General features: G+C 43.9%; 59 protein-coding genes and 2 tRNA genes. 29 read left to right on the forward strand and 32 right to left on the reverse strand.

The annotated features are described in order from the left end of the window. The coding region (locus tag AB6E30_RS15945) for an ATP-binding protein (protein WP_372104363.1) at nucleotides 1-344 on the reverse strand (344 nt) is incomplete at its 3' end. Nucleotides 345-562: 218 nt separating this feature from the next. Here AB6E30_RS15945 and AB6E30_RS15950 point away from each other — a divergent pair. Further along, on the forward strand, nucleotides 563-1417 hold the full coding sequence (locus AB6E30_RS15950; protein WP_102321025.1) for a WYL domain-containing protein: 855 nt from the start codon (nucleotides 563-565) through the stop codon (nucleotides 1415-1417). Nucleotides 1418-1618: 201 nt separating this feature from the next. On the opposite strand, the gene AB6E30_RS15955 is transcribed toward AB6E30_RS15950, so the two are convergent. Next, complete coding sequence (locus tag AB6E30_RS15955) at nucleotides 1619-1849, reverse strand: helix-turn-helix transcriptional regulator (protein WP_102393890.1); 231 nt, start codon at nucleotides 1847-1849, stop codon at nucleotides 1619-1621. A gap of 100 nt (nucleotides 1850-1949) precedes the next feature. On the opposite strand from AB6E30_RS15955, the gene AB6E30_RS15960 reads away from it, so the two are divergent. The 3 genes from AB6E30_RS15960 to AB6E30_RS15970 are packed head-to-tail and all read left to right on the forward strand — an operon-like array spanning nucleotide 1950 to nucleotide 3522. Then, entirely contained in the window at nucleotides 1950-2186 is a 237-nt protein-coding gene (locus tag AB6E30_RS15960; protein ID WP_102321027.1) for a hypothetical protein, read from the forward strand. Further along, nucleotides 2179-3390, forward strand: coding sequence for an Arm DNA-binding domain-containing protein (locus AB6E30_RS15965; RefSeq protein ID WP_372104366.1), 1212 nt, complete (start codon nucleotides 2179-2181; stop codon nucleotides 3388-3390). Before AB6E30_RS15960 ends, AB6E30_RS15965 begins: the two co-directional genes overlap by 8 nt. After that, nucleotides 3391-3522, forward strand: coding sequence for a hypothetical protein (locus AB6E30_RS15970; protein ID WP_017068294.1), 132 nt, complete (start codon nucleotides 3391-3393; stop codon nucleotides 3520-3522). It abuts the gene before it with no gap. Nucleotides 3523-4257: 735 nt separating this feature from the next. Here the strand turns inward: AB6E30_RS15970 and AB6E30_RS15975 are convergent. Beyond that, nucleotides 4258-4334, reverse strand: a tRNA-Val gene (locus AB6E30_RS15975). Nucleotides 4335-4404: 70 nt separating this feature from the next. Continuing rightward, nucleotides 4405-4481 (reverse strand) — tRNA-Val (locus AB6E30_RS15980). A gap of 758 nt (nucleotides 4482-5239) precedes the next feature. On the opposite strand from AB6E30_RS15980, the gene AB6E30_RS15985 reads away from it, so the two are divergent. Continuing rightward, nucleotides 5240-6253: a porin gene (locus AB6E30_RS15985; RefSeq protein WP_372104369.1), complete on the forward strand. Its 1014-nt coding sequence runs from the start codon at nucleotides 5240-5242 to the stop codon at nucleotides 6251-6253. Nucleotides 6254-6380: 127 nt separating this feature from the next. Here the strand turns inward: AB6E30_RS15985 and AB6E30_RS15990 are convergent, their stop codons facing one another. Beyond that, nucleotides 6381-7040, reverse strand: coding sequence for a DUF2726 domain-containing protein (locus AB6E30_RS15990; protein WP_372104372.1), 660 nt, complete (start codon nucleotides 7038-7040; stop codon nucleotides 6381-6383). A gap of 273 nt (nucleotides 7041-7313) precedes the next feature. Here AB6E30_RS15990 and AB6E30_RS15995 point away from each other — a divergent pair, with 273 nt between their 5' ends. Beyond that, complete coding sequence (locus AB6E30_RS15995; RefSeq protein ID WP_017059179.1) at nucleotides 7314-7499, forward strand: hypothetical protein; 186 nt, start codon at nucleotides 7314-7316, stop codon at nucleotides 7497-7499. 135 nt (nucleotides 7500-7634) lie between these two features. Here AB6E30_RS15995 and AB6E30_RS16000 read toward each other — a convergent pair whose 3' ends face one another. Further along, a complete protein-coding gene (locus tag AB6E30_RS16000; RefSeq protein ID WP_372104375.1) occupies nucleotides 7635-9593 on the reverse strand; it encodes a diguanylate cyclase domain-containing protein in 1959 nt (652 codons plus the stop codon). Between the two features lie 261 nt (nucleotides 9594-9854). On the opposite strand from AB6E30_RS16000, the gene AB6E30_RS16005 reads away from it, so the two are divergent. Next, on the forward strand, nucleotides 9855-10961 hold the full coding sequence (locus tag AB6E30_RS16005) for a M20/M25/M40 family metallo-hydrolase (protein ID WP_017059177.1): 1107 nt from the start codon (nucleotides 9855-9857) through the stop codon (nucleotides 10959-10961). 108 nt (nucleotides 10962-11069) lie between these two features. Here the strand turns inward: AB6E30_RS16005 and AB6E30_RS16010 are convergent, their stop codons facing one another. Continuing rightward, nucleotides 11070-11492: a DUF3859 domain-containing protein gene (locus AB6E30_RS16010; RefSeq protein WP_019824122.1), complete on the reverse strand. Its 423-nt coding sequence runs from the start codon at nucleotides 11490-11492 to the stop codon at nucleotides 11070-11072. Between the two features lie 78 nt (nucleotides 11493-11570). Then, nucleotides 11571-11939: an ATP-binding protein gene (locus AB6E30_RS16015; protein ID WP_017065537.1), complete on the reverse strand. Its 369-nt coding sequence runs from the start codon at nucleotides 11937-11939 to the stop codon at nucleotides 11571-11573. 275 nt (nucleotides 11940-12214) lie between these two features. On the opposite strand from AB6E30_RS16015, the gene metA reads away from it, so the two are divergent. Both metA and pilW read left to right on the forward strand, forming a co-directional pair. Then, complete coding sequence (gene metA / locus AB6E30_RS16020; protein ID WP_017066439.1) at nucleotides 12215-13156, forward strand: homoserine O-succinyltransferase; 942 nt, start codon at nucleotides 12215-12217, stop codon at nucleotides 13154-13156. Between the two features lie 168 nt (nucleotides 13157-13324). Further along, a complete protein-coding gene (gene pilW / locus AB6E30_RS16025) occupies nucleotides 13325-14092 on the forward strand; it encodes a type IV pilus biogenesis/stability protein PilW (RefSeq protein ID WP_017065536.1) in 768 nt (255 codons plus the stop codon). A gap of 90 nt (nucleotides 14093-14182) precedes the next feature. Here the strand turns inward: pilW and rlmF are convergent, their stop codons facing one another. Continuing rightward, a complete protein-coding gene (rlmF, locus tag AB6E30_RS16030; protein WP_372104378.1) occupies nucleotides 14183-15505 on the reverse strand; it encodes a 23S rRNA (adenine(1618)-N(6))-methyltransferase RlmF in 1323 nt (440 codons plus the stop codon). 4 nt (nucleotides 15506-15509) lie between these two features. Further along, complete coding sequence (locus AB6E30_RS16035) at nucleotides 15510-16007, reverse strand: YgjP-like metallopeptidase domain-containing protein (RefSeq protein WP_004734935.1); 498 nt, start codon at nucleotides 16005-16007, stop codon at nucleotides 15510-15512. A 153-nt stretch (nucleotides 16008-16160) separates the two neighbouring features. Here AB6E30_RS16035 and AB6E30_RS16040 point away from each other — a divergent pair, with 153 nt between their 5' ends. Continuing rightward, nucleotides 16161-16397, forward strand: a complete 237-nt coding sequence (locus AB6E30_RS16040; RefSeq protein ID WP_016786183.1) for a glutaredoxin family protein — start codon at nucleotides 16161-16163, stop codon at nucleotides 16395-16397. Between the two features lie 89 nt (nucleotides 16398-16486). Here the strand turns inward: AB6E30_RS16040 and AB6E30_RS16045 are convergent, their stop codons facing one another. Beyond that, nucleotides 16487-17359 (reverse strand): LysR family transcriptional regulator, encoded by an 873-nt coding sequence (locus AB6E30_RS16045; RefSeq protein ID WP_372104381.1) that lies wholly within the window; start codon nucleotides 17357-17359, stop codon nucleotides 16487-16489. 110 nt (nucleotides 17360-17469) lie between these two features. Here AB6E30_RS16045 and AB6E30_RS16050 point away from each other — a divergent pair, with 110 nt between their 5' ends. Continuing rightward, nucleotides 17470-18669, forward strand: coding sequence for an MFS transporter (locus AB6E30_RS16050; protein WP_017070902.1), 1200 nt, complete (start codon nucleotides 17470-17472; stop codon nucleotides 18667-18669). A gap of 85 nt (nucleotides 18670-18754) precedes the next feature. Then, a complete protein-coding gene (locus tag AB6E30_RS16055) occupies nucleotides 18755-19321 on the forward strand; it encodes a DUF1415 domain-containing protein (protein WP_017096948.1) in 567 nt (188 codons plus the stop codon). Nucleotides 19322-19359: 38 nt separating this feature from the next. Here AB6E30_RS16055 and AB6E30_RS16060 read toward each other — a convergent pair whose 3' ends face one another. Further along, on the reverse strand, nucleotides 19360-20430 hold the full coding sequence (locus AB6E30_RS16060) for a diguanylate cyclase domain-containing protein (RefSeq protein ID WP_372104384.1): 1071 nt from the start codon (nucleotides 20428-20430) through the stop codon (nucleotides 19360-19362). A 213-nt stretch (nucleotides 20431-20643) separates the two neighbouring features. On the opposite strand from AB6E30_RS16060, the gene AB6E30_RS16065 reads away from it, so the two are divergent. After that, entirely contained in the window at nucleotides 20644-21219 is a 576-nt protein-coding gene (locus tag AB6E30_RS16065; RefSeq protein ID WP_017059167.1) for a nucleoside triphosphate pyrophosphohydrolase family protein, read from the forward strand. Nucleotides 21220-21375: 156 nt separating this feature from the next. Here the strand turns inward: AB6E30_RS16065 and AB6E30_RS16070 are convergent, their stop codons facing one another. The 4 genes from AB6E30_RS16070 to gntH form a co-directional block, all read right to left on the reverse strand. Further along, the gene (locus tag AB6E30_RS16070; RefSeq protein WP_048658534.1) at nucleotides 21376-21864 is read right to left on the reverse strand and encodes a GNAT family N-acetyltransferase; all 489 of its coding nucleotides are present in this window, start codon (nucleotides 21862-21864) and stop codon (nucleotides 21376-21378) included. A 114-nt stretch (nucleotides 21865-21978) separates the two neighbouring features. Then, entirely contained in the window at nucleotides 21979-22488 is a 510-nt protein-coding gene (locus AB6E30_RS16075; RefSeq protein WP_372104387.1) for a hypothetical protein, read from the reverse strand. A gap of 185 nt (nucleotides 22489-22673) precedes the next feature. Continuing rightward, entirely contained in the window at nucleotides 22674-23189 is a 516-nt protein-coding gene (locus AB6E30_RS16080) for a hypothetical protein (protein ID WP_108161524.1), read from the reverse strand. 125 nt (nucleotides 23190-23314) lie between these two features. Further along, nucleotides 23315-24940, reverse strand: a complete 1626-nt coding sequence (gene gntH, locus AB6E30_RS16085; protein ID WP_372104390.1) for a guanitoxin biosynthesis MBL fold metallo-hydrolase GntH — start codon at nucleotides 24938-24940, stop codon at nucleotides 23315-23317. Between the two features lie 193 nt (nucleotides 24941-25133). Here gntH and AB6E30_RS16090 point away from each other — a divergent pair, with 193 nt between their 5' ends. The 3 genes from AB6E30_RS16090 to AB6E30_RS16100 all read left to right on the forward strand — a co-directional run bounded on the left by AB6E30_RS16090 (nucleotide 25134) and on the right by AB6E30_RS16100 (nucleotide 27084). Further along, on the forward strand, nucleotides 25134-25973 hold the full coding sequence (locus AB6E30_RS16090; protein ID WP_017070907.1) for a LysR family transcriptional regulator: 840 nt from the start codon (nucleotides 25134-25136) through the stop codon (nucleotides 25971-25973). A 98-nt stretch (nucleotides 25974-26071) separates the two neighbouring features. Further along, a complete protein-coding gene (locus AB6E30_RS16095; protein ID WP_372104393.1) occupies nucleotides 26072-26791 on the forward strand; it encodes a hypothetical protein in 720 nt (239 codons plus the stop codon). Nucleotides 26792-26850: 59 nt separating this feature from the next. Then, nucleotides 26851-27084, forward strand: a complete 234-nt coding sequence (locus tag AB6E30_RS16100) for a hypothetical protein (RefSeq protein ID WP_368084369.1) — start codon at nucleotides 26851-26853, stop codon at nucleotides 27082-27084. Between the two features lie 224 nt (nucleotides 27085-27308). Here AB6E30_RS16100 and AB6E30_RS16105 read toward each other — a convergent pair whose 3' ends face one another. The 11 genes from AB6E30_RS16105 to AB6E30_RS16155 all read right to left on the reverse strand — a co-directional run bounded on the left by AB6E30_RS16105 (nucleotide 27309) and on the right by AB6E30_RS16155 (nucleotide 38566). Next, a complete protein-coding gene (locus AB6E30_RS16105) occupies nucleotides 27309-28775 on the reverse strand; it encodes a lytic polysaccharide monooxygenase (RefSeq protein ID WP_102393908.1) in 1467 nt (488 codons plus the stop codon). Between the two features lie 487 nt (nucleotides 28776-29262). Then, on the reverse strand, nucleotides 29263-29622 hold the full coding sequence (locus tag AB6E30_RS16110) for a DUF6559 family protein (protein ID WP_102320089.1): 360 nt from the start codon (nucleotides 29620-29622) through the stop codon (nucleotides 29263-29265). Nucleotides 29623-29651: 29 nt separating this feature from the next. Continuing rightward, nucleotides 29652-30410, reverse strand: coding sequence for a vitamin B12 ABC transporter ATP-binding protein BtuD (gene btuD, locus AB6E30_RS16115; protein ID WP_102320088.1), 759 nt, complete (start codon nucleotides 30408-30410; stop codon nucleotides 29652-29654). Next, the gene (gene btuC, locus AB6E30_RS16120) at nucleotides 30397-31392 is read right to left on the reverse strand and encodes a vitamin B12 ABC transporter permease BtuC (RefSeq protein WP_017065523.1); all 996 of its coding nucleotides are present in this window, start codon (nucleotides 31390-31392) and stop codon (nucleotides 30397-30399) included. The genes btuD and btuC overlap by 14 nt, the downstream gene beginning before the upstream one ends. Before the next feature lie 133 nt (nucleotides 31393-31525). Continuing rightward, on the reverse strand, nucleotides 31526-32554 hold the full coding sequence (locus AB6E30_RS16125; RefSeq protein ID WP_017059157.1) for a succinylglutamate desuccinylase: 1029 nt from the start codon (nucleotides 32552-32554) through the stop codon (nucleotides 31526-31528). A gap of 278 nt (nucleotides 32555-32832) precedes the next feature. Then, the gene (locus AB6E30_RS16130) at nucleotides 32833-34629 is read right to left on the reverse strand and encodes a M3 family oligoendopeptidase (protein WP_372104396.1); all 1797 of its coding nucleotides are present in this window, start codon (nucleotides 34627-34629) and stop codon (nucleotides 32833-32835) included. A 139-nt stretch (nucleotides 34630-34768) separates the two neighbouring features. Next, on the reverse strand, nucleotides 34769-35386 hold the full coding sequence (locus tag AB6E30_RS16135; protein WP_372104398.1) for a histidine phosphatase family protein: 618 nt from the start codon (nucleotides 35384-35386) through the stop codon (nucleotides 34769-34771). Nucleotides 35387-35395: 9 nt separating this feature from the next. Further along, complete coding sequence (gene cobU / locus AB6E30_RS16140; protein WP_017059154.1) at nucleotides 35396-36016, reverse strand: bifunctional adenosylcobinamide kinase/adenosylcobinamide-phosphate guanylyltransferase; 621 nt, start codon at nucleotides 36014-36016, stop codon at nucleotides 35396-35398. 9 nt (nucleotides 36017-36025) lie between these two features. Then, nucleotides 36026-36832, reverse strand: a complete 807-nt coding sequence (locus AB6E30_RS16145; protein WP_372104401.1) for an adenosylcobinamide-GDP ribazoletransferase — start codon at nucleotides 36830-36832, stop codon at nucleotides 36026-36028. Beyond that, nucleotides 36832-37896, reverse strand: coding sequence for a nicotinate-nucleotide--dimethylbenzimidazole phosphoribosyltransferase (gene cobT, locus AB6E30_RS16150; RefSeq protein WP_372104404.1), 1065 nt, complete (start codon nucleotides 37894-37896; stop codon nucleotides 36832-36834). The genes AB6E30_RS16145 and cobT overlap by 1 nt, the downstream gene beginning before the upstream one ends. Before the next feature lie 58 nt (nucleotides 37897-37954). After that, entirely contained in the window at nucleotides 37955-38566 is a 612-nt protein-coding gene (locus AB6E30_RS16155) for a flavin reductase family protein (RefSeq protein ID WP_372104406.1), read from the reverse strand. Between the two features lie 668 nt (nucleotides 38567-39234). Here AB6E30_RS16155 and AB6E30_RS16160 point away from each other — a divergent pair. Both AB6E30_RS16160 and AB6E30_RS16165 read left to right on the forward strand, forming a co-directional pair. After that, the gene (locus tag AB6E30_RS16160; protein ID WP_017096961.1) at nucleotides 39235-39930 is read left to right on the forward strand and encodes an NAD-dependent epimerase/dehydratase family protein; all 696 of its coding nucleotides are present in this window, start codon (nucleotides 39235-39237) and stop codon (nucleotides 39928-39930) included. Nucleotides 39931-40115: 185 nt separating this feature from the next. Further along, on the forward strand, nucleotides 40116-41489 hold the full coding sequence (locus tag AB6E30_RS16165) for an L-cystine transporter (protein WP_048611859.1): 1374 nt from the start codon (nucleotides 40116-40118) through the stop codon (nucleotides 41487-41489). A gap of 112 nt (nucleotides 41490-41601) precedes the next feature. Here AB6E30_RS16165 and AB6E30_RS16170 read toward each other — a convergent pair whose 3' ends face one another. Then, on the reverse strand, nucleotides 41602-41994 hold the full coding sequence (locus AB6E30_RS16170) for a heme-binding protein (RefSeq protein WP_017066157.1): 393 nt from the start codon (nucleotides 41992-41994) through the stop codon (nucleotides 41602-41604). Nucleotides 41995-42003: 9 nt separating this feature from the next. Then, nucleotides 42004-43014 carry an aldo/keto reductase family oxidoreductase gene (locus AB6E30_RS16175; protein WP_372104409.1) on the reverse strand — a complete coding sequence of 337 codons (1011 nt, stop codon included), beginning with the start codon at nucleotides 43012-43014 and terminating at the stop codon, nucleotides 42004-42006. A 132-nt stretch (nucleotides 43015-43146) separates the two neighbouring features. Here AB6E30_RS16175 and AB6E30_RS16180 point away from each other — a divergent pair, with 132 nt between their 5' ends. Then, nucleotides 43147-44031, forward strand: coding sequence for a LysR family transcriptional regulator (locus AB6E30_RS16180; RefSeq protein WP_372104412.1), 885 nt, complete (start codon nucleotides 43147-43149; stop codon nucleotides 44029-44031). Between the two features lie 307 nt (nucleotides 44032-44338). Further along, a complete protein-coding gene (locus tag AB6E30_RS16185; protein ID WP_102393872.1) occupies nucleotides 44339-44560 on the forward strand; it encodes a hypothetical protein in 222 nt (73 codons plus the stop codon). Nucleotides 44561-44688: 128 nt separating this feature from the next. Here AB6E30_RS16185 and AB6E30_RS16190 read toward each other — a convergent pair whose 3' ends face one another. Beyond that, entirely contained in the window at nucleotides 44689-45210 is a 522-nt protein-coding gene (locus AB6E30_RS16190; RefSeq protein ID WP_010441213.1) for a DUF2058 domain-containing protein, read from the reverse strand. Between the two features lie 414 nt (nucleotides 45211-45624). On the opposite strand from AB6E30_RS16190, the gene AB6E30_RS16195 reads away from it, so the two are divergent. Then, nucleotides 45625-46959 carry a sphingomyelin phosphodiesterase gene (locus AB6E30_RS16195; protein WP_102393871.1) on the forward strand — a complete coding sequence of 445 codons (1335 nt, stop codon included), beginning with the start codon at nucleotides 45625-45627 and terminating at the stop codon, nucleotides 46957-46959. Between the two features lie 39 nt (nucleotides 46960-46998). After that, nucleotides 46999-47949 carry a chromosome partitioning protein ParA gene (locus tag AB6E30_RS16200; protein ID WP_102393870.1) on the forward strand — a complete coding sequence of 317 codons (951 nt, stop codon included), beginning with the start codon at nucleotides 46999-47001 and terminating at the stop codon, nucleotides 47947-47949. Nucleotides 47950-47953: 4 nt separating this feature from the next. On the opposite strand, the gene AB6E30_RS16205 is transcribed toward AB6E30_RS16200, so the two are convergent. Continuing rightward, on the reverse strand, nucleotides 47954-48988 hold the full coding sequence (locus tag AB6E30_RS16205) for an AraC family transcriptional regulator (protein ID WP_017070923.1): 1035 nt from the start codon (nucleotides 48986-48988) through the stop codon (nucleotides 47954-47956). Nucleotides 48989-49157: 169 nt separating this feature from the next. On the opposite strand from AB6E30_RS16205, the gene AB6E30_RS16210 reads away from it, so the two are divergent. From AB6E30_RS16210 to purT, 7 genes are all read left to right on the forward strand, one after another. Continuing rightward, nucleotides 49158-50171, forward strand: coding sequence for a DUF2804 domain-containing protein (locus AB6E30_RS16210; RefSeq protein ID WP_102398126.1), 1014 nt, complete (start codon nucleotides 49158-49160; stop codon nucleotides 50169-50171). Nucleotides 50172-50258: 87 nt separating this feature from the next. Next, nucleotides 50259-51107, forward strand: coding sequence for a sterol desaturase family protein (locus tag AB6E30_RS16215; RefSeq protein ID WP_102398125.1), 849 nt, complete (start codon nucleotides 50259-50261; stop codon nucleotides 51105-51107). 206 nt (nucleotides 51108-51313) lie between these two features. Continuing rightward, nucleotides 51314-52738 carry an exodeoxyribonuclease I gene (sbcB, locus tag AB6E30_RS16220; RefSeq protein ID WP_017070926.1) on the forward strand — a complete coding sequence of 475 codons (1425 nt, stop codon included), beginning with the start codon at nucleotides 51314-51316 and terminating at the stop codon, nucleotides 52736-52738. A gap of 25 nt (nucleotides 52739-52763) precedes the next feature. Next, on the forward strand, nucleotides 52764-53135 hold the full coding sequence (locus AB6E30_RS16225) for a CidA/LrgA family protein (protein WP_004734867.1): 372 nt from the start codon (nucleotides 52764-52766) through the stop codon (nucleotides 53133-53135). Between the two features lie 2 nt (nucleotides 53136-53137). Then, on the forward strand, nucleotides 53138-53815 hold the full coding sequence (locus AB6E30_RS16230) for an LrgB family protein (RefSeq protein WP_017059134.1): 678 nt from the start codon (nucleotides 53138-53140) through the stop codon (nucleotides 53813-53815). A gap of 357 nt (nucleotides 53816-54172) precedes the next feature. Further along, entirely contained in the window at nucleotides 54173-55060 is an 888-nt protein-coding gene (cdd, locus tag AB6E30_RS16235; RefSeq protein WP_065676922.1) for a cytidine deaminase, read from the forward strand. A 167-nt stretch (nucleotides 55061-55227) separates the two neighbouring features. Then, entirely contained in the window at nucleotides 55228-56403 is a 1176-nt protein-coding gene (purT, locus tag AB6E30_RS16240) for a formate-dependent phosphoribosylglycinamide formyltransferase (protein WP_017069826.1), read from the forward strand. Between the two features lie 79 nt (nucleotides 56404-56482). Here the strand turns inward: purT and AB6E30_RS16245 are convergent. Continuing rightward, the coding region (locus AB6E30_RS16245; protein WP_372104415.1) for an IS4 family transposase at nucleotides 56483-57599 on the reverse strand (1117 nt) is incomplete at its 5' end.

Genomic DNA, 57599 nt, shown 5'->3' on the forward strand with positions numbered 1-57599 from the left:
TCAAGTGATCGGAATAAACCGAAACGAGCGATCGCAATCACCGAAATACGCAGATAACAAATGACATGAGCAACTTGACCACGAGCAGTAATGTACTCGAAAACAATATAACTGTTGTTGTGTGGTAAATACCATTCGGCAAAGGGCTTATTGACATTCGATTTCCTGACGATCTGCGTGCCAGTCGCTCCATAAAAGAACGGAATGAGCCTTAAAAGTGATGTTTTGCCTTCTCCGTTACCGCCAGTGATCTGAGTGGGAGCGTCAAAAGAATACTCAGAAAACATCTTGTTTTTCTGATAAGAATTTATTGCGATAACTTTGGTCAATCCGGCATACATCATCGTATCTATCTCGAGTTATGTTGTTTTTCTTGACTGAAAATCAACCAGTTTGAATTTGTGGCCACTAAATCAGGTTACAGCTTTCAATACCATCGACTCTCTCACAGTAAAGATTCCTGACTTTTCTTGCCCTTGCCAATATCCACAATAAATATATGTACTTTTTCACTACATGTATATACTGTATACATCAACATGTAACATTTATGAGCACGAACATGAGTCAAGCAGATATCAAATGGGACCAACAAGTACGATTTCGACTAATTGAGATCATTGCTCTTTGGGAGGGTCGACTGACGACAAATCACCTATGTGATGCTTTTCACATAGGGAGACAACAAGCTTCTAGGGATATCAACAAGTACATTAGCTTAACTGACCAAGGTCAATTGATACTGGATAGAACAATTAAAGGCTATAGGCCAGCAGACAACTTTAAGCCTTTATTTACTCAAGGCACTGCTCATGAGTATCTACTTATGCTTCATCAGCAATATAACCAAGAAGAGACCTTCGAGTTCTTTAATTGGGGGGAAGCTCAATCGACCGTATTGAACGTTCCTGAAAGGGCTATATCACCAAGCATTGTTCGAGGATTAATTGCGGCAGCAAGGGCTAACCTTCGCGTCGATATTGACTATGTATCGCTCTCTACACCTGAGGTTCGAGGTCGAATTATTGCGCCTCACAGCTTAGTCTATGATGGGATCAGGTGGCATGTAAGAGCATATTGTGAAGAGAAAAATGAATTTCGAGATTTCGTGTTAAGTCGCTTTAGGAACGAACCTGACTTAATGGATAAGTCACCAAAAATGCGAGAACATGATGACAACTGGAACCATCAAGTTAAGTTAATGATTACACCTAACCCTTACTTGTCTGAGCAACAACAAGTTGTTGTTGCTGACGACTACGCTATGAAAAACAAGAAGATGGAAATAGTAACTCGTGGAGCTTTAGTCAGTTATTACTTGCGACGTATGGGCGTCATACAAGACCAAAAGCTGCTAAAAGAACAACCAGAAGCCTATCAATTGACTGCTCACTTTGACGAAAGTCTACCTAGATAAATCAAGGTTCGTTCGAGACAACCCGATAAGATTGGTGATGTTCTAGATGGAACATTATCTGTCTACTCGAAACTAGGGCTGACTGTATTTATGGTGTAAAGATCCATGAATAAACGCTCCTTGCTGAATGCTTTAAAACAGCAGCCTACACCTATTGTAAAGTGACGACTAAAAACACCCTACATTTCACTCGATAAGTTTTTAGCTAATATTCCTTTTCTGATACCAAATAACCTCTGACACATCACAATCAAAGTACTGACACAAGGCATCAAGAGTTTTTGTGGTTGTAGTGTACCCTTCATCTCGGATCATTTTCGCCATGGCCGAACGCTGAATACCTATTTCGGCAGCAATTTGAGCTCCAGAGATCTTCCGTCCCTCTTCCGCTGATTTTTTATCTATAAGTTCCTTTAAGTTATATCTAATCACACATCAATTCCTAAAAGATATAATAATGTGTCTTGATAAAACACAAAAGTATAGTTAAGCTGATTTTGTGTCTTGTTAAAACACAAACAATGGAGGTCAAATGGACCAATTATTACTTACAGCAAAAGAGCTTGCAGGTCGTATCAAATTTAGCGCCAACTATATCAATTCGACTCTGCGAGATTCAATTTTCATCGAAGGTAAACACTACATTCGACCATTCAATGGTAGAAAAATTCTCTACATTTGGGAAGAGGTAGAGGCAGAATTATACCAATCTGCATCACGTAACCTTCAGTATATTCCAATGGCTGGCGGGAGGGTGTGTCATGGGTAGTATCAATTCACGTAGCGGTAAGCTCTATCTCGACTTCCGATATGAAGGTATGCGTTGCCGTGAGCAAACTGCACTGCCTGCAACTCAAGTAAACCAACGCAAGCTACAGAAACTGCTAAATCAAATTGAAGCGGACATTCGCCTGAGTTGTTTTGTATATAGTGAGTACTTCCCTGAGTCTAAGAAAGCTCAAACATTTTTGAAACAAGACATCCAAGCTCAAAAACGCAAACAGGAATTACTTGGTAATTACAAAACGGCAGTACAAGGGCTACAAGGAATTGAAACTGTCTTGTTCGAAAGCTTCGCACAGGAGTGGTACGACGAAAACGAAGTGCGTTGGAAAGAAAGCTATAAGGACAGTATGAAGATCTACTTATGGTCGTACCTTGTACCTCACTTCGGGCATTTAGACGTCGCGAAGATCTCTCGACCTGACATCTTTAAGTACCGTGCTTCTTTAGTGAAACCGCGTAACAACGGCAAAAAATTATCTGCCGAGTTCATTAATCATGTCATGACACCACTGCGCATGATTTTGAGCGAAGCCGGAGATCGCTATGATTTTCGTTCGACGTTTGAAAACATCAAACCACTACGTGTTGAACGCACTAATGTAAACCCGTTTGATTTTAACGAAGTGAACTTGTTTTTATCATCGGTACGTTCCGATTTTATAGATTACTTCACCGTTCGTTTCTTCACCGGAATGCGCACCTCAGAGATCGATGGTCTGAAATGGAAGTACGTAGATTTTGAGCGTGGTTTAATTTCAGTTCGAGAAACGTTTGTACACGGCCGTTCAGACACAACGAAAACGGTGGGTTCAACAAGAGACATTCAAATATCATCTGTTGTACTTAAAGCTATAAAATCCCAATACAAAGTGACTGGTACTAAGGAGTATGTGTTCTGCAATGCAGCTGGAAACCCTTTAGATAAAGGTAACGTCAGAGACCGAATCTGGAAGCCGACACTTAAAAACTTGGGAATGGAATATCGCCGCCCTTATGAGACTCGACATACGGCTGCAACATTATGGTTAGCAGCCGGAGAAGCACCTGAGTGGATAGCTCGCCAAATGGGCCATACCTCTACAAAAATGCTGTTCACAGTTTACAGCCGATATATACCAAACCTAACCAGGCAAGACGGCAGTGCTTTTGAAAAGTTATTAGATGCTAATTTAAATGGAGGAAAGTAAATGGCTTATTCACCTCTAGCTATTCACTGCACCAGTTTGTGCTGTGACATTCTTCAGGCTCAGCGTTTTCAGAAAATCTCTCATCAAGATATTGATTGGCTATACGATGAAATTTACGAACTTATCAAGTAACGTACTGAACTGTGGCCAGATAAATTCCATCATGAACATGTCTTTATTGATTCAGTCACGCGCGGTGTACTAAAAGCACTACATCTATGTAAAGACAAGCCAAATAATCGAGATGCCAGTTGGCTGTTGATTGCAATGCAATCACGGATCAGTTTTTCTTTGAAGCAATTGCATTAATGAGAGCTACTCAAAAAAGAGCCAAATGAACCCATGTTTATTTGGCTCTTTTCTATTTCCCATTTTTGAACATTTCTATACTCTGCTTGAATCTACCCTCACCTACAACTGGCGCCTAGTTCACCTTGAAATAACTCATCAGCCATCACCCGTTAACAAGAACACTATAATTTGTTGCACACCCACTTCACTGGCCGCACAAAGTTAACGTTGATAACTTGAGCCTAAGTTCTATAGTAGTTTTGCATTAACCGTAGTGCTGGACCCTTCAAACCGCACCAGACTCAGATTAACGAGAGCATTCTTTTTAAAAATGTGCTGATGACTATTTCTTAAATGTTCTGTTACTCCAAACTGTAGATGCTTAGAAGGTTGTCACAGCATGGTCACCACGCGGTCACAAATCGAGTTTGAGAGATATGAGTCACTTAGCCCATCCAATAATTATTCAACGGGGAGGCAGACAAGAATGATGCTATTTAAGATACTTTCCAGAAACGCAGACACAAAAAAGCCCACACTAGGTGGGCTTTTTTGCTTGTTCATAAAGAACGAATTTGGTGCCCGCTACTGGACTCGAACCAGTGACACCTTGCATGTCATGCAAGTACTCTAACCAACTGAGCTAAGCGGGCGATGTTCTCATTTCTTATTACTACCATTGTGACAAACTCAATAGTTATGCAATAAAAATTAAAAAAGGAATGGTGCGTCCGAGTGAACTCGAATCACCGACCCCCGCCATGTCAAGGCGGTACTCTAACCAACTGAGCTACGGACGCATTCCCTTAGAACGCCAATGATGATATCCATGATAAACAGATGGTGCAAGTATTAACTGGCATCTTGCGATTCGTTTGCTCACTTTGCAATCAAAGACATAACAACATGTCGATTTTACACCCAGATTATCGTCAAACCGCTGAAAAACAAAGTTTAGTTAGAAAAAATTCTAATCCTTGATGACAACCAATTAACTAACCTAATGTGTTCAATTTGGGATTTTTGTTGTCTATACCGTTTTTCTTGGCCTTTACAGTAACCATACAGGTATAGATCAATGCCTATATTTAGTGTCAAAAATTTTGCTTGCCCATTGGGTTACCGTAGTATTTTGATCATTATAAGTGAAAGGCACGCAGAGGCTTTGTAACTCACTGAAATACATCATTCATAAAAATCACCACGATTTTGTAATCGTCGTCATCGAATTACTAGGCCGCAATGACTAAATTCGGATTTTTCATATAAAGTGGCCGGGTTATTACCAACATACATAAATACGATAGCACTCTATAGTCGAAAAACATCAGCTACAATTAATCTCCCTCAAGAGCAACAATCTATAAGCAATTCAAAACCCAACCCCACACATCATAGCTATTTTGAATACATACAGCACAGTAATACATAATGAAATTTGCATAATGGTAAAGCGCGCCTATATTCATAACCTGTAGGAATCAATAATCTAAATTCAATGCTATACGTGAATTTATGGTTTGCGATAAATACAAGTGTGAAAAATAGGGAATAAATTATGAAAAAATCACATATCGCCATTGCAGTGGCGAGCATACTATCGACATCTGCCGTATCGGCGGCGACCATTTATGAGACAGATGAAACAGTATTCAATATCGGCGGCCGCGCAGAAGTTCGAGGGAATTTCTCTGATGCGAATAAAAGTGCTGGTAATAGTAGCACCTATAGTGATAGATCACGTGTCCGCTTAAGTGTCGATGGCACACAAAAAGCGTCGGACGATGTTTCCTTTTTTGGGAAATATGAATTCGAACTAACAGAGTCTGAAGATGGCGCATCAGATGATATCGGCATTAACACTCGATTCTTATATACGGGTGTTCAAACCAATCACGGTAACGTCTATTATGGCCACCAAAATAATGCCGTTACCTACTTAACCGATTGGACGGATATGGCTGAAACCTTCAGCGGCTATATCAATGAATACACGGTGTCGACTGCTGATCGAGCAAAAAATGTTTTACGTTATGAACTGACAAGCGACAACATCACCTTTCAAATTGATGGCAATTTCAATTCAGATAGTGAATCAGCACAAAGTGACGGCTTCGGTGCAGTTGTCGCCGGCAGCACTTCGATTGGGTTAGATATTGGCGTCGGTTATGCGTCAAGTGATGAAACCTATGGCGTTGGGACAGATACAGAAACTTCTGATGCCTATATTGGTGCGGTTAAGTACACCAACGATCAGGGGGTTTGGTTCGCCGCACTCTATCAATTTGGTAGTATTTCAGGTCTAGGCGTAAAAGATTCAGACTACGATTCTGCCGATGCTTACTTGGGATACTCGTTTGGTGCCAACACCGTCAACCTGACCTACAGCTACTTTGAAGCTGACGATATTGCAGATTACGACATTAACTTTATCGGTCTAGAATACGCACGTTATATTGGCGATGTGGCCTTCTTTGGTAGTTATAAGTTTAACATGTTAGACGAGGGCGAAGGTGGGCAAGGCGATAACGACGAAGATGAGCTACAGCTCGGTATGCGTTACGCGTTTTAGTCTAAACCAATCCACTTAATATTAGTAAAGCCGAGCATAATCAATGCTCGGCTTTTTAGTTTGTATAACTTATTCGTATCTAAGCGATTGAATGGAGTCCAACCGGATGCATTACTATCGATACCAACTATTCTTCAACATCGAATACAACGTTGTAGTTTTCGGTATAGGTGCAGTTTGGCTGGCGGCTACAAGTGAAGAAGCGTCGGCCTTTGTAATCGCCTTGGCTTGCCAGTTTGATGATCATTGGGCTACCACACTTCTTACAAAATCGCACTTCTTTTGATGGCTCGATTAAATCGATGTGTGCTGCCAGTAACCTCTTCAAACGGCTCACTTGGTAGCTGTGTTTAATAGATGCACCAATCAGAGGTAAACCTGCCGATTTACACACGTGAATTAGTAGCTTTTCGCGATCGACTTTCCCTTTATTGAGCTCTTTGCCGTTATCAAGTTCGATAATAACGCGGGGCTCTAGCGTTCGCGGGTCGCAAACAACAAAGTCGAAATAACTACGTGAGATCTTGTTGTTGGCGATAAACCAATTCTTCTTATTGTTCGTCTTAGCAGGAACAAGTACGTTCGACATGCTGACTTTAGCAAACACTTCCCCATGGTTGCCCACAGCTGATTTTAGCGCATTATAGAATGTCGCCTGTTGCGCCGACATCAACGCGCCTTTCTTCTGATAAGCGTGGTCTTTGGTGTCATCGTGTTTCACCACATACTTTTGAATAAAGTAAAACAACACAACCAGAACAATTACAACGATAAAGATATTAGTCATTTTCCAACACAATCAAGTCTGTATAGGGATTAAGAGAGTAGCTAGCGTATGTAGAAAAGCATCACCTGGCAAGCAAAAGAGCGAGAGTTGCCAACCAGAATCACGACCTTTGAGCGCAGTGCCCAACGAGAGGTCGCTCCTTCGCTAGACACACCTCTCTTATTTTGATAATTAAATCATCAATTACACTCTAGATTGATTTAGATCAATTTACCTAGATTTGTGATCAACTAGTCTGAAAAACGTTAGGCAAATGTTAATAAGGAAATTGATATGGAACTTAAACAAGACCCAAGATGTTATACCGACGTATGTGTAGATGGTAAATGGTTCCACTATGACCACTGCGGAACCCAAGCCTACATGTTAAAGGGAGGAGCTTCGGCTGTGATTGAACTCGCTAGCGAACCAGCGACAGAAGGCGAATTGGTTGAAATGCTTCAAGGTGTCGCTAAGTAACCCACCAAGCCAAATCACAGTATGAATTAAGCGAATAAGAGTAAATAGCCGTATTAGTTCAGATAAGCACTCTTATTCGCTTAGTTATTGAAGTTCAGGTTTCTTGATTGCAGGGGATTAACTAAGTTTAGGAACTCAAATGATAACGACTTTATTGCGCCCTGACTGCTTAGCTTGATACAAAGCATCGTCTGCCGATTTCAAGTGTTTCTTATAGGTACGGCTATTCAACTGTTGCTCCGTTAGATGAGTCGTCGCACCAATCGATGTGGTTAATTCTAATGGGCCAGAATGCGTTTCAATCGCTCGGTTAGCGATCGCTTGCCTTATAAGCTTAAGCTCTTTATTAGGATCTTGATTCCCAGCCAGCAACAAAACAAACTCTTCCCCACCCCATCTTGCCACTACATCGTTTGTTGATAAGATTTTCTCTAAACGCTTAGCAACTTCCACCAGCACTTGGTCACCAATATCATGCCCATAAGTGTCATTAACTTGTTTGAAGCGGTCTAAATCTAGAATAGCGAGCGTATACCCAAACGACGACAAATGATGTGGCATCGGCTGAGTTAACCGTTGCTCTAAGTAACGCCTATTGTATAAGCCTGTCAGTTCGCATCTTGTTGATTGCTTAAGTAGTTCTTTGTTGGTCTTCTGGATCGAGCGTAACCTTATCAATAGTAACGTGGCGCTTATCATCACCATGATACCCAAAGCGACGACGATTCGATTCCGTAATTGCTGCTTATCTAATGTCAGCTCACCCAACTCTTTTTCTGCGTTAAGCAGTTCGTTTTCTTGAGCTAATGATGCCGTAGCGAAATCTTGCTCGAGTAAAAAGATATCACTCTGGCGCTTATCAAATAGCAGCGCTTTATTACCCTTGTAATAGAGCTTGAAGTAGCGAAGTGCGTTCTCGCTGTCGCCTCTTGAATCATAGTATTCAGCAAGTGTTCTTAAGCCGAGGACCTTCCAGCTGCGAGTCCCCACAACATCGAACATTGCAGACGATCGCTTTAGATCAGCAAAAACAAAATTATCTCGGTTCAAACCAATGTTCGCTAAGGCTCTATTTAGGTAACACTGCCCCAATTGAAGTGTGTATTTGTCCACGCCTGGGTATCTAAGACACAAGTTTGCGAATTGTCGTGCTGACTCAAAGTTCTTTTCCGCCAACAACACATCACTCTCTGCTTTTAATAGGATAATTTTGTATCGTTCACTCACGTTATCGCCATTTAGCTTAGCCGCACTTTGATATGCTTCTCGGCCTTTGACTAAATCACCACTGCGCAGATAAGCAAAAGACTCATTCACATGCAGCACGCCGATGGTAGACGCTTCGAGTAGTCCACTCTTGTAATAGAGCTTTTTGGCTCTTTTAATCAGCTTGAGCGCTTTAGGCCAGTCTTCCAAATAGATATAAAGCAGTGCCATATTTGACACTAACTTGCTGTTGTAGATGTGATGAGGGTACTTCTTACCAAGGTCTAAACCTTTATGGAAAAAGTATTGAGCTTCAGGAAAGTCATTGCGGATGTTATTGATGACACCAGCCGTGTTATAGGCCTTAATCAACAACTCTTCATAGTGAAGCGATTCTGCGATATCTATCGCTGCTCTGATTTGGATTTCAGATTCCGCTAGCTCACCCTTACTGATGTATTCAATCGCCAATTCAACGAGAGATTGGGCCTTTAGCCAACCCATATGTTCGTGTTGTGCGAGTGCTTTAATCTGCCTGACGTATTCGGAAACCGCTTTGGTATCCAACTTATGTTGCGCGAGGTTCGACAAAATCATCAATTCGTAAGCACGATAGATGGCTTTATCTTGGTCTGGGAACTTGGCTTGGAGAGCCTCAAGTTGTAGGGAAGCTAAATTAGGGTCACCACGAGATACATCGAGAATATCGATCAACGCAGATCCATATTGAGAGAGTGATAACTCTTTCTCTGGACTATAAACACTCGGGTTTTCAGGGCGAATATGCTTTAAATCGTCGTCATAAGTTGGATAGAGCAAATACAGCCCCAGCACAATACTCATCAGCACCACGAAAAGGAATGAACCTAACACATTGTTTCTATTCATTTATCAGGGCCATTATTGATTGAATTCCAATTTTATTGACGTTTTTTTAAGAGCGGTCAAACATTATACCCGACAGATATACAGATTAAAATCCTGCGCACTGGTGGATCTGAATTGGGTTTTTCTCATTAATTAGAATAATCAGGCAACTTTCTTGATTTAACTCAGACAATCATCTACCTCATTGGCGTTATAGTGATTTTCCTGTTCCTACCTCCGCGGCTTCTTTTTGAACAAGCGGAAGCATAATGAGAATTAACAATGACCCAAATTAATGAACAACGTCTTGTAGAACATTTCTGCGATCTAGTGAAAATTGATAGTGAATCTCGTAACGAAAAAGCGATTGCTGAAGCTTTGGCTGAGCAACTCGGTGAACTAGGTTTTGAAGTTCACAAACTGGCGGTTCCTGAAGAAGTGTCTAATGGTTTCAACATCTACGCTCGTCTAGATGGCACTCTTCCAGGTAGCACAGTGTTCAGCTGCCACATGGACACAGTAACGCCAGGCATCGGCATTGAGCCAATCATCGAAGACGGTATCATCCGTTCAAAAGGCAACACAATTCTAGGTGGTGACGACAAGTCTGGTATCGCAGCTATCATGGAAGCGGTTCGTTGCATTAAAGCTGAAGGACAAGAGCACAAAACTATCGAGATTGCATTTACTGTATTCGAAGAAGGCGGTCTGTTCGGCTCTTTGAACTTCGATATGTCTTACATTCAATCTGAGCACGCAATCGTACTTGATACAGGCGGTCCAATTGGCACTATCGTAAACGCAGCGCCTGGCCAGCAGAAGATTGTTGCTAAAATCAAAGGTCGCCCTGCTCACGCTGGTTTAGCACCAGAAGAAGGCATCAGCGCAATTCAAGTTGCTGCAGACGCTATCACTAAGATGAACCTACTTCGTATCGATGAAGAAACGACAGCAAACGTTGGTATTGTTGAAGGTGGTCAAGCAACTAACATCGTAATGCCAGAGCTTAAAGTCGTGGCTGAAGCACGTTCTCTAAACGGCGAAAAGCTAACGGCTCAAGTTGAACATATGATCTCTACATTCCAAGAAAGTGCTAAGCAGTTCGGCGCTGAAGTAGAAATCGAATCAACTCGTGCTTACGATGCATTCGTTATTGCAGACGATCATCCGCACATTCTTTCTATCAAATCGGCGTTTGAGAAGCTTGGCGTCACAGCGAACACTAAACGCACTGGCGGCGGTAGCGATGCAAACAACTTCAACGCAAAAGGCCTGACAACAGTTAACCTTTCTACTGGTATGGCGAAAGTTCACACCACTGAAGAGTACATTGCAGTGAAAGACATGGTCGCAATCACTGAGTTTGTTGTAGCTTACGTAACGCAATAATCGAATCCATTAGTTAGGTAGTCACTTCTATCTAGCACAATGAAAAAAGCCGAGACATCATCACGATGCTCGGCTTTTTGTTGTTTAGGTGAACATAGAAGGTCGAACCTAAAACCCTCTACGCTTCCAGAATTGGCCTTCGTCTTTTGCTACTAGGTCGAATGTCTTGTCGGCGATGATGTTGCCTTTTAGCTCAACCGTCATGCGCCACTTTCCTAGCTTGTTCGAGACAGGAGCCCAGATAGTGTCACCTAAGTAGAAATCCCAGTCATTGTTACCGACATACTCCTCACCATCAAACGGTTCGAGCACTTCACCTTTGTCTGTGGTGATGTTTGGGTGATAAATGCAGTAACGGATCTTCTCACCTTTGGCTTTTTTGATATTCAGGATATAGCCAAACTCTACGTCGATTTCAGCATCAACGGTGGTGGTGAACTCTTGGATTTTTGGAAGATCTTTAGATTTTGAATCCCATGTGGAATAGATACCATAAGAAGTCATGTCGACCACAACAGAGCGCTTTGCCATTTCAATCGTTACCTTGAAGTTGTTCTATTAATTTAATTCTATTTGCCATTCAGCCACGCAAGCAGAAGAAGAACGAGGCTATTCTTGCCAGTCTTTCGCCATACGCTTAATTACTGAAGGTTCAATGTCGTGAATAGTGCCATATTGCTCTCGGCACACTTCGATAATTAATTCTGCTTTATATTTGAGTGCAAGTTGGCGGTAGGCTTTCATTTCCCAATGCTTAATAAAGGTATTCGAAACAACCACATCAAACCCTTGCTTTAAGCCGTTTTCAGCTGTGTTTTGACACCACTCATGAGCTTGTTGCAGCTGCCTAGGATCAAAATGGTACTCACCTTGCTCATTCACATAATACATATCGGCTTCGACATGCAATGCATCGTAGGTTTTTGCTTTTGTTGATTTGCCAGAACCGGGCAACCCTCGAATGAGTATTAACTTCATCTGTCACTGTACAGGCTAATTTGAAAACATGAGTTTATCGTAAATAGTAACGAGTTGCTCTGATAACTGCCTCTGCTCAGCATACGAAAACCAAGTACTTACACACGACTCAGACAATCACTGAATACAATGAGACTCCCCTCGAAGCGCGTGGATTGCTTCTGATAGAAAACACAAATAATTTACATCTATCCATTTTGCATATCGACAAGCGTATCAAACTACTATAGATTTAGATGTATAGACGTCTACATATCTAGCTTAGGGAGAAAGCTGTGCCTATTCGCATTCCAGACCAATTGCCAGCATCCGATGTTCTTCGTGAAGAAAACATCTTCGTTATGCCGTTATCAAGAGCATCGACACAGGAAATTCGTCCACTTCGAGTCTTGATCCTCAACCTAATGCCGAAGAAGATTGAAACTGAAACTCAATTTTTACGCCTACTATCGAACAGCCCATTGCAAGTGGATGTAGAGTTGCTGCGCATTGATGACCGACCAAGTAAAAACACACCGACTGAACACCTTGATAACTTCTACCGCCAATTTGAAATGGTCAAAGAAAGAAACTTTGATGGATTGATCATCACTGGTGCGCCGCTTGGCTTGGTTCAATTTGAAGATGTGATCTACTGGGATCACCTGAAAACCATCATGGAATGGGCAAACAAGCACGTTACTTCAACGCTATACGTGTGTTGGGCGGCTCAGGCTGGTTTGAAATTACTCTATGATTTGCCAAAACGCACTCGTAAAGAGAAGCTGTCTGGTGTTTATAACCACGAGATACATAACCCATACCACCCTATTTTACGTGGCTTCGACGATACATTCTTAGCTCCGCACTCTCGCTATGCGGACTTCTCTCAAGAGTACTTAGCGGAACATACTGACCTTGATGTTCTTGCAACTTCTGATGTTGCAGGCGTATACCTAGCAGCAACCAAAGATAAGCGAAACGTGTTTGTAACGGGTCACCCTGAGTACGACTCTCACACACTTCACAATGAGTACATTCGAGACTTGGGTGAAGGCATGGAGCCTGTGATACCAATCAACTACTACCCGAATAACAATCCAGACAACAAACCGGTTGCAAGCTGGCGCAGCCACGGACACTTGTTGTTCTCAAACTGGCTAAACTACTGCGTTTACCAACAAACGCCTTACGATCTGGATCATTTCAGCGAAGACAACTTTACCAAAGACGATTAAGTTCTTTCTTCCGATTCACAAACACATAAACCGTGTTCAGTATGTTGTTGATAAAACGACGAATTGGACGCGGTTTTTTTATGGTGTGTGGGTCGCATTCCATGATAGATTTACGACTTCAATGGGTTTGATTTCATATGATGGGTTGGTGTTCATAAGGAGCTTCACATGCCTGCCAAGCCATCATTTTCAAATCCGATTTCGTTGTCCCGCCCTCTTTCGTTATCAAGTGTGGTACTACTTGCCTCGCTTTCCTTGGCCGGTTGTGTCTCTGTCACTGAAGGACCGCCAAAGATTGAAAGTGATCCTATCGCGATGTCTGAATCTCGAATCGAATTAGGTTTGGGCTATATGGGACAAGGCAATATGGTGAGAGCGCGTGAAAACCTTGAGCTCGCGATTAAACACGCACCTAGCTACTACCGTGCTCGGCTTTCAATGGCGCATTACTACGAACAAGTGGGTGAAGTAGATGAAGCGAGAAGCACTTACCGCAAAGCACTCAGTCTTGATTCAAGAAATGGCAATGTATTGAACAACTACGGTACCTTCTTGTGTAAACAGGGCGAATACGAACAAGCCGATAATTACTTCAATCGCGCCATCGACCAACCCTACTACTACTTGGTGTCTGCAAGTTATGAAAACGCCGCGTTTTGCGCATTTAAGGCTGGCAATACCGACCAAGCGAAGTACTACTTCAGCAGAGCGATTGACCACGATCCAAACCGCGTAAAATCGATACTACAGTTATCAAAAATTGAAGTGAGTGACGCCGATTACAATGACGCTCGAATCCGTTTATTCAAATTCCACCAGCGTTATGGCTATCAAATTCCATCGCTTAAAATCTTGGTCGATCTCGAAAACAAAGCAGGTAACAAAGCTCTAGAGCAGAAATATCAGAGTAAGTTAGATGAGTTGCTTTCTGCTTAGGTTATATGCAAAACACAAAAAAAACGGGCTTGTTGCGTTAACAACAAGCCCGTCCGTATTTCAGCTTAATATCTTAACTAAGTGCAGCCGCTATTTTAGCGCGATCCACTCTTGTCTTTGCTCATCGTCCATAAAGGTCCATGCGATAAAGCGACTTACCTTCTGGCCTTGTGACATCTCGACGACTTTCACTTGTTTAGCTCTAAGCTTGCCAAGCTCTGAACGAACCATATCGACGTTATCTTTCTTAGAAATCAATGTCGTAAACCACAAAACTTGAGTAGCAAAAAGTTGACTCTCTCTTGCCATCTTCATAATGAAAGCGGCTTCACCACCTGAGCACCAAAGCTCGGCTTTTTGACCACCAAAGTTTAAGGTTGGTTTAGCTTGCTTAGTTGATTTATCTAACTTAACTGGCTTCTTGTTCGTTTCAGGTTTGAATGACTGACCGGCTTTCTTAGCACGGTTCGCCGCTAGATTATCCAGTTTACGTTGTGACCCCTTTTCAGCCTCTTCAAGAGAGCTGTGGAATGGAGGATTACAAATAGTGACATCGTAACGTTCATTATCCTTAATCACGCCCTTAAAGATAGATTCAGAGTCAGCTTGTAGGCGAGCGCGGATCTTACCTTTTAGATTAGGGTTGCTTTCCGCTATGAAGTTCGCTGTTTTGATGGAGACTGAATCAACATCTGTCCCTGTACAACGCCACTTATACTCTGTCGCACCAATGATTGGGTAGATACAGTTTGCACCGACACCAATATCTAATGCTTTCACAGACGCGTGGTTATAGGGTTCACCTTGGCCATCGCTATTAAGGATGTCGGCCACTCTGTGAATGTAGTCTGCACGACCAGGAATTGGCGGGCACAAGTAACCAGCAGGAATATCCCAATGTTTAACGCCATAGTGATGCGCCAACAAAGCTTTGTTGAGTAGCTTAACAGCCAATGGATCAGAGAAATTAATGGTGTCTTCGCCAACCGGATTCTTGATCAGATGCTCTTTTAGCTCAGGCAAGGCTGCAACTAGTAACTCGAAGTTATAGCGGCCAGTGTGCTGGTTTCTTGGGTGTAATCCACCTTGAGGTTTTTCAGCCGAGCGTCTTTTCTGAGCTGCGTTCTTGTTAAAAGCCGTTTTATTGAAAGAACCCTTATTCGATGATCCTTTATTGGCACCCGGTTTACCTCTGCTATCTTTTGCAAAAGGTCGCTTTGCTTTGTTATTGCCCGCGCCTTTAGGTGCACTATTCTTGCGGCTTTTATCAGATGTGTTCTTTGTAGAAATACGCTTGTCGCTGCTTGGCTTAGCTGTACTTGGCTTAACATCAGCTTGGTTGTCTTTTGTTTTTGCTGATGAAGTGCTGTTTTTCGACAGGCTTAGCGTCGTTCTATTTTGTGATTGGCTCATTGGGCTACTTCTTTAAATCTAAATACATCATGAATAAACGGGCATCCAACTCAAGTTGATGATATTCCGGTTCCATGTGACAGCATAGTTGGTAAAAGGCTTTGTCGTGCTCTTTCTCTTTGATATGCGCCAGTTCGTGTACCACCAGCATTCTTAGCAAAGGTTCTGGTGCATTTTTAAAAACACTGGCGATACGAATTTCATTCTTTGATTTGATCTTTCCACCGTGATTCTTAGCAACGTAAGAATGCAGACCTAACGCATTATTGATTAGGTGTATCTTGCCGTCGTAAATCACTTTGCTGATCGGTGGTGTTTTTTTCATGTAGCGATTTTTTATCTCAATCGCATAGTCAAACAGGGCTTTCTCGCTTTTTATTTCATGATTCTTTGGGTAGCGAGCTTCAAACCAAGGCACCAATTTACCCGACTCTACAAGTTGAGTAACAGGATCAAGAATGTGCTTAGGATAGCCTTGAATATAGCGTAAAGAAGGATGCATGCTGAAAGACCGTACAAGTTACACCACGACAATACGTTGTGGTCTTGAAAATTGAGCCGCATAGTGTAACTGATCACACTTTTCTAATCACCTAGGATTCGTTACACTTTAGCGAGATTCACCAAGAGCTACACTCAAAAAGAGATTGTAAAAATGAAACGTGTTGTATTGTACGTCGCAGACAAATGCCCGCACTGTAAAGATGCCCAAAGGTATTTAGACTCTAAGAAAATTGTTTACCGCCTGACGAATGCAAAGATGCAGCGTGGCCGTAAAGAATTGCAAGCAATGGGTGCTCGTTCTATCCCCGTGCTTAAAATCGGCGATCAAGTGATGGTCGGCTGGAATCAGAAAAACTTCGATAAGATGTATAACTCAAAAAACACCTAACGTGCTCTGAGCCAGTCATACTTCTATACAACAAAGCCCGAATATCCAATCTAGGATGTTCGGGCTTTGTTTATTTAAATCTTACTAAATCACACATACCGCTTAACGAAATCAATAAAGGTTCTATCGGCTTTCGACAAATACCCTTCCTTTCTCCAGGCCAACGATAGATTCAGTTTTACAGGGTCTTTAAATGGCACGCCTATCACGTCTTTCTCATATTCCGTCACTAAGCTCAACAGCGCGGTGATCGCAAACTCTTGTTTAACGATAGAAAGAATCATCGGGAGCAAGTTGGTTTCAAACGCAATGGTCATATCAAGATCGTACTTCTTACAGGTCGCATCAATAAAATCGCGGTGGAAATAGCCCGATTTAAACATGATCAGCTCTTGAGCAAAGAATTCTTCAAAGGTGATGGATGGTTGCGTTGCCAGTGGGTGATCTTTGCCAACTACAGCTAACATTTCTGAGCTTAACAGATGATCCGTTTCCAAATCATCTGGAACGTTCTCATGATTAATTACGCCAATATCGAGTTCGCCGTTTAACAGCATTTCACGAATCGATGCGGTGCCAGCATCAATCAAGGTCAACTTTAGGTTTGGGTATTGGCTTTTAAATGCCATCACTACTTGGGGGAAAAAGTAACTGCCCATCATACTTGGAGCGCCTAATCGAACCTCGCCTTTTTCTAGCCCCTTTAGTTCATTCATCGCGAGCTGAGCATCATCAAACTGCTGGGCGATTCGCTTTGCATGCTCAAACAGTACTTTGCCCTCCTCCGTTAAAGTGACGGATTTATCGCCTCGACGGAATAGAATCAACTCAAGCGTCTGTTCTAGTTTTTTAATAGAAATGCTCAATGCGGGCTGCGCGATATGCAGCGCTTTGGCGGCCTGAGTGAAGTTACCAAACTGCGCAACAGCCAGAAAATGTCGAAGAGGTTTTGATTCAAGCATGGCGATATATTTAATATATATAGGTGATATTTTTAATATATTTCTTTAATCACACTTGTGCTGATAACTTGTTCACAAATAGCTTACTAACTCGTGCAGGCACAACGTAAATGTTTGATAAAGGCAGTCTTCAATACAAACGCATCACCCAATCATTGGCGATTGGCTCGTTTATCATTTTCTGTAACCTTTACCTCTTTCAGCCAATCTTGCCGCACATGGCGGAGCACTTCCAAGTATCTGAAACTCAGATCAACTGGTTGTTTGCTGCTACAACACTCGGCCTTTCGATTAGCTTGGTACCTTGGGCAATTGCCTCTGAAACCTTTGGTCGTAAACCCATTATTCTGTTCAGTCTGTTCGCTATCCCATTAATAGGGTTAAGCATGGTGTTCACGACTACCTTGTTGCAACTCGTTATTGCCCGCGCATTTATGGGCATCGCTGTGGCGGCGTTTGCTGGTGTGGCGGTTGCCTATATGGTTGAGGAGTTAACACCCAAAGCCTTTGCTGTCGCGATTGGAGGTTATATTGCGGCCAACTCATTGGGTGGAATCTTCGGACGTGTATTAGGCGGCTTAATTACAGACTATTTCGATTGGCATGCAACTGTACTGTTTTTCGTTGTCGGTTCATTGCTTGGTGCACTCTTTATTGCCTATCGCCTACCTGACCAACAGAACTTCAAACCTCAAAAAGGGCTGTTCTTTCATCACAACCGCTCCGTTGTAATGCACTTAAGAAACCGTACCTTGTGGCTTGCCATGTTGATTGGTGGTGCTAACTTCGCGCTGTTTGTTAACCTGTACTCTGTAATGGGCTTTAGGCTAGTATCCGAACCTCACTCGGTACCCGTTGGTTTAGCTTCACTGATATTCCTATGTTACTTGGCCGGTACGGTAAGCTCTAAGCTCTCCAACAAATGGACACTTCGCTTTGACCCGTTAAGCGGAATATTGATGGGCGTGTGTATTAGCTTAATCGGAATGCTAATTTCTGCAGTCGACAAAGTTCCGTTCATGCTAGCAGGCTTGTTATTGATTAGTGGCGGCGCGTTCTTCGCCCATACCCTTGCCTACTCTTGGGTAAGTCAAAAAGCACCGAGCGCTAAGGCAACGGCAACCGCTCTTTACTTAGTACACTATTACATAGGCGGGAGCTTAGGTGGTTTCTTACTCTTGTATTGCTGGCAACTGTTCGGTTGGAATGGCGTGATTGCGGGCGGTTCAATCTTCTATGTTGCGATATTTGCTTGGGTCTACCAATTAAAACAACTTCAAGTATCGGCCTCTAAGCTCGCACAAGCATAAGTACGACTAAGGTTGTAACTCAATTATTGCTTTTGATTGACGTCCGTTCTGATATCCTACGCAAAATTTCATTTCGGAACCTGTTATGTCGAACACTCAAAGCACAGATCTTCAAACCATCCACGACCAAGTTAAACAATGGTTAGATGATGTCGTTATTGGCCTAAACCTGTGTCCATTCGCAGCCAAGCCACAACGTAATAAACAGATTAAGATCTTTGTGAGTGAAGCGAATACGGAAGAAGCGTTATTGGAAGACATCATGACGCATTTCGTAGAGTTAGATAACACGCCTGTCGCAGAGTTGGAGACGACTTTGGTGGTTGTACCCAACATGCTGCAAGATTTCTTCGACTACAACATGTTCATTGATTGGATTGAAGCGTTGATCAAGCAAGAAGATTGGGAAGGCGTTTACCAAGTGGCAACCTTCCATCCAGACTATTGCTTTGGTGGTGCAGATCCAGAAGACGATGAAAACCTAACGAACCGTTCTCCGTACCCGGTTTACCATTTGATTCGTGAAGCAAGTATGGAAAAGGTGTTAAAGCACTACCCTAACCCTGAAGCGATTCCTGATACCAACATCGCGAGAGTTGAGTCTTTAACACCAGAAGAACGCCGTAAACTGTTCCCTTACCTGTTCAGTTAAGCTATTCCGAATCGGAAAATGCAATACGTTTTCTGTATTTACGAACTTGCGCGTTCTTGATGATATGGACGAGATACAAACTGATCTCGTCCATTTTGTTTGGCGATATATAAACACTCGTCAGCCACTTTGATCAAAGAGTCGAGTGCCGACATCCTTTCCCCTTTGCTATCACCCGTACTCAATTCAAAATGACACGCCCCGATTGATACCGTGACAGGTTTTCTATCGAGTGTAATTTTCTTCATATCTTCCAAAAGCGATCTGAACTTATCTTCAACACCACTTGGGTTACTATTTGGGTACCACAGAATGAACTCCTCTCCGCCAAAACGTGCAACAAACTCACCTTCTTGAGTGTTGCTGCTCAGAACATTGGCAACTTTCTTCAACACAACGTCACCCATTTGATGACCATAAGTATCATTTACCTGCTTAAAGAAATCGATATCGACAACAGCCAAAGTGCCCTTTCCTAAAGAGCCTTTTAACTGCTCCACTTCTGCATTCAACGTTTTAAACAAGCAACGTCTATTCGGTAGATGAGTGAGAGGGTCATATAAAGCTTGGTACTCTAACTTCTCATTCAGCTCTTTGAGTTTTCGTTCTTGCTGTCTTCTAACCAGCTCCACTTCAATCCATGATGCCATTAGTCTCATCACGTCGACATCGAACTCTTTGAACTCGCGATGATAGGGGGCTGGGCTTGAAAAGTTTAAAGTGCCATAAAGCTCATCATTAACGAAAATCGGGATGCCAATATAAGACTCTAAACCAAAAGACTGGTAAGCAGGGTGCTTCGCATACTTATCGTGTTTGCCACAATGCTCAATGCAGATAGGACCAATCGATTTACATGTAATTTCGCAATAGGTTGAACGATAATCGAAGGTGTCACCGCTATTGAGTTCAACCCCTTCTGGCGTAACACAGTGCTCGACTAAATAAGAATTACCCTCGACTTTAGATAAAATACCGATATCAAGGTTGAAGCGTTCAAGCCCCATGATAAGCAGCTGAGCGATCTGAATATCGAAGCCCTTCCGGTAATCATTGGTGATTTGATACAAGCGACGTATAACAATTTCGCTTTCACTGGCTTGGTTCATAACTGGGATCCCACTGCAGCCGAAGTTAATGGCAACATTAATATTTGGTATATTAAGAAGAGTAAAGTGTAAAAAAACATAATAATCAATTGGTTTGTATGCAAAATACCTCATTGGTCCAATGAATAAAAGTCGACTTCTTCGACTTTGCGTTAGCACCCTATTCCTAGCTTTGGTAAAATAATCCATTAACGAAACAGAATGGATAGGAAAATGAACCTTTCTCAACTAAGCCAAGAAATCTACGATCACCTTTACCGCGACATTGAAGAGTTCCGCAGTACTTTTGATCTGCCTGTTGCTGCTCCTGAAACAATGGACGAAAAAGGCGATACGCTACATACCTCTCTAGCGATCGAAGAACTAACAGAACTTGCAGAAGCTGACTCTAAAATCGAACAAGCGGACGCTATCGTAGACAGCGTTTATGTTTTGATGGGACGTCTGGTTCACCTTGGCCAAGCTAAGGTTGAAGACAACCTAGCAATCAGCTACCTGATCGACCTACTGTTGAATGTTTCTAAAAACCGCTCAATTGACTTCTTACCTTGCTGGGACGAAGTACACTCAAGCAACATGAGCAAAGTATGTCGCAACGAAACTGAATATGCTGAAACAGAAGCTTTCTATGCTGAGCAGAACATCAAGCTGATGGCGGTTCAAAAAGGCGAATACATCATCGCTAAGTGTGCGGAAGATTTCGTATCGGAAGGCAAGACAGTTCGCCAAGGTAAAGTACTAAAATCTGTACACTACCGTCCTGCGAACCTTGAGCCACTAACGGCTTAACTAAGTTTACGACTGAACTAAGGTTATGGCTGTAGCTCTTTAAAGCACCAGCGCACCAAAATAGCAAACGCCACGTTTAAATAACGTGGCGTTTTATTATCTGTCAGTTAATTCTAACTGTGTTAATCGTAGCTGTGTGTTAATCGTAGCTAAATGCTATACCAGTCGAGCCATATGATAAGCCGCCACATATTCGCCATTTCTGAAAGCGAACCCTGCGGACTCTCCTTCAATCACGAAACCGAACTTCTTATACAGGCTGATCGCTCTTTCATTATCGGTGTATACCGTTAACTCCATTCGCTTGATGTTAATCCAGTTATCACACAAGTCGATCGCGGTCGCGAGCAGCTGACTACCCACACCTTTGCCTAGCACATCGTCTTTAACACCCATACCAAATGAAGCCACATGTCGTCTTCTTGGATTCACGCACACTTCCATTCCCAAGTTGCCAACAATCTCATCGTCGATCATCGCGACATACGAGTACACGTTGTCAGGTATATTAGAGATTCGTTTTTGCCAGCTTTCCAGAGATGGATTTGGGAGTTGCAGCGTACCGGTATAAGCATTAGTGCATTCGTAAACTTCTTTTATTCCCTTCGCATCTGACGGCTCAGACCGTCTCACTATAATACTCATCGCAACTCCTAATATTTCTTCGCTAAATATGAAACACATCCTCAATGTGCACCTAAACACACTAACAAATAGTGAATATTTAACAATAGGTTAGATGAACTTATCTTATTGGGCTTAGTTGATACTGAGTAAACGCCCTCTCTCAATATCTTGTTCAAGTACCTCTGGCGTTAAATCGCCATGTCCATGGTGATCGTGATTATGGTGATGTCCATGATCGTGGCCGTGTGAATGACTTTGATGTTCATTTGCTCTTTGAGCTAACTTGTGTGAGTCCAAATAGGTATCAGTTAAATCAGCACAATATTCTTCGGTCCATAAACGTCGAGCCTCATCATCACTCATGATTTGCTCGGCTTTAGGGCCCAATTTGTCCATGTAGAACATCCCCAGCTCCTCACCTTCTACATTGGCGTGGTTGATAAGGTTCATAAACGCAGGCTCTTGATTCTCATCTGATAGATGACCATTTTTGTAACACACGGTTAGACCAATAATATCGTCGCCAAGTTTCTCTAATTCAGGGTTAAAATGATTGTGACTGTGATTATGTTCGGCAGCGGCGACAAGCATTGGAGTAAGTAAAACACATGCGATAGCCAGTAGCTTAATGGTATTTTTCATGGGATAGACCTTCTGTATTTTCGAATACAAATTTGATTAGTTGGCTGACTTAGCTTCTTGTAAGGTGAGCTAAGCTGAGGGGAACTTCATGAGCATTTCAGCCTGAGTACCCCTCTGTCTCACTACAAATAATCAATGTGATTGGATAACAAGGCTCGATATAACGAGCGTTCTGTAGACAAAAATCACTTATCAACTACGATTCTTGCTGGTGCGATGGTGTAAGTCATTGGCTTCACCTCCCATTCACCTTTTGCTTCCAATGCAACCGCTAGTGCTTGCGCCTCTTCACATACCTTCGCTGGTTTTCCGTCAGCCCAGTACGATGGACCCGAGGTGTAGCCACACATCACTGAAAACGTGTGTTGGCCATTCTTTGTGGTGTATTCCGTCATAATGACACCACCTTCTCCATGCGTTATTCTTAGCGAGCCTTCATCGGCTACATGCATTGCATCGGAAGGATTCGGTTTAACATACGTTGTGTAGGTCCCGCCATCTGACATGGATTGGTTGTCATACATGGTGTAGCCTTCTTTTTCTGAAGGTAAGGTCAGTTCGTAGTTAGGATCAATATCCGCTAAACGTTCTGAGTTATTCGTCGCACCAGGTTGATAGTTGTGAGCATTTGATTGTCCGTTAGCGAAAACAGACGCTGACACTAAAGATAGAATGACGACCGCTAAAATTGATTTTTTCATAATGAACTCCAGATATTCTAAGCAAAGAAGTTGTAAGCAATAGTTTTATGATTGAGTAAGAGAATGGGTTTATTTACCTAACTTTTTAGGATGTGAGGGCAATATCAGCCCTCACTGCAAATACCCTATTTGTTATCGGTTCCTACTCCTTCACCAGGCTCAGTTGGACGACTTACCGACTTGCGCTCAAGATTGTGGTGAGCACGCACTCTATCCATGTATTCTTGCTTGGTGTTCATACCTTGCTTCATTGCTTCTGGTACTTGTTCAGCTGGGATTACGATGTCACGGTCGACTGGCCACTCTGTTAACAGCTCTGGGTGGTAGCCTTCTGGGTAGTACAGTTTTGGATCCAACTCTAAATCACGAATCTCTTGTTCTTGTATGTCTTCACGGCTGTTTTTCGGCAGCGGAATTCTAAAGTCAGACCCATCTGCCATATCAAATTGTGGCGCTCTCGCATTCGGGAAATCAGGTAAAATACCTTCACGAACCCACGCATTATCTTTAGTCATGTTAACGACAATCCCATCTGGCGCACCGAAGTGGTAAGGCCCTTGCCAATGGTGGCGAACCTCTGCAACGGTTTCCTCATTAAGATATGGGTCGAATGTCATGTGCGTTGTCATGAACAAACGCGGTTGTACTTCATTCGCCACATAACCCGCCGCGTACGCTGGTGTATGGTGAGTATCAACGGTGTAACGTGCTAAGAATGGCGGCACACCTTGAATAATCGAAGACACACCAAACGTTTCGGTTTGCAGCTCAGTAATGAACAAGTCTGCACCTTTTGCGTATTTCAAATCTAACTCGGTTGGGCGACCGTCTCCTGTCCAAACAAACGAAAGCACTCGACCGTCATCTTGAGTCCAATTCAAGCGGTAACCAGACGCGCCATCTTTTGCGTGACTGCGTCGCCAGTGAATCACTTCCACATTGTCTTGGTCATAGATAACACCTCCGTCGTCGCGGAAATCAAACTCGTGTACCACTATGTCGTTGCCTGATGGGAACACATCAAATGCGTCGGTGTGCCAGTTCAACATTTGCTGCATGCCTTCAATCATATGACGAGTGCCATATTCTGGAGTCGCACCACTCGGACCATAAATGTTAAGCGGCTTTTCCCAGCGACCATTCCAACCACCAAATTGATACAGGTAAGGTAACGAGCCGTAATGGTCTACGTGTAAGTGAGTAATGAAGATATGGTCGAGTTCATTCATCGCGACACCCGCCGCTACGTAGTTCGCAATTGATCCTTCACCTAAATCAAAGACAAAGTTAGAGCCGTTACCCAATTCGACGTATATCGAGGTGTTTGCCTGCCCCGGGCGAATCATTGGTGATGTCCCCATGAACGTGACACGCATTTCATCCGGTTGAACTTCTTCAGTGCGTGGGAACCAGTTGGCGCCCGACACCATGTGATCCCCATAAGGTGCAATGCCCTCAAACATCAGGCCTTCTTTCCAACCTGAATTGGTTTCTTTGCGATAGTCACCATTGTTTACACCGCCCATTAACACAGAAAGCACTTCTTCTTCTGAAGAATACAAGTTCCCCTTAGGTTGAGTGCTCAGATACTCTTCAAGGGTTTCACCCTCGTGATACTCAAATTTCTCGAGTTTTTGAATATCAGAGTTAGTCTGCTTGGTGTTGTATTGCATCATTGGGTCAGCAGCAAAAGCGGTTGTCGTGATGATCATTGCTGTAGAGATGATTGATAATTTTGCGAAAGTTCTCATAGTTTCACCTATCGGTCTGAGTATTTAGTAAATGAATGAAGTTCCTTCCTCACTCCGATGCAAACAAGTTTATTAATAAACAGAACCTTGATATATAGTGTAAACTTTACTTAAAACCTCCATTTCATTTATGAGTTAATAGTGACTCCACAATGATTTGAATGAGTGGCAATAAGAATAGAGGGAACTGAATTTGGACCTTAATCTACTGACGACATTTTTGGCCGTTTACAAACACAGCTCTATCACCGTGGCATCAGAGCAGCTCGATATTTCTCAACCCGCGGTAAGCGCGGCTATTAAGAGACTCGAAGGTGTCGTGGGCAAGGCTTTATTTGTGAGAGAAGGACGAGGTATCGCGCCCACTGGAGCAGCGGTATCACTCGCTAATAAGATAGAAGACCCATTGAACATCATTGGAACGGTTGAGCAGCAAAAGAATGACCTTAAAGTCTATTGCACAGAGAGCTTGCTTCATTTCGTTAGCCAGGTTGAAGGCGTAAGCTTTACGGAAGCGCCGCTCGAAGAGGAAGAACTGTTTGATGCGCTTACTGCACAAAAAGTGGATATCGTCATTGATGTACTTTCGAGTAAGAAACACTCATTGATTGAAGAAACCATCGTCGATGAGGAGCCCGTGTGTCTGACTCGAATCAACCACCCTCGAATTGGTGAGACACTGAGTAAAGAGGAGTATTTCCAAGAGGAACATATTGCACTCAAGATCAAACGCGCCAACATGAACACGGTCGAGTTTTTATCAGAGAGCGATATCGAGCCGAGAAAAGTCAGAATTGAAACCAGCTCAATTTCAAGCATGCTGATTTTGGCAAGCACGACAGATTACATCGCCGCTTCTACTCGTTCTTTTGCAGAAATGCTCGCACCAGCGCTTGGCTTACGCGTTCACCCTATCCCCATCAAATTAAGACCGATCACGTTTCGAATGCTTTATCACCGCCGCTATGCTAATGACGAGCAACACATCAAAACCCGCGAAGCAATCAAATCGGCATTAAGAAAACATAAATGAAACTGAGGTTTTAACTAAAGTTAACCCTATTAATATAAATTCAGTTTAATCACATACTCTCCAGCAAGTTAATTCAATATAACGACACTGGAGAATCCATGAACAAACTTAGCCTTATTGCACTACCACTTACGTTACTCAGCAGCGCAGCGTTTGCGACTTCGACTCAAGTTTACATCGAACAAAACGTTGCCTCTAATGCTGCTGATAACGGTGTCTACACCACAGAAGCTGGCGCATTAATCGATACCTCAGAAAATGGACAAGTCTATATAGGTTTTGATGACCAGGGTTGGCTAGCCGCGGGTTATGGGCACGATTTTAACATCAGCGAGTCTTTCACGTTCAACCTATACGGTGAACTTGGTAAATGGGACAACGGTGAAGAGTTATTAATCGAAGGTATTATCGATTATCAAGTGAACGACAACTTCAATGTATTCAGTGGATTGGGATATAAACAGTCAGGGCAAGTACTCGAAAATGTAAGCGACACCGCGATTAACACCAATAAGTTCATCGCCGGTGCGGGGTACTCACTCGCCGGTTGGGATTTAGCTTACCAATACACTCACGAAAACAGTGATGGATCCAATGGCGGGTTTACCCATGACGGTGACAATATCTATTTTCATCAAGGTGACTACCGTACCAATGAGCACGAAGTCGTTCTCTCTAAAAGCATCGACGACTGGACGCCCTACGTGAAATACACCTACTTCAACACCAACGAGGGTAACCTACAAGTTGGCGACAATCTAATTGGCTCAATCGACAACGACAGCATCATTACACTTGGTTTGTCTTACGACTTCTAAACATCTCAGATTCAATTCTCATAGGCAGATGGATTTGCCCACCTTTCGAGGGCACTACTATGAAAATTACTTCTCAACGTAACAAAGTCATTAATATCGCTGCAGCGATCAGTATCGTTTTGTTTTCTGCGATTCCCACCTACGCAAGTGCTGATCACTTAGATTTCCATTATCTAGAGTCGAGTTATCTAGAAACCAGCTATCTAGACTCCTCCTCCGTCGAATTCATGACACCAGATTTTGATCAGGGGTATCTTAACGATGAGATTAAAGAAAACCTTATTCTGGAATAATTCGTCAACACATTACAAAACGTTATATAGCTCTTGTTTTCTATATAACTCTCATCTTCTTATAGAGCCGTGCTGAGTGATTAAGACTCCGTTCCTGAATCACTTTTTCTAGGCTGATGACATTCAAAACCGCAAATGCAGACGCTAAAAAAGACACCACACTCGTCAAAAAGTGTGGTGTCTTGGTTATTATTGCAAGGCTAATTAACTAACAATAGTTAAGATTAGTTGGCTGGACGCCAAACGCCCCATTTGTCATTTTCGTAAGTCGCTTTAGGGTTAGTACCACCTTGAACCCACCATTGTGCTTTCCATGACTGGTTCGAGTAAGTCACGACTTCGCCACCAAGGTAAGTCGCTGATGAGTCCCACGTACCTGGATCTGGCGTAGGGTCTGGGTCAGGAGTCGGATCAGGATCCGGCGTTGGATCTGGGTCTGGTGTTACGCCACCTTCATCAGCAATTACTTCAAAAGTGAAGGTTTCAAAACTGTCGCTTTCAATCGAGCTAGCCATAAACGATAAAGTTTCGTTTGCAGTGATGCCAGTGGTATCAACTACGATAGAAGCCGTGCCGTTATTTTGAATGCTTACAGAAGTACCTTGAGTTTGAGTCAATGTCGCCGCTTCGCTTGTTGCAATTACAACTTTGTCGCCAGCATTCACTACGTTGTCACTCTTCACTAGCTCGTAGATGTCGCCTTTTAATGGTTCAACACCACCGTCGCCACCATCAATCAGCGTTAACTGACCAGAAGCACGGCTATCTTTTGAGTTAAAGAAGTTACGTGAAGGATCGTTTTGGAAGTACATGTAGTGCTGCATTTCAGCGTGCCAATCACCAATGAAGATCGCGCCATCTTTAAACTCTTCGTGCCAGCCGTTAATCTCTGAAGCCAACAAGCGAGCCCAATCGTTAACGTTTGAAGCGTCGATAACGATGTCGAAGCTACGCGCGACTTCACCGTACTTGTTGATGATGTCGTACTTAACCGTATCACCAATTTCTGGCGTACCAAACTGGTCAGAAACAAACAGGTCGCCACGGACTAGATCAGGTTGAGGTGTAGGCTCTGGTGGAGGGGTTGTGCCACCCGCGATAGTGATGTCTGAACAGTTGTAGAAGCCTTCGCCCGCAGCATCATCACGTTGCCAACGAACGAATAGAATCGCATCGCCAGAACGGTCTGAAGGAATAGTGACATTAATGCGGTACTTGCCGCCATTAACCGGAACGTTACCCTCTTCTTGGATAAGATCTAAGTCTCCCCACGCTAGGCCTTTGCTTAGGTCCGCGTTTGGTTTCGTTAGGTAGAACTCCCAGAAAGAAGGGTTGTGTGGCGCTGTCGCATTGAATACATATTCAAACGTACCAGTATTTAGCTCGGTACGAGTCCAACCAGTATGAGGCGCACCCATGCCGCGTTTTTGCGAATCGTTGGCATAACATAACGTGCCGTCAGGAATCGCCGCTTTTACAGCATTGATATTATTGAAATCTTGGACATTTTTCGCGTACTCGTTACGTTGAACAAACGGGTATGAACCCGAAATGTCTTTTGCTTGAGCACACGCAGCATTAGGTGGTGTACCCGACCAAATCCCGCCTTGCTCGTAACACGTGTTCTGACGCGCGCTTGGAAACTCAGACCAACCATGAGCATTTGCCACTGACGGCACACTCGATAGCATAGCCATACCCACTGCTATTTTTAGAATATTATTATTTATTGTTGTCACTTTCCCACTCTCTATTATTTTACCCTAAACACAAAACCAATTGGTTACTAACCAACCAGCACCGTAATTCGAAGGTTTATAGTTTCCGACTTAAAGAACAACGAAAAATATATACGTCAATTTTATCAATAACAGCGGGTTTTATATTAATAGGAATCAGCATCACACAACTCAAACAAATGCGTTGTAGATAGATGATATTGGTTCGAATTATCAATTTTTACCGACAAAAATTACGCATTCCCTAAGAAAATAGATCGCTAGGAAGGTATTTTTTCATTGAATTAATTGGAGTGAAACGCTCGCATAAATAATGATATTGAGTGCTTTTTATCATCATTATTATTACGTTGTTGAGACTGCTGTAAAGTCGCTAAGCTATTGAGCGTATACGTTTATAAATGGATAAATCATTAAACGTTAATTTGAACGAGCTAAACTAATAGCGGCTATTCATGCCAAATCGATTCGACATATCATCGTCCATACGACCGCCCTTCCAACCGCCACCGCCCAACAAATTAAGTACATCACGCGCGTTATATTCCTCACCACCGAAGAAGTCATTAGACACATTATTACGCAGCAATTGAATGGCTGGAGCAATTTCAGCAGCAAGGTCTTGTGGATCAGCAAACAATGCTAAGGCAACCAGTTGTTGGCGCTTACTTAATTCACATGAACTCGTTTCTACTTGCCCAATAGAGAAAAAGTCACTGCTTCCGTACGCTTTCACCAACTTTGCAGAAAGTGATTTGATTACTTTCTTGATTCGTCGTCGTTGAATATATCTAAACATATAGATTGCCTTGTATTGATGAGCTTAAGTTAACCAAACAGCAGATAAGTTTGATTGTCGACCGAGATGCTTTTTACTTGCGTGTTAAATACGGATTCTAGCTGTTCAGGCACAAGCACTTGCTCTGCACTGCCAGATGCTTGTAGTACGCCCTTTTCGAGCAGCAGTACTTGGTCGGCATGCCTCAAGGTTCGGTTCAGGTCGTGGTTAGCCATAATAACCGCAATGCCCTTCTCAGCCACTCGTTCGATAAGCTTGTACAACAAGGCTTCTTGAGCAATATCCAACGGAGCTGCGGGTTCGTCGAGGATCAGCAGCTTCGCGTATGGGTTAAGTGTCGGCCAAATTTGCAGGCACATTCCCGCCAAACGTACGCGTTGCCATTCACCACCAGACAGTGTCTGAATTGAGCGATGAAGTTTGTCTGCAATGTCTAGCATCTGGCTGATTTCTTCCAAAGCTGCGTTGATTTCAGCATCAAGGCCGTGTGAGGAGCCTGGCAGTGACAATGCAAGATATTGGAACACTTCTAAGTTGAAGGCTGGCCTTGCGCTTTGGCACAAGTAAGCGCGATGCAATGATAAATCTTGTAAAGACAGCTCCGACAAATCCTGCCCGTCGATCTTTATATCGCCTTTGTAACCATCACCAATTCCAGATATCGCTTCGAGCAAGGTACTTTTACCGCTGCCATTAGGGCCGATAACGTGAGTCACCTGCCCTTGCTTGAGCTCAAATGATAGTGGTAATAAACGAGCGCCGACGCTCAGGCTCTTAATTTGAATCATGATTTTTAATTAACATCCAAATGAAGATAGGCGCACCGATACTGGTGGTCATCACACCCAAAGGCAGCTCTGCGGAATCTAATAAGGTTCTTGCACAGATATCAGCAAACACCAACAACGCAGCGCCAGCAACGGCAGACAAAGGAAGAAGGTATTTGTTATCAGTACCAATCGCTAAACGCAACAAGTGTGGCACAACCAAGCCAACAAAGCTGATCACGCCACCTAAAGCTACCGCGCAGCCGACTAAAATAGACACGGCGAAAATTAGACGCCAGCGCAATCTCGGTACGTTTACGCCTAACTGTGCGGCATGCGTTTCGCCAATCATTAACTTATCTAGCTTACTACCTTGCAGGCACAGCCAAATAATCACGGGGATCATCACCAACGTGAGCGAGTGTTGATACCAAGTGACGCCACCTAAGCTGCCCATCAGCCAATACATCAATAAGCGTAGACTTAAGTCATCACTAAAATAGAACGCCCATGTCACCATCGCGCCAGAAAGAATGCCTAACGCGACACCCACTAGCAGTAATTTAGCCGTGGTGAGTCGCATGGTTTTTACCATGCTCACTAGAATCACGGTAAAACAAAGTGACCCTAAAACGGCGGCAATCATGAACAGTTCTGGGGTAGGAGCAAACGGCAAGAAGAACAGTACGATAACCATCGCCAAGCTTGCACCACCAGAAATGCCGAGCACACCGGGCTCTGCTAATACGTTACCCAATAAGACTTGTAAACTTGCGCCAGATACGGCTAACCCTGCCCCGATAGCAATAGCCGCCAATAGTCGAGGTAAGCGTAAATCAACCAGTAGTTTTTGTTCTAACGTGGACAATGTGCCCAGAGGGGAAATGAAGAGATCGCCAACCATTAGGTAAATCGCACTCAGCGCGACAAGCAGTGCTGCCATCAGATAAATGGCTCTAGTCCATTTGCGCTGTTTTTGGTGAAGAAGTTGTTGGAAATCCATATCAAGCTACTTTGAAAATGTTCGCGTAACCTTACCTGTATCCCCAAATAAACTCAAGGCTCACACCGTAATGTGAACCTTGATATTTCAACCAGTTGAGCGGTTGTTTTCGTCGTTTAAACCCGAGTCGATATTAATCGTACACAAGCTGACCATGGTCGAATCGCGTTTCAACTTCACACACCATTAAGGCTGCTCGTTGACCGATAGCAACATTACGATTAGGGAACACCACCGCTTCGTTTTCATTCTTAGCCATTAACGGTTTATCACCATCATGACCGAATACTTCACCGTGCTTGAACGCGGTAAAGTTCTCTACAGAATCTGAGAACATGAAATCGAAGTCATCATGTAAACGAACAATGGTTCTGCTCACGCGATAAGTGATGGTTCGCTTAGGTAAATGCTCTGGCTCAACTTCAGCAATCAAGTTACGCATCGCCAAGTCAAAAGCCGTTAGCTTATCAAGTTGGTTCTCACCAATTCTCGCGACCTGCCCTAGTTCCATTGTCAGTGCTTGCGCTTCGAAGTTTTCAGCACTGTACCAACTGAATGTACTGGTTGGCGCATTTGACAACAACACTGCTTCCACGTGCGCACTGTTAATGAAATCAAACAGCTCTTTACTGCGTACTTCGTGGCGAACTTTAGGGCTCACTGCAAACGAGTAATGCTTAGATAAACGGATTGCACAGTGCAAATCTAGATGCCAACGAGTGGCAGGTTCCGTTTCTTTGTAAAACTCAGTCACCAAGAACTTCAAGTTCTTCGCGATATCCACTTCTCGATTGCTCTCGTACTGCTTTTCATCAAACAGACGATTCATGTTCACATCAAGAAAACGAGTATGCGCGTTAGTGGCTTCTGGGTGAGCTATGATAAACAAGCATCTCGCGTTTACTACTTGGAAACCTGTTTCAATATCCTCAATGAGCTTATCGATCAGCTCCATTGGTGAAGTTTCGTCGCCATGAACACCGGTTGAAAAAATGATGTTCTTGGTTTCAGAATTAAAATCCGCGGGAATCACTTCCAAGACACCGCGTTGATGAAGCTTAATTTGAACACCGTTACTCAGTACGGTCTGTCCTGCAAACACTTCTTGCTCAAGATCTAGGCTGTCAAAAAGAAATGATTGGCGAAAGAGGGTCTTCGTCATGCGCTACTCCTTAATTGCACGGCCGTATGTTAATAAATTGTACATAGAAATTGTGTTGCTAGGATCGCACTTATCAACAGAAACTCCGTTATCACTCACAAATACTACCCATATATTTTTATATTACCTGCTGACTTTACTAACCGACATCTGTTCCAAATAACTTTCTCTATTTAAAGAGACTTTTGGTTGTTTCGGCTTATCTCAGGTTATGCCAGCAAGATAAGAGCCACGTAAGCTAACACAGCTCTTACCTGCTATGAACAGATTGAGATCAATTAATCTTCCTGATCGAGCAATCTTTCAAATTCATCGATTTGAACTTTGACCATGTCGATGCTTTGTTGCCAAAAATCAGCTTGAGTCAGGTCCATTCCTAAGTGCTTTTGAACGACTTCTTCCGCCATCATGCTGCCCGTATCACGAAGCAACGAAACGTAATCGCCGTAGAATTGCTCACCTTTCGCATCGCGCTGAGCGTAAACACCTTTACTGAACAGGTAACCGAACAAGTATGGGTAGTTGTAGAAGCTTACTTGAGAGATGCTGAAATGCAGTTTGCTCGCCCAGAAGTAAGGGTCAGCTTCTGTCATTGCATCGCCATACCACTCTTTCCAAGTCGTTTCCATCAAGTCACACAGCTGCTGAGCCGTTAGCTCGCCTTTTTCACGCTGCTCGTAGAAGGCTTTTTCGAATTCGAAACGCACTGGAATGTTCACCATTAAAGCGAGTGAAGAAGACAACTCTTCCCATAACATCTCAAGTTTCTCGTTACGTGTTTGAGCTTGCGTTAACAAGTGATCACGAACGATGTTTTCAGCAAAGATAGAAGCGGTTTCTGCTAGCGTCATTGGGTAGCGTGTTTGACACAACGGCATGTCTTTCATTACCCAGTTGTGGAACGCATGGCCTAGCTCGTGTGCCAATGTCATTAAGTCAGAGCGGCTGCCGCTCCATGTCATGAACACAAGCGGTGTGCGTGTCGCGGCAAACTTAGTACAGTAAGCACCTAAACGCTTGTTGGCTGCTGGTGCGGCATCAATCCAACCATTCTCAACCATCAAAGCAACGAAGTCAGCCATCTCTGGGTTCACTTCAGCGAAGGCAGTTTTGATCACTTCAATCGCTTCATCAAATGGATAAACCTTAGATTCAGCGTCACCAAGCGGCGGCATCGCAGCTAAGTGGTTCCATGGCTTCATTTCATCTAAGCCATGAACTCTTGCCATCAACAGACCCGCTTTCTGGCCTACTGCGCGATTAGCTTTCGCCACAGACATCATGGTGTCTAGCGTTTCAGGCACAATTCGGCTGCCGTGCAAGCTTGGATCTAAGAAATGTACATCTGAGATTTTCGAACGCTTTTTGTTTTCAGTCAGGCGCCAACCTGCAAGCGCATTTAGAATCGAAGCAAATGACTCTTGGTGTGTCTTCATTGCACCTTGAACAGCGCGCCATGCAGGCTCTTGTTTGTCGAATTCGCTGCCGTACAACAAGCTCGCCGCTTGTGAGAAACCAAGCGCTTCTTCTTCACCATCAAGTTTTAGCGACAGTTTCAAAGAGCCCGTTAGGTTGTCGTATAAACGACCCCATGCATCACGGCCATCCACTTTCATTGCTGCTAACAGCTGTTCTTCAGCAACACTGAGTCGGCTGCTTGATAACTTACGAGAGCTTTCAATCGCAAAACGTTGGCCTGCTACGTCCGCACTCTCATGCTCTAATACTGCATCAATAAATTCTGGTTCTGCGTGAATTAACGTGTCTTCGTAAGGGCTAAACGCTTGAGACATTTCAGAGTTCAGCTTCGCAACTCGACCAAGCAGCGCTTTGGCTTCTGTGTGTGTCGCGTCGACCGATGCGTGACAATTAGCGAAGGTATTGATCGTGCTTAGTAGCGTGCCTGCCGCTTCTGAAGTCTGAATCGCGTTCTGCATCGCTAGAATGATGTGACGCTTTTCAACGTGTAGGTTCAACAGCTCAATGCACTGCTGAATGAGTTCAATGTCCTGTTCGATTTTTGCATCATTAAGATCGCTATAAGCAATGCTTAGATCCCAACTTGGTGTTGTCATGACTAAATTCCTTTCACGTAGGTAGTAATACCAATCAGGTATAGCGGCTGTGAACGCCGCTTTATACTTCTATTTATATTTCTGTTTCTATTTACAGATCTAAAAGATTGTTAATTCTTAAACTGTGTTTTTTGAACACTCAGAGAACAGGTAGCCCTATCGATTTAACGCTGATAAAGCTCTGCGCAAACTGAGTGATTTGAATATGCGTTATCGATGCGTTTTCTATCGATAACTTCGAGTACAAACTCGGGTTTTTCCAATCAATATTAAGGCAGTGCGCTAGCAGTATGCGAATCACACCACCATGAGTAACCAACAATATGTTGTCACTTGAATCATTCAAAAGTTGCGACCAAGCTTGAGTTACTCTGTCGTGGAAGCTCTGTAAACTTTCTGCGCCAGTTAATTGATGATTAGCAGGGGCTTTCCAAAAGGTTTCTAACATTCCCCACTTGTCTTCAAGTTCATCAAATGGGACACCATCTACTTCACCGAAGTTCATTTCCTGAAAACCCGATGCAACTGATAAAGGCACAGACATACGCTCTGCAAACAAGCTCGCGAGATCACCACATCGTCTTAGTGGAGAGCTAACCACGCTATCAAAGGTAATGTCTTGTGTAGTTAGTGCCTCACATATCTGTTCTTGAAGATCAGAGTTGACCAGCACATCAGATAAACCATTGAGCGCAGCTTTTCCTTCGACTTTGCCATGTCTTAACAAATAGATGTTTTTGGTTGTTCCATTGACCATGTGTGCGACCTAGCCTTGAATATCAAGCAAGTGATTAGATGGTTTTAAGTGCAGCGGCAATCCGGCAGCAACCAGCGTGACGCGCTCAACGACGCGAGCTAGCGCTTGGTTCATTCGTCCTGCATTGTCCACAAACAAGCGAGACACTTTACCCAGCGGCACCACACCTAAACCGACTTCGTTAGAGACCATGATAATTTGCGCCGGACTTTGCTCGACGCTTTTGACCAATACTTCAACCACGGCTTCAACCTGTTCATTAGTTGCGTCATCACCCAGTTCAAAGATGATGTTGTTCAACCACAAGGTTAGGCAATCAATCAATACCACATCTTCTTTCTCAAAAGACTGCAGTTTTTCGGCTAATTCGACGGGTACTTCATGCTCAATCCACTGCTCGCCACGACGTTGTTGATGGTGCGCGATTCGTTCTCGCATTTCATCATCAAGATATGTCGCTGTCGCAATATAATTGAGGCGTCCATTTGAACATGCTTCAAGCGCACATAATGCTTGTTGCTCTGCAAAACTAGACTTACCAGAACGAGCCCCGCCCAATACCAAATGGCTGTTTCGCTGACTTGCTTGATTAATTTGATTAGCTTGAATAGTTTCATTCGTGTTGGTCATAGGAAGCCGTTATAGAAAGCCATTGTAAAATGCAGTAATGAATACAAGGTAAGTCAGCAACTCCATTAACTGTTGAGCCGCACCCAAGCAGTCGCCAGTAAAGCCACCAATTCGAGCCATTAACCACTTTTTGAAACCTGTTCTGAACAGATAGGCGACGACAGATAAAACCAAAGCGAATTCAAGACCAAACCACAGGCTAGGCAGAACGCCAACAAGCAATAGAAAGACAAGTTCACCTTTAGTTTGCTTATTGGCCAATGGCTTACTTTTACTGGTATCTAAATCGCTAACATAAGGCATGTCATAAATCAGTGACGCAGCAATCGCACGGCTAAAGGTATAACTGGTCACGATAACCATAAACAGAGCCGTCATGTTGACCAGCTCATCCAACAACACCCACTTGCCAAGCAAAGCCATAACCAGTGCAGACGAGCCATAAGTACCGATTCGACTGTCTTTCATGATGGTCAAGCGGCGTTCTAGAGTCATGCCGCCACCAATACCATCTGCCATATCGGTCAAGCCGTCTTCATGGAATGCACCTGTGAGCATCAGGCTAAAACTCATCATCAAGAAAATCGCTACTGCACTCGGCAGTACCGCATCAAGTAGCAAAAACACACCGCCACATAGAGCACCTAGCAACAAACCAACCGTTGAAAAGTAACGACCCGAACGATTCATTCGCTCTGATGAATAGGGCATATTCTTCGGCATTGGCAAGCGAGAAAAGAAACCCATCGCCAGTGCAAACAGCTCCCACTGATGGGTGACTCGATCTTTCAACGATCTTTCTGGTACATCACTCATTAAACCGTGACTCCAGCACTTTCGAAGCTCGCCATATTGTTATAGAACTCGGCTGCCGCACGAATGATTGGCATAGCTAGCGCAGCACCTGTGCCTTCACCTAATCTCAATCCAAGATCGAGCAGTGGCTCAGCGTCGAGCAGTTCTAAAAGAATTTTGTGCCCCGACTCTTCAGAGCGATGTGCGAAGATCATATAGTCTCGGCAGTTTGGTTCAATTAAAGTCGCGACATACGCCGCAACCGACACGATAAAGCCATCGACCAACACTGGTGTTCTGTTTTGGTAAGCGCCAAGGAAGCCACCGACCATTTGAACGATTTCATAGCCACCGACTTGTGCGAGTACCTCTTTAATATTTTTAAGATCTGTAAGCTCTTTAACTTCTTTCGCATCTAAATCTTTGCAACGCGCGACACCTTGCTCAACCAAAGCCACTTTACGTGCAAGCTGTTCATTGTTGATGCCAGTGCCTAGGCCAACACACTCCGCTGCAGCACGATTCGCTAATGCACTTAAGATCGCTGATGCGCTGCTGGTATTTCCGATACCCATTTCACCAAACATGATGATATTGGTGCCATTCGAAATGGTTCTAGAGACAAGCTCAGTGCCCAGTTCAATCCCGCGTTCCACCGTTTCTAAACTCATTGCCGCTTCATTGGCAAAGTTATTGGTTCGCGTACCCAAGCGCTGAGAGATCAACATGTCACTGTCTGATTCAACAGGCAACAATATCCCCGTGTCGACTACCGTGATATCGATATTATTCACCGCACAGAAACAATTGATCGCCGCGCCACCACTTAAGAAGTTCAACACCATCTGTTGTGTGACGGCACTTGGGGCAATACTCACGCCTTCGTCAGCAATGCCATGGTCGCCAGCAAAAATGATGATACTTGGCTTATTCAATTCGATGTGTTCAACCGCCGCTTCTTTGCCTTGGCTCTGAATCAATGCCAGTTGATGTGCGACTTTTTCGAGTAAACCAAGGGCACCGAGTGGCTTGGTTTTTTGGTCAATTCGGTGTTGGATGTACTGCGAGTATTGGGTATCTAACATAGTTTTTAAAAACGCTTATTCTGGGTACGTTGATTTAGGGACTGCTACTTAAGGATTGTTACTTAGGGCGTGCGACAGAAAACACATTGGAAAGCGTCGTGTATTCACCGCCACCAAGGCGAGACAAAGGGTCCAATGCCAACGCATCAATCTTAAGACGTTCACTCTCTTTATCGATCACTTCTTCGGAAATATACACGGTTTCGACTTGAGCAAAGATGAGGCTTTGTGGCACCTCTCCAACCTCTTTTACTTCGTATAAGGTGCAGCCAAAAGCGACCGCGCACTCTTTCACTCTCGGTAAAGAGAAGCCTTCAAATTCAACCAGCTCAATGTTATTCGCGGTGACTTCCGAATCACCATGTTCAAGGGTAGCTGCTGTCGCCGTCATGGTTTCGGCAGAACTTGAAGAAGCAATGTGAATCACTAGCTTACCCGTTTCTAGGGCATTACGAGTGGTATCTTTGATTTCGCCGGACGGCTTCTTCCCAACCGATAACATCAGTAACGGCGGATTGCTGGAAACAGGCGTGAAATAAGAGAAAGGCGCTAGGTTGTACTCTTGTTCAGAAGATTCCGTCAATACCCACGCAATCGGGCGAGGAACAACGGTTTGTGTCATCAGGTGATAAATCTGAGTGGGAGCAAGAGTATCAAGCTTGAGGTTCATAGCACGTCCTTGGTCTATGTGAATTACGACTCAGTTTACGTGTTAAGCAATGCTGTATCTATGCCTAATCAACAGAAACCGTAGAGAGTGTTCTTAATTTAAACAGATCACACTGGTTTTTTCTCAAATTGACAATCAAATTGACGAACCCTAAAACACCTACAATACTGATAATAGATTTATCAACAACTTACATTTTGGCATCGTTTATGCTTTATCTAAAGTACTTGTTAATCTCTCCATTGATAAGTACCCATACAGTGAATGCCCACAACACTGACGCTACACAAAGAAAGACAATCGATTGAAAGACAAAACAGAACAACGATTTAGGAGGTGTAATGATTCCAAACTCAAGTAAAAGAAAACCAAATAAATCGAGTAAGAAAACCAGTAAAAAGGTAAGGAAAATCCCACTCTCCTTCACCTAATAGCTATCGAAGCAATAAGACAACAAAGTAGCAAAGCAAATAACAAGCCCGTCGCCCAGCGGGCTTTGTTATCTTTAACACCTTAATTGAGGTTTACCTAGCTAAGCACATACCTTCCGTATAAAAGCCCATCATCAAACCCCATCTTCCTAACGCTCATTCATGAAACTTTTGTTCGCTTAAAATTCAAACACTGTTTATATTAAACAAGCACTTGTAGAGCGAGTAAGGAATAGAATGAGTATTAATGGAGATAAAACATCGGTTGTTATAGCTGGTGCGACAGGGCTAATTGGTCATCATGTCCTGAGACTGCTCATTAACGAGCCCGCTGTAGAACACATCTATGCTTTGTCACGAAGAGCATTAGGTGAAGAATTTCACTCCAACAAACTCGATACACTCATCCACAACGATCTACAAGTAACGAGTTGGGACGACACCAAAGCGACGCCCAACTTAGGCATTATCTGCTTAGGCACAACCAAGAAAAAAGCAGGTTCAAAAGAAGCGCTGCGAAAGATCGATGTAGAACTGGTTAGCCAAGTGGCACAGTCGATGAAATTCCTTGGAGTTCAACGTGTCGCAGTCGTTTCTAGCTATGGCGCTTCGCCAGACTCCTATTCACACTATCTGCGCTGTAAGGGACAAATGGAGCAAAACCTAAAACGTATTGGCTTCAAGCAGCTCTTCATCGCTCGTCCAGGCCCGCTGGTGGGTGAACGTGCCGAACCCAGAACTGATGAAAAGCTCCTACAAAGAGTCTTCCCTTTAATATCTCCGTTAATGTTTGGAAAATTCAAAAACCTACGCCCTATCCAATCGGAAGATGTAGCGAAAGCAATATTATTCCGATTGTTCGAAAATAATTTCCAAAGTATCGAAATCTACACCTCGACTGACATGCTTAATTTATTAGCGAAATATCGTTAAAACGTCTACCTATTCACCACAATGTTGAATATCCATCCAACCCATTGGGTGGATATTACTAATCGTTCTAATAAATTACTTTTCCTTATTTTACGTTTTGTTACAGGTCGCTATTTTAGCTAACAGTATTTGCGCCCATATATCTAAGCGCCCTATCGATTCAAGGTTATTCATAAGGAAAAACAATGTCATTTTCAGCTATCGCTGCCTTAGCGGTATTCACTGGTATCCTCTTTTTTCTCTACGGACAGCAGAAAAAAGAAAACACACTTTCTCGCCTCGTTTTACTCGGTTTAGTATTTGGTAGCGCATTTGGTCTTGGTCTACAGCTGTTATTTGGTGAAGGCAATCCGGTCATCAACGAAACACTAGACTGGGTAAATATTGTTGGCCGTGGTTATGTCGGCCTACTGAAAATGGTGATCATGCCATTAGTATTGGTTTCAATGATTGCCGCAGTAGTGAAGCTTGAAAAAGGCGGTTCACTGGGCAAGATTTCTGGCATCACCATTTCTGTACTGCTAGCAACAACCGCGATTTCTGCGATTGTTGGTATTGTTGTAACGCAAGCATTCGGCCTGTCTGCTGAAGGTTTAACAGAAGGCGCTCGCGAAACAGCACGTATCGCAACACTTGAAAGCCGCATCGGTAGCGTTTCAGACTTAACAATTCCACAAATGCTGATTAGCTTTATTCCGACTAACCCATTTGCAGACCTAACGGGCGCTCGCTCTACGTCTATCATCGCTGTGGTTATCTTTGGTGTGCTAACGGGCATCGCTGCTCGTAAAGTGATGGCAGAGAAAGAAGAACTAGAATCTCCGATCCGTACGTTTGTTGAAGCGGCACAATCTATCGTTATGCGCTTAGTTAAGATGATCATGGCACTAACGCCATACGGCATCGCAGCGTTAATGGCGAAGGTAGTTGCAACATCAAGTGCTTCTGACATCCTCAGCCTACTAGGTTTCATCGTTGCATCTTACGTTGCGATTCTACTGATGTTCGTTGTACACGGTGTGTTGGTTTCTTTTGTTGGTGTAAACCCGAAAGAGTATTTCCAAAAGATCTGGCCTGTACTGACGTTCGCTTTCACGTCTCGTAGTTCTGCAGCAACAATTCCACTGAACGTTGAAGCTCAAATCACTAAGCTAAACGTGCCACCAGCGATTGCTAACCTGTCTGCCTCTTTCGGTGCGACGATTGGTCAAAACGGTTGTGCGGGTATCTACCCTGCAATGCTAGCAGTCATGGTTGCGCCTACAGTTGGCATCGACCCAATGGACATCAACTTCATTCTGTCTCTGATTGCTATTATCACAGTGAGCTCATTCGGTATTGCTGGCGTAGGTGGCGGTGCAACGTTCGCGGCGCTTATCGTACTTCCTGCTATGGGCCTTCCTGTAACGATTGCAGCACTGCTTATCTCTATCGAGCCACTTATCGATATGGCACGTACGGCGCTTAACGTATCTGGTGCTATGACAGCCGGTACGATCACAAGCCGCCTATTAGGCAAGAAAGACAAGCAACAAGATCTGGAACAAGCGAACGCTTAATGGGTTCGATTGATTCAAGCACTTGAGTCTCGTTAAACAAAAAAACCGATGCACATGCATCGGTTTTTTATTATCTGTTACTTCTAACTTCCATTACTTCACGAGCAACAGCTTAGAACACAAGTTGAATGACTTTTTCGGCAAGTGCTTCATCGTCGTCTTCACTTAATCCGCTGACACCAATAGCGCCAATCACCTGCCCATTTAATTCAATGGGAACACCGCCTTTAAAGCCAGTGATCTTTGGGTCAGTCCAGTAACTTAAGTCTTTACCAGTTTCTCTCGCCCAAGCACCTAAGTTACCGCTTGGTTGTCTATCTCTTGCAGATGTATAAGCTTTGTTCTGTGCTAACAATCCGGCTTGAACACTCACATTATCCATGCGAATAAACGCCAGTAACTCACCGTGCGTATCACACACGCTCACCGCGATTGCTTGTTGATTACGCTCAGCAATGTCTAGAGCGTTAGACACCAGTTGTTGCGCGATCTTTTGATTCAACATATTCATTCCTTATGGCAGTGCTTGACCACGTGAGTACACGTATAGGTTGTACCACTCTTCACGAGACAGGTTTATCTGAGTCGCGACTGCCGAAGCTTTGATTCGCTCTAGATTTGTGGTGCCAATTACAGGTTGGATACGAGCAGGGTGACGAAGCAAAAATGCCAACACAATCGCTTCACTTTCTACGCCATATTGGTTCGCTAACTGAGCCACGTAGTGCGCTGTCTTTTTCACGTTTTCATGTTCTGAATACAAACCTTGCTCAGCAAATCGGCCTTGTGCCAAACAGCCCCAAGCTTGCAGTTGGATGTTATTCAATTGGCAATGTTCAAGAGTGCCTGCGGCGAAGTCTGATTGATGGTGCCCTTGCGAGTTAATCATCACCCCATCATTCAACCAATCCAATTTGGCTAAGCTCATCTCAACTTGATTCGCGACGATGGGTTGCCCAAGCGCAGATTGCAGGTACTGAATTTGATGGCTGTTCATGTTCGACACACCAAAATAATCGACCTTACCTTGCGCTTTTAAGTTCTCTAACGTTCTTGCTAGCTCATCGAGTTCCATCAAAGGATCAGGGCGGTGCAATAACAGCACATCAAGCTTTTCAGTATTCAATCGATTGAGAATACCGTCTACCGATTGGCCTACCCAATCAGCCGAGAAATCATAACGACCAACATTGCCCTCGCCTTCAAAACGAATCCCACACTTAGATTGAATGAACATCTGTTCACGCAGATCAGGCGCTTGTTGTAATGCTTGACCAAAGGCTTGCTCAGCTTTGCTGAAGGTATAGATATCCGCATGGTCGAATAAGTTAATGCCCGATTCTAGTGCGGTGCCGATTACGCTTCGTGTTTGAGCAACATCCGCACTCGTCACTGGATTATCATTCCAGCCACCACCTAATCCCATGCAGCCATAGGCAATTCGCCCAACATTCGGTAGATAATTTGATAATGGAATACGTTTTTTGTCATTCGTTTTGTTTGTAGATTCAGTGCTGTTCGTCATATCGATTCTCGCTTAGAAGATTTGCTGACCAGAAATATGCCTCTATCATATTGTTCTTTTTAAAAAACAGAATATGCTAGTTGCGAAATGATTGTTTGATATGACGAACAATAGATTGGTAGGAACGCGCGAATGAACGAACACAAAAGAATAGAACGACTGATCCTGTTTGTAGAACTTGCTCAGCAACTCAACTTTACCAAGGCAGCCGAAAGGCTCGGTATCTCTAAGAGCTACCTTTCTGAACAGATCAAACGTTTAGAGAACGATTTACAGTGCCCGCTTTTGGTCAGAACCACTCGCAGTGTTCGTTTAACCCAAGAAGGCGAACGCGCGTTACAACAAGGCTTAACGATTCGCTCGCAAGTCTTACAGCTTGAACGCAGTGTTTCTGAGCAACACGACATCGTTAAAGGCCTATTACGCCTCACTGCGCCAAAGATGTTTACTGAGGTATATCTATTCGATATCTGCCAACAGTTTAGGCAGCAATACCCTGAGATTCGTTTCGAGATAAACAGTAGCTACACCAACTTTAATCTCAATCAAGATGATATCGATATCGCGTTTCGTGCCACCAATACGCCACCTGACAACATGGTGGCGAAACACTTGATTAGCTATCAACATGATTTAGTCGCGACTCCCGGTTATCTTAACCAATTTGGTCGCCCTACCAATGTGAGTGACTTAAGTGATCATCAATGCTTAGCAACTCTGCACCAAACCGAGTGGCCTTTAAAATCGGTAAATATTGATGTGTCCGGCTGGCTTTCAAGTAATGACAACCACCTGCTTAAGCAACAAGCTATGGCAGGCAGTGGCATCATCCGTATTGCAAGTTACTACGTTGCCAAAGAGGTCGAACTGGGAGAATTAGAGCGAGTGCTGCCTGATGAATGTCTGCAACAAGGCAACAGCATTTATCTGTTCTATCCGCAAGTTATTTATCCGGCAAAGAAACACCAAGTGTTCGTTAAATTTGTTCAGAATTACTTTGAAAGCTTAAGTCGATAAAATGATGCACAGCTCACTAGGGCTTGTTGGTTTCATCTGGCCAACATATTCGTCGTAGCGAGCTCTACTTCAACCTCTTCGGCTGAATGTGATACCAGTGAAAGTCGACTATATGGCCGATCTACTTTCAAGCCTACTCGTCCTAGTTCTTTTATTTTTTCTTGCTCTTACATTTACATTAATACCTAAACATTCACTCTACGAATCGTTTTTCATTGACTTAAAAATGAAATCATAACGACACACTAATTTGCGTAACTTAGGGTGCAAATAGGCAATCAGATTACAGTGCCTATCAGGAGGATGTATGAAACCAAATCGATCTACGGTACTCACTGGACATGTAAAACACTGCCCATGCTGCTCTACCGAACTGGTCATCAAAGACCACATTCACGTTTGCCCGCGCAATGAAATTGGCGACTGTTACTTCGATGGCTATGACCAACACGAACAGCGCGTTAATACCGATTTTATCGATCATGCAAGTGCCAATGATAGCCTTGTTTACGGCATGTCAGAACACTAAGCTTTATTCAAGATTTGTTGAAGTCATTTCGCGCCAAAAAAAATGCAGCGCCAATCGAGTGATTGTTCGCTGCATTCTTAGATCCTGTAAACTTAGCTAACCATTAAAATGGAGCTAGGTAAAACGGATTACCACATTAGATCATCTGGGATCACGAAGTCTTTGTACGGGTCATCTTCGTCTACTTCGTCTGTGCTACCTGCCTGCGTATCAACGATAGATTCTTCGTCGCGCATAGCAATCTTGTTCGCTACTGCTGTTGGAATAACAACATAGCTCTCGCCTTGACGAGCAATACTTAGAATGCCTTTACTTAGTTGCTTTTGAGTCAGCTCTTCTACGTAAAGATATTTAACTAGCGTACCGTCGGTGAAGTTGTATTTGATCTCACCGTTCTTCTGTTCGATCTTGTTCATCTCAATCAGTTGCTTCACTTGAGCTTTAATTTCTTTGCTCAACTGTTGTTCTTTCAACTGTTGGTTTAGCTCTTTGTCTTTCGCTTGCTGCGCCAGTTTAGTTTCTTCAGCTGCCGCTTTTGCTTCACGAGACTGAACGCGAGACTTTTTAGAGCCTTTCTTCGCCTTCTTTAATTTTTTCTCATTTACCAAGCCAGCTTTAAGCATCTGCTCTTGGAGTGTTAACTTTGCCATGACTTTCCCAGTTCAGGATTAAAAACGGCACTATCATACCTGTTTTTGAGGTTTCTGTTTACTGAACAAGAGTAAATTACAGAACAATCGCAAAATTTATGCTGATAGCTCTAAGCTGTGTCCATATTCCCTTCTTGTTGCTCACAACCTCCACTTTACCGCGACACACAGTTTTCACTTAAGCACGCCAATATTGGCTGTTCCACCGACTCGAAAGCATTAACTGACCCTATTATTCGCGCGCGTACCACTTATCATTCCGATAAGACAATATGTTAATTTTCAATGGTTAATCAATTTTATAAAACCTTGGCATATATCTCATATTTGAATAAATGCCATAGATTTATAACTCCAATGTCATAACTCTTTACTACGTTATTCTTTAAACCAATCAGTAAGGATAACGTGAAAATGAAAACTCAATGGACTTGCCTGAGTGCAATACTTGCATCAGCTTCATTCATTTCAACCTCGGCTATTGCAGATACCGATGTGTACCTAACCAATAACACCAGCCAAGTAATGACGATTCAAACCAATCACACAGGTACCGACCTGCTTCAACTCGGTGATGAGTGGCAACAGCATGTTGAACAGATTGGTCCTTGGGAGACGAAGAAGCTGATAAGTTTCAACCGCTGGACTGGTGTGAAATCTGGGAAGACCTATGAGTTTGACACTGTGGTATCAAACGCTGTGGGCGAAAGTGTCACGCTCAACCAAACCATGAAGGGACATTGGTATAACTCGACACTGCAACATGGTTTGAGTGCCGCAGACGTCAACCTAACATTGCATGACGATCGTAATATTCATCGCAGCACAACCGATGCGTTCGGGGTCAATGCAGAGCTAGCCCTCAAAGCCGATTCTACAGCGCGCTATGATGATATTTATTACACCATCACCCCACCAAAAGTGGATGAGCAACCAGAGCCGGATGCCAATACACTCAAGGTCATGACTTACAACATCTGGGCGCTGCCTGCCATCGCTTCACATATTGGTGACCGCTATGACCTACTCCCTCAATATGTAAAGGGCTATGACGTGTTGGCGCTTCAAGAGGTGTTTGCTAACGGCAGAGATGAGTTCTTGCGTGAGCTTGCGAAAGAGTATCCTTATCAAACTAAAATGCTCGATAAAGATGGGATTAACATATACGACGGTGGTGTGATCATTGTCAGCCGCTATCCTATCGTTAATGAAGCGCAGTATGTTTTCCCTGATTGCACGGGCACAGATTGCTTTGCTGATAAAGGTGTTAACTACGCGGAAGTTATCAAGAATGGTCAGGCTTACCATGTTTTCGGTACCCACACGGCATCATTCGATACGGACACCGCTCGTGATTACCGACAACGTCAATTCAAGCAGATGCGTGCACTGGCGCAGTCTCTGAATATCCCGGCATCAGAAACTGTGGTTTACAGCGGTGACTTCAACGTGAACAAGCTCAAGTTCCCAGACGACTACCAACAGATGTTCGCTAACCTGCAAGCTGACGAACCAACCTACTCAGGTTACACCGCTTCTACCTTTGACCCACGCATCAACAACTTTGCGGGTGAACCTATGTCGGGTGGTGAAAACGTTGAGTATCTCGATTATGTGGTAGTGAGCTCGGAATATGCCGCCAAAGCTCATAACGACAATCGTGTGGATGTCCCAAGATCAACAAGCAGTGAGTTATGGAAGCACTACAACCTTTCAGACCACTTCCCTGTTAGCGCCGTCATTAAGTAACTCGGTGAACGCATAATGCATCGAGTTATATTAACCCTAATGCTCGTCTTAACGGCGAGCATTATTGGCTATTCGTGGTCATCAAAAACGAACGAAACAGCGCTATCTTCTGCTCAACACACAGAACCTAAGCCGCGTGTTTCTACGACAACTAATGACGATAATTCCACGCCTACTGCAACCGCTAGTTCGGAAAAATCCGCATCGCACAGCAATCAAGCCCAAGCTGGAGCACTGGACGGTAAAATTCTTGCTGAAAACTTGAGTGAGCTTGAAGGCAAGGCTTTGTTCGATGAACTCGATGGGTTCTGGAAGCTTTGCCAACAACGTGATGACTGCACTGAGCAACTAGCACGATTGAAATCAGAATTGCCGAGTATATGGTTTGAATTACTGAGCGACTATCCGCAGCTATCGGCTGACTGGCAATTAACACAAAGCACTATCCCACTTGAATCCATAGAGACTCTTGAAGATCGTGTTGCCTTATTCAAGCAATCTGCACAGCAAGTATGGGGAGAGTTGGCCCACCAGCTATTCGCTGACCAGTTTGCTCATCTGGATTTTACGCTTGACGCCAACACCCTTGAAGAGAACGAAGCGAGCCAGTTTTTGGCCAACTATCAAGATTTGCTTAGTGAATGGCAAAACAATACGGGCACGTTAAACGCCGAAACACAGCTTCAAAAATATGAACTGGCAGTATCTTTGATACCCAGCAGCTATAGCCCTGCTGAAGTAGCATCAGTCAAAGCCGACCTTCAAGATGCCTACTTAGATGAAGCGCAGGCCAGCAACATTGCCGCGCGAGAACAACAAGTCGCACAACAGCAACAAACCGTGATGAGTTATCACGTGCAACTGGATCAGCTCAAAGCGACCTTAGGCTCTCAACGTTCATCAAGTTATGCCACTTGGACTCAACAAGATTGGGACAGTTACTATCAGCAGCAAGTCACCGATTTCAGGGAGCAGTTCTTTAGCAAGTAACGCCTTAACTTAAACCATCACGAAACTGAGCGGGCGTTTTATTGAGCCAACCTTTAAACGCCCTTCTGAAATTTGCAGGGTCGCTATAACCGAGCCTTTCACCGATGTCATCAATGCTCATGGTTGTGCCGAGTAATAGCTCTTTGGCCAGCTCCACTCGAACTTCGGTAAGCAATATTTGGTAACTGGATTCATGGGTCACTAGCTCTCGCCTGAGTGTACGAGAGCTACAACCAAACTCATCCGCGAGTTGTTCAATATTCGGGAAACTACCTGCGGTTTGATAAAAGATCGTTTTGATCTGATTAGTCAGCAGATGCTCAGAGTCCAACGTTTCGACTATCGACTGGCAAGACGCAAGATAGCGCTTCAGTGTCGCGGCATCATGAGTCAATAAGGTCTGTGATAAAACCGAGGCATCAAAACGCAATTCACAATGGCTCTGCTCAAAAACTACAGGGCACTGGAAACGGTCGTCATAGAGCTTAGCGTAATTGGGACGAGCATAAGGCAAAGCCAAAGTGTGAATATCCAGCTCATGACCAGTCAGTTCTTTGAACAAAGAGACGATGGAACTTAAGAAATACTCACTGCAGAAAGGGAGCAGATCGCCCACTTCCAAGGTGTTCTCAATCTGAATCACTGCATGCTCGGAATCTAGAAACAATTTAACCGAGAAAATAGGACCGTTCAGGCGCAGATATTTAAAGCCCGACTTGATGGCCTCCCCGACATTTTGACTGGTAGATAGCGCATAACCCAACACACCAAAGTGGCTCAAGCTAGCGTGTTCCCCCAGCCAAAGCCCTAAGCCATCGTGAGGAAAGCTCTGATTCGCCACGCTAAATAACGCTAGTTTATCAGCGTAAGTCAGCTTTCCATTCGGGTCTCGCCAATCTATGTTCGGCAAACCCACATCATTGAGTAGCCTTTCAATATCGATACCTCGTTGCTCTAGCGTATTCAACAGCAGCGCGATATCTAATGTACCCAACTGATGCCGATGTCCGGTCGGCTTATACTCCGCGATAATCTCCAATCGTCTCTCCTTATATCGAGCCCATTCCCATAAACATGACTACTCAGCTTCAACAACACTACTGACAAAATCGTGATTGGTAACGCGCTCTTGTCCGAATATGACCTCCCAATTCTACGCTACTCATCGCACAATGGCTTTAGTTGTTAAATTAATGTGAACCATCGCAATGATAAAAACCAACCCAGCCCCACACAGTTTGATTGATTCTAATGGTCAGCCGATCATTGGACATTTCGATGGCCCCCCTAAACACCTGAACATCGAGAACTTTGACTATCGAAACTCGATGGATGCAAAAGCAAATCTTTGGCAGAAGCACTTCCACTACAAACAATTTCAATTTGTCAGCATCGTCACCGACACGCACATTATTGGTGTCGCTATCGCGGATATTCGCTACTTGGGCTCGGCATTTTGTTATCTGTACGATATTGAAAACAACCATCTAGAAGAGTCATCTTGGTTGAGGCCATTAGGGTTTGATAAACAAGTTACCGCTTCGCCATTTGACGGCACGACAAGCATTGCAGATCAAAGCATCACCTTTGATATTGAAGACCGACAATGGCGAGTTTGCTTGAATACCAAACTCATCAAGGCCGATATCGCTTTAGAGCCTGAAGCCGACAGCTTGCCCTTGGCGATGTGCAGCCCAACGGGTTATTCAGGTTGGACTTACACCCAAAAGCACAATGCTTTACGCATCAGCGGCGACATCCAAATCAAAGGAGAATCACTCGTTCTCGAACAAGCTCGTGCTGGTTATGACTTTTCAGCGGGTTACATGAGACGTGAAACCAGTTGGCGCTGGGCAAGTATCAACACGCAATCCAATGGCACAGATATTGGCTTAAACCTCGCGGCGGGCGTGAATGAAACCGGAGGCTGCGAAAACGTGTTATGGGTCAATGGAACCAGACACTTGCTTAACCCGGTACAGTTTACGTTCAGTCGCCAATACACGAACTTGCCTTGGCAGATAACATCACAAGATGGACGTATAAACCTGACCTTTACGCCCTTAAATAACCGCAGCGAAAAGCTCAACTTATGGCTGTTAAAGAGTAACTTTCGTCAGTTCATTGGTCACTTTTCTGGCTCGATTGAAGACAACAATGGAGTGACACATCGACTTGATGGTGTTCTTGGCCTAACAGAAGATCACTTTGCTCGCTGGTAACGTAATTCTGCTGATTGAATCTCAGGCGAGCAAGTCTAAGTAAACTTGATACTAAGAACGCGTATGGCGTCTCAACAAGGATAAAACATGAATATCGACGCATTAATCAATCACCCAGAATGGCTACTGTTGGTATTAGCGCCCTTGTTCGTGGTGTGCATGTTGGCTGAGTATTTTATCGGTCAGAAACAAGGTCGACTACCAGATAACTCCAGCTATAAACTTTCAGAGGTGATGTGTAACTTCACGCTGGCGGGAATGCATCAACTCTCCGATTTGCTCACCGGGTTATTGGTCGTGCAGCTGTATCTCTGGATGTTCGGTTGGCGCTTGATGGACATTGAAATGGGCGTGCTGAGTTTTGTTGTATTGATAGTGTTACAAGACTTTTGCTATTACTGGTTCCATAGAGCAAGCCATCGTGTTCGCTGGATGTGGGCAGCACACGTCGCGCACCACAGCTCAGAACAGATGAACTTCAGTACGGCTTTCCGTCAAAGCTTAATGTACCCACTTGCTGGGATGTGGCTATTCTGGGTACCGTTGGTCATCATAGGTTTTGACCCTAAATGGGTCATCTTTGTGGTGCTTCTGAATCTAGGTTTGCAGTTCTTTGTCCATACACAATGGATACGAAGCTTGGGACCACTTGAATACATCTTTAACACCCCTTCGCATCATCGAGTACATCACGGCAAAAACCCGCAATACATCGATAAGAACTACGCCGGTGTTTTGATCATTTGGGATAAGTTGTTTGGTACGTTCGAACCTGAAGTTGAAACCGTGCGTTACGGTGTCACCAAGCCCGTAAACAGTTTTAACCCGATAGTGGTCACCTTTCAAGAATGGAAGGCCATATTCAAAGATTTGAAGAACCGAGAGCTAACTATGAAGCAGAAAGTCCAGTTGATACTCTCGCCTCCATCGGATTAAACGGACGATAGACAGATTGTATTAACTAAGAAACCGCCTCAATTGGTTTCAAAACCTTCCCCACTGACTCGATTGAATAGTAAAGCACCGTTTTCCGGCAATTTATTTGTGATCTGGGTTGCACGCGTACCGCATACTATCAGATACTGAACAAAACTAACCTTCAGCCACAGTAAACGTTCCGCGCTTGCTGTTCAGGAAATTTAATGAGTTCAGATAATCAGCCAACCTACTTCTTTTTCGATTACGAAACATGGGGCGTTAGCCCAGCAAAAGACCGTCCGAGTCAGTTTGCGGGTGTTCGTACCGACCAAGATTTCAATGTTATTGGAGAGCCTCTGGTTATCTATTGCCAACCTCCCGCTGATTACCTCCCTGCGCCTGAAGCTGCACTGATCACCCGTATCACACCACAAAAAGCGGCTTCACAAGGTCTCCCTGAGCCAGAGTTTATCGCTAAGATCCATGCTGAGTTAGCGAAACCTAACACCACAAGCCTTGGCTACAACAGTATTCGATTCGATGACGAGGTAACGCGTTACACCTGCTACCGAAACTTCATCGACCCATATGCGTGGAGTTGGCAGAACGGCAACTCGCGTTGGGATTTATTAGATGTAATGCGCGCTGTTCACGCACTGCGCCCTGAAGGCATTGTTTGGCCAGAGAACGAAGAAGGTTATCCAAGCTTCAAACTGGAACACCTATCTGTGGCAAACGGCATTGAACATGAGAACGCGCACGATGCGATGGCCGATGTTATTGCGACCATCGAGTTAGCGAAGAAGCTGAAAGCTGCGCAACCTAAGATGTTCGATTACCTTTACAACATGCGTCATAAGCGTAAGCTGAATGATCTGGTTGATATCGTAAACATGACACCATTAATGCACGTTTCAGGCATGTTTGGCCGTGACTGCAACTACACCAGCTGGATTGTGCCTATGGCTTGGCACCCAACCAATCAAAATGCGGTTATCGTGGTTGATTTAGCCAAAGATCCAAGCCCACTGTTAGAACTGGACGCTGATGAACTCAGAGAAAGGCTCTATACCAAACGCAGTGAACTGGGTGAAGACGAACTACCCGTACCCATCAAATTGGTTCAGCTAAACAAGTGCCCTATTCTTGCTCCAGCCAAAACGCTAACGGCTGAAAATGCTGAAACCATCGGTATCGATCGCCAACAATGCCTGAAAAACTTGGCACTGCTGCGCGAACACCCAGAGATCCGCGAAAAACTGATCGGCCTGTATTCACAAGAGCGCGAGTACGAAAAGAGTGATGATGTTGATACACACCTTTACGACGGTTTCTTTTCACCTGCTGATAAAACAGCGATGAACATCATTCGCGAAACTGACCCGAACAACTTGGCGGCTTTGGATATCACCTTCAGTGACGAACGAATTAAACCGTTACTGTTCCGTTACCGTGCGCGTAACTTCCCATGGACGCTCGACGAAGCTGAGCAATTGAAATGGGCGAACCATTGTCGTGAGTTTTATGAGTGCCGTTTAGAAGAGTACATGCTCAACCTTGAAAACCTCGCGCACGAACATGAAAGCGACGAGAAGAAAATGGCTATCTTGAAGGCGGTTTATCAGTACGTAGAAAAGTTAGCTAGCTAATTCCATTATCAAGAGACGTAACACTTTGAAAGAAAGATTGATCCAACTGGTTTACTGCTTAATCTCCTTCACCTTAATCATAGGTGCACTTACAGCAGGTAACGCGTTACAGCACTTTTTGGATACCTCAATCCCTGGCAGTATTTTTGGCATGTTGATTCTGTTTGCCGCCATGGTGATTGGTATTGTTCCTTCGCACTGGGTACAACCCGGCGCAAGCTTGATTATCCGCCTAATGATCTTACTGTTTGTTCCGATCAGTGTTGGGTTGATGGATCACTTCGACATGCTCATCGCGAACGCATTGCCAATTATGGCGAGCGCCGTTGGTGGCACATTATTGGTGTTAGTATCCTTATCATGGTTCTTAGACCGCTTGCTTTCGAGAGGTAACTGATCATGTGGATTCTACTCACCATCGTGGTATTCCTATTTGCTCGCTGGGTAAGTCAAAAAGTAAACTCGCCGCTGTGTAACCCCCTGCTTATCAGCATTGGTATCATCATTCCGATTCTCACGTTCTTTAGAGTACCGTTTGAGACTTACTATGCTGACAACACTTGGATTACCTACATGCTGCAGCCTGCGGTTGTTGCACTTGCTTACCCACTTTATGAGCAGCTACCTCAAATCAGAGCCAACTGGCGCATCATTACCTTTGCGTGCACGCTAGGCAGTGTGATGTCGATGACAACAACGGCAGTGATCGCAGTAGCATTTAAAGCGGACTTAACTTTGATTGCGAGCTTGTTAGGCAAATCAGTCACCACGCCAATTGCAATGGAAGTATCGAGCCATTTAGGTGGTGAAGCAGCGATTGCGGCAATACTGGTATTGATTGTGGGTCTATTTGGGGCAATTTTTGCTTACCCAATCTACAACCTCATTGGTATTAAGAGCCCGATCGCCCGTGGTTTAACCATGGGTACCGTGTCTCACGCTTTAGGCACCGCGACTTGTGCGGAAAAGAATCAGGAAGATGCAGCATTCAGTTCTTTGGCTCTTGTGCTTTGTGGCGTCATTACCTCAATCATCGCACCGAGTATATTTTCGCTCGTGGTTTGGTTCTATTCTTAACCACTTTGATTACAGTTTATACGCGCTCTAATAGATGAGTTGGTAAATAGCTAAACTCACTGGTTCGCGACTTTTAGGCGTTACAGATATCAATAAGCCCAAGCATAACCTGATTATTTCAGTGATAGCTTGGGCTTTTTTCTCTCATTTATTCATCAATACGTGACAAACCAAACTCAATTTCAAGCAATAAGTGCGATATCAATGGTAGTTTTTACTCTTGCAATCGATTTCATCTGTGACCTCACTCTAATTATGCAAACCAATGTAACAACAACAACACATTAGTGATCAAAGTCACAGAAAATTCCTGAGCATTGCATAGAATTAAAGCCTAAGGTCAATTAAGGATTCAACATGAACAGTCGTATTACCCTGGCGCTGGAAAGTGCTCCAACAGCAATCAAAGCACTTTTGAGTGACATCGTATTAGCAGACAACTTTGACGCGACATTGTCTCCAGAACAATTTGCTAGCCTACTGCAAGCAAGTGGTTTAGCGGATGACGAGCTACGTATTGCGCTACTTCCTTTTGCCGCAGCCTATTCTTACGCTCCGTTATCTGACTTTTATGTTGGTGCAATCGTGCGTGGTTTATCTGGCACTCTGTATTTTGGTGCAAACCTTGAAATCGCTGGTGCTCAACTTGGCCAAACAGTACACGCTGAGCAATCTGCAATCAGCCACGCTTGGATGAAAGGCGAACAAGGTATCTCTGATATCACCATCAATTTCAGCCCTTGTGGTCACTGTCGTCAATTCATGAACGAACTGACCACAGCGAAAGAGCTTAAGGTTCAGCTGCCACAACGTGATGAAATGTCTCTGCAAGAATACCTGCCAGACTCATTCGGCCCTGCTGATTTAGGTGTGACAACTGGCCTAATGACAAAGCTTGATCATAAGTACACGACCGAAGAAACAACGCCTATTGTTGTAGAAGCGCTAGCAGCACTAAACCGCAGCCATGCTCCTTACACCAAAAACCTAAGTGGTGTTTCACTACAACTGACGTCAGGTGAAATTTTTACGGGAGCTTACGCTGAAAATGCAGCGTTCAACCCGAGCCTACCACCTCTGCAAGTCGCGTTAATTCAACTTAAACTGGCTGGCTTCGATTTCGAACAAATTGAAAGTGCTGCTTTGGTTGAAATCGCAGAAGGTAGCATCAGTCACCTAGCGGATACGCAATCTACATTAGAAGCGATTAATCCCGACATTCCAGTGACTTACTTAGCAATCTAAGTACATCTGATTAACAAAAATTTAAATAAGCAGCCCTATTTAACAGGGCTGCTTTTTTTATGCCTGTAATTAAAGCAACAACTTGCGCAAACGTTTGCTTTTGTCATTGAAATAAGTATGATCACCCAGTTTTCAATCAATCGTTCAAAAGATCGGAAGGAATTTCTATGTTTGGTACTGCTACTCGTGAAAATGCTACTCGTGTACTTCTATTAGGTTCAGGTGAACTCGGCAAAGAAGTTGCTATCGAGTGCCAACGTTTAGGTTTGGAAGTTATTGCTTGTGACCGTTATGCAGACGCACCAGCGATGCAAGTTGCGCATCGTAGCCATGTATTAGACATGTTAGACGGCGATGCACTTCAAGCGATCATTGAACTAGAAAAGCCAGATTATGTGGTTCCTGAAATTGAAGCTATTGCCACCAGCAAGTTGGTAGAGCTAGAAGCGCAAGGCTTAAATGTCGTTCCAACTGCGAATGCGACCAAGCTAACGATGAACCGCGAAGGTATCCGTCGTCTAGCGGCAGAAGAACTAAAACTGAGCACTTCTCCTTACCGCTTCGCAGACACCTTTGAAGATTTCTCAGCCGCTGTTGAATTCGTGGGCATGCCTTGCGTTGTTAAGCCAGTAATGAGCTCTTCAGGTAAAGGCCAAAGCGTTATCAAAACAGAGGAAGACATTCAGAAGTCTTGGGACTACGCACAAGAAGGCGGTCGTACTGGCGCGGGTCGTGTAATCGTTGAAGGCTTCATCGACTTCGATTACGAAATTACGCTACTTACCGTTCGCGCAGTCGACGGTGTTCACTTCTGTGCGCCTATCGGTCACCGCCAAGAAGACGGTGATTACCGCGAATCATGGCAGCCACAAGTGATGTCAGACAACGCACTTAAAGCCGCGCAATACACGGCTGAACAAGTGGTTAATGCACTAGGTGGCCACGGTATCTTTGGTGTCGAGCTGTTTGTTAAAGGCGATCACGTTATCTTCAACGAAGTATCCCCTCGCCCACATGATACTGGCTTGGTTACTCTGATGTCTCAAGACTCATCGGAATTTGCACTACACGTACGCGCATTTACAGGTATGCCGATCAAATCAATTACTCAGTATGGCCCTTGTGCCTCTGCCGTAATCCTTGGTCAAGGTACTTCAACCAACATTCGCTTTGAAGGCCTTGCAGAAGCGCTAGACGCACCACAAACACAAGTTCGCCTGTTTGGTAAGCCTGATATCGATGGTCGCCGTCGTTTAGGTGTGGCGCTTACTCGTCGTAACAGCACAGAAACAGCGATTGAAGATGCCATTGAGAGCGCGTCAAAAGTAAAAGTGATTTACTAACCTGCTATTCAATTCTGAACAATCACGAGTTCAAATCTGAACCATAAAAAGACGGGCTATCGAGCCTAATGCCGTTCACTTAAGAGTGAACGGCATTTTTGTTCTTAGCATACCGTTGTGGTCTGGGTTTAACTCTTCTAGGGAATGTCCTTTCCCTTCGCCCTTCAAGTATTAAGCTTTCAGCCATGTTGTGGAACCCCTTTAGCTGACGAGGTATTGCGCCTGGTGTTGAATAAGGTAAGCCTACAAGTAACGCTGATACATGAGCTAACGTGCCGTTAAAACTCAGTTGATAAGGAAGGTAATTTCCCTTTAAATTGAAGCAGAGCTCGACCATCTGATATCGGATTAAATTGTAAGTAAGCAAGATGCCCCATAACTCCTGCTTGACCAGCTCTGGTAAACGACTTCGCAGCGTAAGACGGTTTCCAAGCATGTATTGTTTTTGCTCTCGGTAGCCCAGCTCTATTTCCCAACGATGCTCATAAAGGCCTGCAATATCTTTTGATGGGTAACGCAGGGAGTCCGTCATGGAGGTTAATACTTGGTAGTCTTTTCCTTTAATTTTACGAGTGACAAGTCGAGCGGTTATCGACTTTGGTAAATCAGGCCATAGCTTTCTAGCTCTTGGATTACTGTGTAATTGAACAAGTTTGTCATTTCGCCCTAAAGATTGAACAATGTCATATTGTGTATTTTTCTTGAGGGGGATAAGCCAATGGCGCTCTGAGCCAGAGTCTTGCCATTTATGTAATAAACCTAAAGAATAGAACCCCTTATCGAACATTGTTACGCTATGGTTTGGTGTTGTTTCTATCAGTTTTTCAGCTAATATCATTTCGTTTGTATTGTAATTATCAAATGCACTGGCCGTAATAATGTGACTGCTTAGTTCCATTTGGCAGACCATTCTCACTTGCGGATATTGCGTCCCTTTTTGTCGAGAAAATGCCTTTTCATTTTGCGGGTTATCGGGCGTTCGCCAAACAACGCCATCGACGCCAAGCAGCGTTAATCCATTCCATTGGGGTAACTTTGCACTGTTTAACCATGACGTAGTCATTCGCTCAAAGACCGCTTTAATTGCGTCTTCACCCAACGTCTTTCGACGTTGAGTTAACGCACTCGGTGCGACAAAAGCTTTACCTGTACGGTCGACAATATCAAGTTGGTTCACTAAATCTTTCATGGATTTA

The organism is Vibrio sp. 10N.247.311.12 (assembly GCF_041467515.1).
GTDB lineage: Bacteria > Pseudomonadota > Gammaproteobacteria > Enterobacterales > Vibrionaceae > Vibrio > Vibrio crassostreae_C.

Bases quoted from the DNA above. Each gene is read 5' to 3' on its own strand.
- AB6E30_RS15960 (WP_102321027.1), top strand. From the start codon at position 1,950: ATGGACCAATTATTACTTACAGCAAAAGAGCTTGCAGGTCGTATCAAA.
- AB6E30_RS16060 (WP_372104384.1), bottom strand. From the start codon at position 20,430: ATGAACCAAGCCAGTGAAAGCGAAATTGTTATACGTCGCTTGTATCAA.
- AB6E30_RS16210 (WP_102398126.1), top strand. From the start codon at position 49,158: ATGATAAAAACCAACCCAGCCCCACACAGTTTGATTGATTCTAATGGT.
- AB6E30_RS15990 (WP_372104372.1), bottom strand. From the start codon at position 7,040: ATGACTAATATCTTTATCGTTGTAATTGTTCTGGTTGTGTTGTTTTAC.
- AB6E30_RS16125 (WP_017059157.1), bottom strand. From the start codon at position 32,554: ATGACGAAGACCCTCTTTCGCCAATCATTTCTTTTTGACAGCCTAGAT.
- AB6E30_RS16105 (WP_102393908.1), bottom strand. From the start codon at position 28,775: ATGCTATCGAGTGTGCCGTCAGTGGCAAATGCTCATGGTTGGTCTGAG.
- AB6E30_RS16010 (WP_019824122.1), bottom strand. From the start codon at position 11,492: ATGGCAAAGCGCTCTGTTGTGGTCGACATGACTTCTTATGGTATCTAT.
- btuD (WP_102320088.1), bottom strand. From the start codon at position 30,410: ATGATTCAAATTAAGAGCCTGAGCGTCGGCGCTCGTTTATTACCACTA.
- AB6E30_RS16170 (WP_017066157.1), bottom strand. From the start codon at position 41,994: ATGTTGAATCAAAAGATCGCGCAACAACTGGTGTCTAACGCTCTAGAC.
- AB6E30_RS16045 (WP_372104381.1), bottom strand. From the start codon at position 17,359: ATGCTTGAATCAAAACCTCTTCGACATTTTCTGGCTGTTGCGCAGTTT.
- AB6E30_RS16005 (WP_017059177.1), top strand. From the start codon at position 9,855: ATGACCCAAATTAATGAACAACGTCTTGTAGAACATTTCTGCGATCTA.
- btuC (WP_017065523.1), bottom strand. From the start codon at position 31,392: ATGGATTTCCAACAACTTCTTCACCAAAAACAGCGCAAATGGACTAGA.
- AB6E30_RS16110 (WP_102320089.1), bottom strand. From the start codon at position 29,622: ATGTTTAGATATATTCAACGACGACGAATCAAGAAAGTAATCAAATCA.
- AB6E30_RS16180 (WP_372104412.1), top strand. From the start codon at position 43,147: ATGAACGAACACAAAAGAATAGAACGACTGATCCTGTTTGTAGAACTT.
- AB6E30_RS16155 (WP_372104406.1), bottom strand. From the start codon at position 38,566: ATGAACCTCAAGCTTGATACTCTTGCTCCCACTCAGATTTATCACCTG.
- AB6E30_RS16165 (WP_048611859.1), top strand. From the start codon at position 40,116: ATGTCATTTTCAGCTATCGCTGCCTTAGCGGTATTCACTGGTATCCTC.
- AB6E30_RS15950 (WP_102321025.1), top strand. From the start codon at position 563: ATGAGTCAAGCAGATATCAAATGGGACCAACAAGTACGATTTCGACTA.
- AB6E30_RS16190 (WP_010441213.1), bottom strand. From the start codon at position 45,210: ATGGCAAAGTTAACACTCCAAGAGCAGATGCTTAAAGCTGGCTTGGTA.
- AB6E30_RS16200 (WP_102393870.1), top strand. From the start codon at position 46,999: ATGCTCGTCTTAACGGCGAGCATTATTGGCTATTCGTGGTCATCAAAA.
- gntH (WP_372104390.1), bottom strand. From the start codon at position 24,940: ATGAGAACTTTCGCAAAATTATCAATCATCTCTACAGCAATGATCATC.
- AB6E30_RS16185 (WP_102393872.1), top strand. From the start codon at position 44,339: ATGAAACCAAATCGATCTACGGTACTCACTGGACATGTAAAACACTGC.
- cdd (WP_065676922.1), top strand. From the start codon at position 54,173: ATGAACAGTCGTATTACCCTGGCGCTGGAAAGTGCTCCAACAGCAATC.
- cobU (WP_017059154.1), bottom strand. From the start codon at position 36,016: ATGACCAACACGAATGAAACTATTCAAGCTAATCAAATTAATCAAGCA.
- AB6E30_RS15965 (WP_372104366.1), top strand. From the start codon at position 2,179: ATGGGTAGTATCAATTCACGTAGCGGTAAGCTCTATCTCGACTTCCGA.
- AB6E30_RS16035 (WP_004734935.1), bottom strand. From the start codon at position 16,007: ATGCATCCTTCTTTACGCTATATTCAAGGCTATCCTAAGCACATTCTT.
- AB6E30_RS16135 (WP_372104398.1), bottom strand. From the start codon at position 35,386: ATGGTCAATGGAACAACCAAAAACATCTATTTGTTAAGACATGGCAAA.
- AB6E30_RS16015 (WP_017065537.1), bottom strand. From the start codon at position 11,939: ATGAAGTTAATACTCATTCGAGGGTTGCCCGGTTCTGGCAAATCAACA.
- AB6E30_RS16065 (WP_017059167.1), top strand. From the start codon at position 20,644: ATGAACCTTTCTCAACTAAGCCAAGAAATCTACGATCACCTTTACCGC.
- AB6E30_RS16100 (WP_368084369.1), top strand. From the start codon at position 26,851: ATGAAAATTACTTCTCAACGTAACAAAGTCATTAATATCGCTGCAGCG.
- AB6E30_RS16095 (WP_372104393.1), top strand. From the start codon at position 26,072: ATGAACAAACTTAGCCTTATTGCACTACCACTTACGTTACTCAGCAGC.
- AB6E30_RS15995 (WP_017059179.1), top strand. From the start codon at position 7,314: ATGGAACTTAAACAAGACCCAAGATGTTATACCGACGTATGTGTAGAT.
- cobT (WP_372104404.1), bottom strand. From the start codon at position 37,896: ATGTTAGATACCCAATACTCGCAGTACATCCAACACCGAATTGACCAA.
- AB6E30_RS16050 (WP_017070902.1), top strand. From the start codon at position 17,470: ATGTTTGATAAAGGCAGTCTTCAATACAAACGCATCACCCAATCATTG.
- AB6E30_RS16130 (WP_372104396.1), bottom strand. From the start codon at position 34,629: ATGACAACACCAAGTTGGGATCTAAGCATTGCTTATAGCGATCTTAAT.
- AB6E30_RS16080 (WP_108161524.1), bottom strand. From the start codon at position 23,189: ATGAAAAAATCAATTTTAGCGGTCGTCATTCTATCTTTAGTGTCAGCG.
- rlmF (WP_372104378.1), bottom strand. From the start codon at position 15,505: ATGAGCCAATCACAAAATAGAACGACGCTAAGCCTGTCGAAAAACAGC.
- AB6E30_RS16230 (WP_017059134.1), top strand. From the start codon at position 53,138: ATGTGGATTCTACTCACCATCGTGGTATTCCTATTTGCTCGCTGGGTA.
- AB6E30_RS16000 (WP_372104375.1), bottom strand. From the start codon at position 9,593: ATGAATAGAAACAATGTGTTAGGTTCATTCCTTTTCGTGGTGCTGATG.
- AB6E30_RS16175 (WP_372104409.1), bottom strand. From the start codon at position 43,014: ATGACGAACAGCACTGAATCTACAAACAAAACGAATGACAAAAAACGT.
- AB6E30_RS16215 (WP_102398125.1), top strand. From the start codon at position 50,259: ATGAATATCGACGCATTAATCAATCACCCAGAATGGCTACTGTTGGTA.
- AB6E30_RS15970 (WP_017068294.1), top strand. From the start codon at position 3,391: ATGGCTTATTCACCTCTAGCTATTCACTGCACCAGTTTGTGCTGTGAC.
- AB6E30_RS16160 (WP_017096961.1), top strand. From the start codon at position 39,235: ATGAGTATTAATGGAGATAAAACATCGGTTGTTATAGCTGGTGCGACA.
- sbcB (WP_017070926.1), top strand. From the start codon at position 51,314: ATGAGTTCAGATAATCAGCCAACCTACTTCTTTTTCGATTACGAAACA.
- AB6E30_RS16040 (WP_016786183.1), top strand. From the start codon at position 16,161: ATGAAACGTGTTGTATTGTACGTCGCAGACAAATGCCCGCACTGTAAA.
- AB6E30_RS15985 (WP_372104369.1), top strand. From the start codon at position 5,240: ATGAAAAAATCACATATCGCCATTGCAGTGGCGAGCATACTATCGACA.
- AB6E30_RS16070 (WP_048658534.1), bottom strand. From the start codon at position 21,864: ATGAGTATTATAGTGAGACGGTCTGAGCCGTCAGATGCGAAGGGAATA.
- AB6E30_RS16195 (WP_102393871.1), top strand. From the start codon at position 45,625: ATGAAAACTCAATGGACTTGCCTGAGTGCAATACTTGCATCAGCTTCA.
- purT (WP_017069826.1), top strand. From the start codon at position 55,228: ATGTTTGGTACTGCTACTCGTGAAAATGCTACTCGTGTACTTCTATTA.
- pilW (WP_017065536.1), top strand. From the start codon at position 13,325: ATGCCTGCCAAGCCATCATTTTCAAATCCGATTTCGTTGTCCCGCCCT.
- AB6E30_RS16145 (WP_372104401.1), bottom strand. From the start codon at position 36,832: ATGAGTGATGTACCAGAAAGATCGTTGAAAGATCGAGTCACCCATCAG.
- AB6E30_RS16055 (WP_017096948.1), top strand. From the start codon at position 18,755: ATGTCGAACACTCAAAGCACAGATCTTCAAACCATCCACGACCAAGTT.
- AB6E30_RS16075 (WP_372104387.1), bottom strand. From the start codon at position 22,488: ATGAAAAATACCATTAAGCTACTGGCTATCGCATGTGTTTTACTTACT.